Origin of the sequence: Piscirickettsia litoralis, assembly GCF_001720395.1 — a bacterium.
Classification (GTDB): domain Bacteria; phylum Pseudomonadota; class Gammaproteobacteria; order Piscirickettsiales; family Piscirickettsiaceae; genus Piscirickettsia; species Piscirickettsia litoralis.
The window spans coordinates 2,255,976-2,303,602 of sequence record NZ_MDTU01000001.1; the positions used below are offsets into that span (position 1 = coordinate 2,255,976).

Here is a 47,627-nt window from a genome sequence, read left to right on the forward strand (position 1 = left end):
TTAAGTGCTTCTGGATCAATGTTGGCCCCAGCAAACGCCTTAACATGTGTTGAAATTGTTTCTATGGGAACCAGTTGACCTTGTTCGTTAAAGTCGATAATAACAGCCGCAATCTCTAGTAACGCATCGGTTGCGGCATTAAGGCCGCCGGTCTCAACATCAATAATAACGGGTAAAAAACCACGGAAGCGTTGGGAGATTGATGTTGTAGACATGAGGCTCTCTTCTTGTTTGTTTTGTGCTTAATTTGAACGCGATAAAGAGGTGTTGATTAAGCTTCTGTTGATTCTTGTTGGCCAGCAATACAGCTGTAATAGGCTGTAATGGTAATCAAAGTGAGGACGCAGAGCAAGATGGCAAGAGGTTCTGCATCTTTTTGTGGTGTTAGGGCTGAGAGGGAGGTAAATAGCCCAGAGCCTAGGTTTTGAATACCACCGATAAAAGCGCCAGCAGCACCGGCAATATGACCAAAAGGCATCAGTGCGCCAGTGGTCGCCAGTGGAAACATTAAACCTGCACCAATAAAATAAAAGAACATCGGAATTAAAATAGCATAGGCATTAAAATAGCCAAAATAAGCGAAAATCAACATGCTAACAGAGCCTAACGCAAGGGTGCCAATGCCTGTTTTCATGATTTGTGGAATGCTCTGACCTCGATTTAAATGACTCGCTAAATAACTGCCGATAAAATAGCCGGGTAGGGGGGTAATAAACAATAAGCTGACGGTATTCGGGCTGTAATGCATGACGCTAGCAAAGAGCACACCGGCAGAGGCTTCAAAGACTGCAAGGCCAGCGATGGAGACCGTTAAGCAGGTGATATAGCCGATGAACTGGCGATGGCAGAGCATGTTTTTATACTGATTCATTAACTCTTTAAAGGCCATTGGCGCTTTATTAGGCTCAGGGTGAGTTTCGTCAAAATATTTAAATTCTAAGGCAAAAACGATCGCACTATAGGCAAATAGGAAAGCAAACACAGCACGCCAGCCCATTAAGGTGGCAATGAGGCCGCCGATTAAAGGAGCAACAATCGGCGCGATGACGAGGGTTGCACTCATAATGCTATTGGCTTTTAGTAATTCTTTGCCTGTGAATAAATCGCGCATCACTGTGCGTGCCATGACTCCTGCAGCACCGATGCCTAGCCCTTGGATAAAGCAGCCTAGCAATAGCACCGTAATATTATGAGCAAAGGTGGCCGTCACCGCACCGATTGCAAATATAAGAAGGCCAAGTAAAACCGTCGGCCGGCGACCATAACGATCGGCAAGAGGGCCATAAAGAAATTGTGAAGCACCGTAAGAGAGTAGATAGGCGGCCATCAGGCTTTGCACATGACCGGGCCTCGTCTGTAATTGATTAGCAATCAGATCACTGGCAGGGACGAAAATCGTATTCGCGAGCTGACCCACGGCGGTGAGGATAATGACTAAAAATAAATAGCGTCCAAAGCGTGTACCTTGCATAGTCGGCCCTTTACAATCAAAATCAATGAGTTATCGCTTGAAAACTTCGTTTAAGTCCTGGAAAAATCTTAATAAAGAGATCCATTTAAAGACGGGCTGATTATAACAGAAAAATACCGACTGCCAAGAGGCTTAGAAAAGCTTTAGTCTTCGGTGCTTTTTCGGTAAAATAACAGCTATTTTTTAGAGAATTTTAGAAGGTAGGACGAGCGATGTTAGAAGTCCGTGCATTACAGACTCGGCTTGATGAACTTGCAGAACGTGTTAGCTCACTTCGGGGGTATCTTTGACTACGATCTGAAGTGTGAGCGTCTGGTCGAAGTTGAGCGTGAATTAGAAGAACCTGATGTGTGGAATCAACCTGAGCGCGCCCAAGAATTAGGCCGTGAGCGTGTTCAATTAGAAACACTGGTTCAGCAATTTAAGAGCATTTCACAGCGCATTATTGATGCCAAAGATTTAATTGACTTGGCCGTAGAAGAGCAAGATGAAGAATCACTTGAAGAGGTCGTGAGCGAAAGTGATGCCTTGGATGAGCAGGTCGGCCAACTTGAGTTTCGCCGCATGTTCTCAGGGCCGATGGATCCTAATAATGCCTATTTAGATATTCAATCAGGCTCCGGGGGGACCGAAGCACAAGATTGGGCGGAAATGGTCTTGCGGATGTATTTACGTTGGGGTGAGCAAAACGGCTTTAAGACTGAACTGGTTGAAGCATCGGCCGGTGAAGTTGCCGGCATTAAAAGTGCGACGATTCACTTTCAAGGTGAATATGCGTTTGGTTGGTTGCGCACCGAAACCGGTGTGCATCGTTTGGTGCGAAAATCACCGTTTGATTCAGGTAATCGTCGTCATACTTCGTTTTGCTCGGTATTTGTCTCACCTGAAGTTGATGATAATATTGATATCGATATTAATCCGGCTGATTTACGCATCGATACCTATCGTGCTTCTGGTGCCGGTGGTCAGCATGTCAATAGGACTGATTCTGCGGTGCGGATTACTCATATACCGACCAATACCGTGGTGCAATGTCAGAATGATCGTTCCCAGCACAAAAATAAAGATCAGGCGATGAAGCAATTACGTGCTAAATTGTATGAGCTAGAAATGAACAAACGTAATGCAGAAAAGCAAGCCTTAGAAGAAGGTAAGTCGGATATTGGCTGGGGTAGTCAGATTCGTTCTTATGTATTGGATGCATCGCGGATTAAAGATTTACGCACCAGCGTTGAGACGAGTAATACCCAAGCGGTGCTCGATGGTGAGTTAAATCCATTTATCGAAGCCAGCCTAAAGGCCGGTTTATAAATTATTAATTAATTAGTTAGCTAAAATAAATCATGAATAAAGTTTATCGTTTAAAAGGCAAAAACCATGACTGATCAACAGCAAGAGCCACAGTTAGATGAAAATGAGCAAATCGCCCAGCGTAAAGCCAAGCTTGCTGAGATTCGTCGCCAGGGCGTGGCGTTCCCTAATGATTTTAGACCTGAGCACCATGCCATTGATTTAACCGCTGAGTTTGACGCTAAAAGCAAAGAGGAGCTAGAAGAACTTGCTCGTCCGGTGAAAGTCTCTGGCCGTATTATGCTACGTCGAATCATGGGTAAAGCAAGCTTCTTGCACATTCAAGATAGCACGGCGCGTTTACAGGTTTATTTACGGCGTGATGACCTGCCAGAAGGTCAGTATCAAGAATTTAAAAATTGGGATTTAGGTGATATCGTTGCCGTTGAAGGGGTGATGTTTAAAACCAATAAGGGTGAGTTATCGGTTAAAGCCAATAACCTGCGCTTACTGACCAAAGCCTTGCGCCCATTGCCGGATAAACATCATGGTTTAGCGGAAGTTGAAACGCGTTATCGTCAGCGTTATTTAGATTTAATCGTCAACGATGAATCACGCAATGCGTTTACTATCCGTTCAAAAGTTGTTTCTAGCATTCGCCGTTTTTTAACTGAACGCAATTACATGGAAGTGGAAACGCCGATGTTGCAGGTGATTCCAGGTGGTGCTAGTGCGCGTCCGTTTGTCACTCACCATAATAGCTTGGATTTAGACATGTATTTGCGGATTGCCCCAGAGCTTTACCTGAAGCGCTTGGTTGTTGGTGGTTTTGAGCGCGTGTTTGAAATTAATAGAAATTTCCGCAATGAAGGTTTATCAACGCGACATAACCCTGAATTTACCATGCTAGAATTTTATCAAGCCCATGCGGATTACCATGACTTGATGGACTTAACTGAAAAGATGTTGCGTACTGTCGCACAAGAGGTTTTAGGACAAACAACAGTGCCTTACCAAGGTGAAGTTTATGACTTTGGTCAGCCTTTTGCACGCATGAGCATGATTGATTCTATCTTGCATTATAACAGCGATGTTAGTCGTGAAGACTTAGAGACTTTAGACGGTGCAAAAGCGGTGGCTGAGCGTAAAGGTGCACAGCTTAAAGGCCATGAAGGCCGAGGCAAGGTCATTACGGAAATCTTTGAGGCAACGGTTGAAGAGCAATTGCGTCAGCCGACCTTTATCACTGAGTACCCTGCTGAAGTTTCGCCATTGGCGCGCTTAAATGATGAGGATTCGTTTATTACTGACCGCTTTGAGTTTTTCTGTGGTGGCCGTGAAGTCGCTAATGGTTTTTCTGAGTTAAATGACCCTGAAGATCAAGCAGAACGCTTTAAGCGTCAGGTTGAAGAAAAAGATGCTGGTGATGATGAAGCGATGCACTATGATGCGGATTATATCACCGCATTAGAGCATGGCATGCCACCAACGGCAGGCGAGGGAATCGGGATTGATCGCTTGGTGATGTTGTTTACTGATAGCCCATCGATTCGCGATGTGATTTTATTTCCACATATGCGTCCACAAGCGAAATAACATTCAAACATCAATGATGTATTGATAAAAATAGATGAAAACCAACTTGATAAACGTTAAGTTGGTTTTTGCTCTTTTATTAAAAAAGATTTAAAACTAAAATTTTCACGCAAAATACCAATTAATTCTTCTCTAGGAAGTGACTGAATCTTATTTATTAATGAAGACTTATAAACATAAGCTGTGTTTGGGCTGACGCTTAATGTGTTTGCAATCGTGCCGGGCTTGATTGTGGGGTAGGCGAGCATTAAATACAGGACTTTTACTTCAGGCTGTGTTAGTACGGTATTGTTATTTAGGGCAAGGCTGGTTGTTGTAGAAAAAATTGGGCTATTTTTAAATAATTCTATTTCAGTATTCAATTCACAAGCGACACCATAGGCTTTTCCTGCAGAAGTGAGTCGGCATTTTTTTTACTCGAGCAATAATAAAGCTATTATTTATAGGAACAATACTGTCATAAGTGACAGAGATATTTTCTTTTAAAATAGTTCTATCGCAGCAATTGACTTTATCAAGATAGTCGCTTGGCATATTGTCATATAAATTAGCTACTGTTTGCCCTTCAATATCTGAAGAATTTTTTTGGTGGATATCAAGATAAGCAGGGCTGGCATAGACGACTTTAAGGTTATTGTCTTTGATTAACAAATGTGGTGTATTCATTGATTTTATCCGGTTCTCATTTGGGAGAAATGATTTTTTTTAGATTTAATAAATGTATATTTTTTAATCTTCATGCTGCCACCCGAAAAATTTAAAATTCCTCATCCATTTTTTGCGAAGGAAATAGCTCATTGTAGCAGGGGATTATCATAATGAATACTTTATTTTTTAAAAGGCGACTTATCTATATTAATTTATTGTATCTAATAATATTTTCCCGAATTTATTTTATAGGCTTTCATGTGCCGAATGTGTTTGGTTGGAGTAGGAGTTATACTTGAGAGTGATTAATCTAAAATTTGGCATAAATCACTATAACGTGATTGAAGATGATAAGCGTACTTAAAAATATTACTTTTGTTCTTGCGTAAGCGAGTAATATAATAAAAATTGCTCATCGATGGAGATTAAAGAGAGCATAAACTCTCTTTAATCTCGTCATTTATTATGTTTGATGGTGGGTTTAGTGAGCAAACAAGACTTCTAATTTAGCGCCGACATTGCGTGCTAGGTGGGCAATGTCGATGGTGTAATCGAAGAGCTTGTAAATAAACATGGTATTAACCGGAGGTAGGTCATTTTCCAACTTTAATAAGGCTAGAGAGGCTTGTTCATAAAGCTCACGGGCATGGGCTTCTGTGTGATCTAAATCAGTGACCATTTTTTCAACAATATTCGACTCGTGTTTGGTAAAACCCGTTTCCATCAGATCATCTAATTCACGAATAACCGCATGCGCTTGCTCGACGGCGGCGAGGCTGTGGGTGAGAAACTCAAGGTATAAATTAGTCACTGGCTCAGGCAGTTGCATTTTACGATTAAAAATCAAAGAGAGAATATCTTTGTTTTTATCGATGATTTTATCTTGAGTTTTAATTAAATCCAGTAAGTCGGTGCGAGCGACAGGTAGAAACAAGCCTTTGGGCATATGTGTACGAATATCGCGCAGTAGTTCATCGGCTTGTTTGTCGTTACTAAGGATTTTGTCTTTGAGTTGTTCGGCATTGTCCCAATCTTGTGAGAAGGCAAAGCCACAAAATTCAATAATCAGTGGGCTGATATTCGCTACTTGCTCCATATGCTCTTGCAATGGTAAGAAGGGTGAACGGCGAAACATATTGAGTAATGGGGTACTTGGCATGGTTTTACTCCTTTAATATCCGGCCAGGGTGCGGAAAATATAGAAATAGATTACCGCAAATGTGGCACCGGCGGGAAGGGTAATCACCCAAGACATAAAAATATTGCGAATGACGTTTAAATTCAAGGCCGTTAAACCGCGGGCAAAACCGACACCAAAAACGGCGCCAACAAGAATCTGCGTCACCGAAACGGGGATGCCGGTGGTGGTAGCAACAGATGAGGTTGCAGCCGCTGAGAGTATGGCAGCGAAAGCGCGTGAAGGGGTGAGCTGGGTAATATTCGAGCCGACGGTTTGAATGACGCGGCGACCATACATTAAAAAGCCAACAATCACTCCAGCACAACCTAAGCCTAAGATCCAGGCTGGCATAATGCTGGTTTGGCTCAGCGAGCCTGAAATTGCGGTATCGACGACGGCGGCCATCGGCCCGACAGCATTGGCGACATCGTTGGAGCCGTGAGCAAAGACCATCGCACAAGCAGCAAGCATGGTTAAAGGCTTGAACATATGCTCTAGCAATTGAAATTCATGACGACGTGCGGCACCTTCGAGTTTACGTTTTTTAATAAAGGTACGGGTAAAGCGAGCCAGCGCGACATAGGTAATAATGGCGAGGATAAAGGTGATGCCGAGCTGCAAGCGTAATGAGTGCATGTGAAAGTGTTGGAGGATGTGCTCAACTAATAGGCTGCCGAAGATCAATGCGAATAATAAGCCGTAAAAAGGGATGGCATGCATCGCACTTTTGGCCGGATGGGGTTTGGCAAAGATGGTTTTTTGAATGCTGGTAAAGACAATAAAGGCACAAGCACCAGCGAGCAGAGGGGAGATAATCCAGCTTAAAGCAATCGTGCCGACAGTATCCCAGTGCACGGCCTGAAAGCTGATGGTCACCGCACCAAAACCGACGATTGCACCGACGATGGTATGTGTAATCGAAACGGGTAAACCAAAATAGCTGGCGGTCAGCATCCAACTAAAGCCGGCGAGAAGCACCGCAAGCATGCCATAAATAAAAAGCCGAGGTTCGCCCGAGAGCACGTTGAGGTTGATAATGCCATTGCGTAAGGTATTGGCGACATCGCCGCCGGCTAAATAGGCGCCGGCAAACTCGAAGATGATTGCAATAAAGATCGCTTGTCTTACTGTGAGTGAGCGTGAACCCATCGAGGTTCCCATCACATTGGCAAGGTCATTGGCACCGACGCCCCAGGTCATGCAGAAACCAAAAATACACGCAAGAACAATAAATAAAGTCACACTTTCCATCAAATAAAGCACTTATAATATTAAGAGTTAATTAAGTATGTGCATATTAGATTGATAATGCGCATTTTGCGAAAAAACATGACTGAATTATCATCAATGTTTGTGATTATCACTATGAATCATATCTATTTTACTTAAATTATAAGCTTGTATAAGCTGGGCTTAATGAATGATGACTAACCCATGAGATAGCGACTAAGGAGAGTGATATGAAACAAATACAAACAAGCGCGTGGGCGGTGATAGGGGCCGGACCTGCTGGCATTGCTGCGATTGCAAAGTTACTTGATTCTGGCATCAGTGCGAGTGAAATTCTATGGCTCGACCCTGAATTTGCCGCAGGTGATTTTGGTACCAAGTGGCAGGAAGTGTCGGGGAATACGCGTGTGAAATTTTTTACGAGTTTTCTTGAGAGTAGCCCAAGTTTTGGTTATGAGAAGAATAAAAGTAAATTTGCCTTAAGCCAGATGGATCCTGAAGAAACCTGCTTATTGAAAGATTTGGCCGGACCGCTTTGCTCAATTACTCAAGATTTACGTGAGCAAGTACAGAGTGTATGCGCTCTGGTCAGTGAGTTGTCTTTGGCCGGTGGTGTGTGGCAATTAAAGACAAATGCCGGATTATTTCAGAGTAAACAGGTCATTTTAGCGACAGGAGCGACGCCGAAAAGCCTAACACATGAAGGCATAGCAGAGATCAGCCTTGAAAATGCGCTGCATCCAGAAAAATTATTAAAGTCGTGCCAAAAAGACGATAGAATCGCGGTTTTTGGTTCATCTCATTCGGGTATTTTAATTGTTAAAGCGTTGTGTGAGCTTGGGGTGAAAAAAGTTGTTAATGTCTATCAAAGCCCCTTATGCTTTGCGGTGCCGATGGAAGACTGGATTTTATTTGACAATACGGGCTTGAAAGGGGTGGCAGCACAGTGGGCGCGTGAGCATATTAATGGCAAGTTACCTGATAATTTAGTGCGGGTGCATGCAGATAGTGAAGATTTAGCAAATGAGTTAAATCGCTGCAATAAAGCGGTTTATGCGATTGGCTTTAAAACACGGGGGCCGAAAGTGATCGGTTGTGAATCTCTCGTTCATAATCCATGTAATGGCATTATTGCCCCGGGTCTTTTTGGCTTGGGAATTGGGTTTCCTGAACGCATCCAAGACCCTTATGGCCATCAAGAAGCTAATGTCGGTGTGTTGAAGTTTATGAATACCATCACAAAATTGATGCCGCTATGGCTGAATTATCGACCTTAATTGCTTGAACTTGCAGGCTATACTTAGGAAAAAGCAGTGAGGAAATCGCGGCTTATCGGCTTAATTACAAAGTGGTGAGTGTGATTAAGCTGGGACCTTATCGGTGATTGCTGTTAGAATGTGACTTGATTTTGTGAGTTGAGGAATCAAGATGCTTATCTATCCAAAGATAGACCCGATTGCATTTAGTTTAGGGCCAATCAAAGTTCATTGGTATGGCTTAATGTATTTGTTTGGTTTTGTGATGGCCTGGTTATTGTGTAATTACCGAGCAAAACGCTCGAAGGGAGTGTGGACTAAAGAGCAAGTTGGCGATGTGATTTTTTATGGTGCGCTGGGGGTGATTCTCGGTGGTCGCATCGGCTATATTCTTTTTTATGACTTTGGTAACTTTATTCACAATCCGCTGGTTATCTTTCAGGTTTGGGATGGCGGCATGTCGTTTCATGGTGGCTTAATTGGGGTTATTCTCGGCTTGATGTTCTGCGGGCGTAAATTTAAAAAGACGATTTTCCAGCTTACTGACTTTGTCGCACCCGTTGTGCCGATTGGCTTAGGTGCTGGGCGCATTGGCAATTTTATTAATGATGAGCTGTGGGGGCGGGTGACCGATAGCCCTATCGGCATGGTATTTCCGACGGGGGGACCTTTGCCACGTTATCCTTCTCAACTGATCGAAATTTTTATTTGAAGGCGTTGTTTTATTTATTATCTTATGGTGGTACTCGAGTAAACCACGCCCCCGTATGGCAACATCGGCTTTATTTTTATTGTTTTACGGTATTTTTCGTTTTGGTGCTGAGTTCTTTCGTCAGCCGGATCCGCAAATGGGTTATATCGCCTTTGGTTGGATGACGATGGGGCAGCTATTGTCGGCGCCGATGATTATTCTAGGCTTATTATTATATGGCTTTGCTCAACACCGGGCGAAGCGATTAGGAGTGTAACATGCGTACCTATTTAGATTTAATGCAGCGAGTGCTCGATAGTGGTGTCGGCAAAACAGACCGGACTGGCACGGGGACGTTAAGCGTGTTTGGTCACCAAATGCGTTTTGATCTGTCTGAAGGTTTTCCGCTCCTAACCACTAAAAAATTGCACTTACGCTCGATTATTCATGAATTGCTTTGGTTTTTAAAGGGTGAGACAAATATTGCTTACTTAAATGAAAACAAAGTGAGTATCTGGGATGAATGGGCTGATGAGCAGGGTGATTTAGGCCCGGTGTATGGGGCGCAATGGCGCTCGTGGGCAGGCGCTGATGGAAAAACAATAGATCAAATCTCTGAGGTGATTGATCAAATTAAAACTAATCCAGACTCGCGTCGTTTAATCGTCAGTGCCTGGAATGTGGCTGAGATCGATAAAATGGCGCTGCCGCCGTGTCATGCACTTTTTCAATTTTATGTGGCAGAAGGTAAATTATCGTGCCAGCTCTATCAGCGCAGTGCTGATATTTTCTTAGGTGTACCCTTTAATATCGCCTCTTATGCACTACTCACATTGATGATTGCACAAGTGACAGGCTTACAACCTGGGGACTTTGTTCATACCCTAGGGGATGCGCACTTGTATTCTAATCATTTAGAGCAGGCGAAAACGCAACTAAAACGTGATTGCCGTAGCTTGCCACAAATGAAAATTAACCCGGCAGTTAAAGGTATTTTTGACTTTAACTATGAAGATTTTACTTTAGAAAACTATGATCCGCATCCGCATATTAAAGCGGCAGTGGCTGTATAAATATGTTACTTAAAAGCAAATTATAGAATAAAAGGCAGGTTATCCTGCCTTAATTTTTAGTGTGATCAGTGGTTTAGCCTTGCAAATCCTGCCACATCTGTATGTCACGCTCTTCTGTCCAAATTGTTGGGTGAATGATGCCTGAAAGCTCATCATAGGCGCGGCTCATATTAAACGGAATGCAGTGATCGAAAATCACCCAATGCCCATACTTTTCTTGCAATTTGGGATAGGCATAATCATAGGTTTCTTTCAGTGAATATTTTTGACTGACTGCGTATTGAACATGTGTCGTTAAATCTATTAAAAAGCTTTTAGTACTTGCTATGGCCTTTAAAGAACTCTCTGTGGTTGTGAGTGCATCGCCACGGCCTGGAATAAGTTGTTTAGGCTTTAGTTCTTTAATTTTGTCGAGGGTTTGTGGCCATTCTTGGATATAGGCATCACCACAATAAGGTGTTGCACCCATTTCAACGAGGTCACCTGAAAAAATAATATTATCATTTATTAGGTGAACAATAGTATCGCCTTGAGTGTGACCGCGACCGATTTGAATAATATTGATTTGATGCCGGCCTAAGTGCAGGGTAATTTTTTTATCGAAGACTAAAGTGGGCCAAGTGAGGCCAGGAACCGTTTCTACTTGATCAAATAAACGGGGGAAGCGTTGTAATTCTGACTTGAAATCCTGCTCACCACGCTCTTGAATTAAATCAAAGGTGGCTTGGCTGGCGATGATATTGTCAGCCTGATAAGCGGATGCGCCGAGCACACGTACGGCATGATAATGGCTTAATACCAAGTGTTTGATGGGTTTATCTGTTACTTTGCGTATTTCCTGAATCAGTTTTTGTGCTTGTACTGGAGTTGCTAACGGATCGATGACCATAACACTATCATCAGCGATAATCACTCCTGCATTAGGGTCACCTTCGGCAGTGTATGAGTAAACACCTTCAGCAAGTTCGGTGAAGGTCGTTACTTTTTCAGTGAGGTCAGATTGAGAGGCAAATGCTTTGCTCATGGATAATTCCTTATTATTGGTTTCAACGGTGCTATAGGAAAATACACTCAACAGTACTGAGTATTCGAAAAAGACTGCATAAGTTCAAATGTTTGATACTTGACTTGAATGAGATTATTAAAGTTGTTTTCTAAATGATGATAAAAAGGCTTGATCACTTTATGTAGGTATAAACCTAGCTGTTCTTCGGTATTGAAGTGATAAGCAACTTTTAGTTGGCGCACTGGGGCCTGGTCACTAAAATTAGTTGTATATATATTAGCTTGAATAGGTGAACTTGAGCTTTGGTGAGAGAGTGCTTGTAGGTGCTTAATGATATTGTTTTGGGTTTGTTGATAAATTTCAACATCGATAACGAGGTTAACTTCTTGATTTAGCATAGAGATCCTTCTTCATATATTCTCAGCTTGAGCACTTATCGTACATAGGTAGGGTGTGGATTTCAATCTTGTTCTAAGCAAGGTTGTTTGCCGTTTATTTAGATAATCACTAGAATAGGAAGCTAAAATTATTTGATTGGGGTTTCTCGTGCAAGATTTACTGTCAACCGCATTACGCTATGAAAAAAATACCCTTTATATTCTAGATCAAACACTTCTGCCGCATGAGATGAAGTGGCTTGAATGCTCTGATGTTGATGCGATGGTTGAGGTTATTCAGTCTTTACGAACGCGTGGTGCGCCTTTGATTGGTATTGCTTGCTCTGTGCTTGTGGCACATTTAGCAGAACAGGGTATGGATAAGCCTCAATTAGCGCATGCAATTGAGGTGTTGCGGGCATCGCGACCGACAGCGGTTAACCTGATGAATAACTTGCAGGAAATGTCAGCTGCGTTAGCGTCTGAAAATTATCATCAACAGCTCGTTAAGACAGCAGAAAAGCTCTTTTTTGAAGATATTAGCCTTTGCCAGCAGATGGCTGAAAATGGGGCAAAACTATTAAAGAACTGCCACAATTTATTAACACATTGTAATACAGGAAGTTTAGCAACAGTGGGAATGGGGACAGCTCTGAGTGTTATTCAGCAGGCTTATAAAAACAATGAGAATATTCATGTTTATGTCGATGAAACTCGCCCATTGTTACAAGGTGGTCGTTTAACGGCTTGGGAGTTATCCGAGCTAAATATTCCTAATACGATTATCTGTGACAACATGGCGGCCAGCTTAATGGCAAAAGGCCAAGTTGATGCTATTTTGGTCGGTGCGGATCGTATTGCGGTAAATGGAGATTTTGCTAATAAAATCGGTACGTATAATCTAGCTGTACTCGCCGATTATCATGATATTCCGTTTTATGTGGTTGCGCCTTATACGACTATTGATGTCGATTGCTTAAGTGGTGAGAATATTCCTGTAGAGCAGCGTGATGGTGATGAGGTCCGAGGTGTCAAAGGTTCTTTTGGTCAAGTGCTATGGAGTCCAGAAGGGGCCAAGGTTTATAATCCAGCGTTTGACGTAACCCCTGCGAAGTTAGTTACGGGCTGGGTATTAGATACTGGTGTGTTTGAGGCAGAAGATATCAAAGCAGGTAAACTAGTAAAGCACTAGCTAGATTGATGAGGTTAGAATAATGAAACTAAGAGTAAGTCATGCAAAATAATAATGGTGTAGTGGATCAATTAATTGCTGCAGGTGCTTGGATCAGTGAAAAAGGTTGGGTGCCTGCGACAGGAGGTAACTTTTCTGTTCGTCTTGCCGATGGTTTTATTGTCACGGCAAGTGGTTATGATAAAGGCTGTTTGACCGAAGATAGTTTCTGTCAGTTTGATTGGCAGGGCAATCAGTTGGCTGGAACAGGTAAGCCTTCGGCAGAAACAGGATTACATCTAGCAATCTATCAACTAGATTTGGATGCGCAGGCTATTTTGCATACACATTCAGTTGCAGCGACAACACTCTCACGGCATGTAGCGGATAGTCAGTTGACTATACATGGCTATGAGATGCAAAAATCTCTAGCTGGTATTCAGTCTCATTTAGAAGCGGTCAATATTGCTATTTTTGACAATGACCAAGATATTGGTGCGTTGGCAGATCAAGTGAAAGGGACTTATGCTAAACAACCGCTTCACCATGGTATTTTAATCAGAGGGCATGGTCTGTATGTTTGGGGGGCGTCTGTGCTCGAGGCTCGTCGTCATTTGGAAGGTTTAGAATTTTTGTTTGCGTGTGAGTTAGAGCGCTTTAAATTACAGGGCTAATTAATGATCAAAGCAATATTAACCGATATTGAAGGCACAATTACTCGTATTTCTTTTGTAAAGGATGTTCTATTTCCTTATGCTGAAAAGAAATTACCGGACTTCATTTATTCTTTTCAGGAAGTTCCAGAAGTGTCGGAACAACTAGATGCTGTGAGAAAAGAGATTAATAATCAACAGGCAAGTATAGAGCAGCTTATTGACATTTTACTCACCTGGATTCGTGAAGATAAAAAAATTACCCCGTTAAAACAGTTACAAGGGATGATCTGGGAAAAAGGTTACCGGCAGGGTGATTTTACTGGACATTTATATACTGATGCGATTGAGTTTATTCGTGCACAAAATGATGAAAATATCCCTGTGTATATTTACTCTTCAGGATCAGTGAAGGCACAGAAGTTATTATTTGGTTACTCTGATTTTGGTGATGTTTCAGGGCTATTTAGTGGGTTTTATGATACAAAAATAGGTGGAAAAAAAGAAGTTGAATCTTATCAAAATATTATTGCAAGACTCAACCTTTATGCTGAAGAAGTTTTGTTTTTTTCAGATATTGAAGCGGAGCTTGATGCAGCCAAGCAAGCAGGTTTAAAGACTTGTCAGTTAGTACGGGATAATCAGCTGCCAAGCGATCACCACCCTTGGGTGAATGATTTTAATAAATTTTTAATACAGGATTACTCGTGAGTCAATTGACTATATTTAATGCCAATGATAGTCAGCAGGCTATTTTTAATAGCTCAAAGTATCAGGATATTTCAAAGCAGCTTGCTAATGTTGGTATTCTTTTTGAGCGGTGGCAAGCTCATATTGAGGTTGGTTATACCGATAATGAAAATTATATTTTAAGTGCTTATGCTGAGGATATTAGCCGATTAAAAGAGCAAGGAGGCTATCGAGCCGTTGATGTCATATCTTTGGACCCATCTCACCCAGATAAGGAAGCATTAAGAAAAAAATTTTTTATTAGAACACACTCATAGTGAAGATGAGGTGAGGTTTTTTGTCAAAGGAAAAGGCCTTTTTTGTTTGCATATTAGCGATAAAGTGTATCAAGTTTTATGCGAGAAAAATGATTTAATTTCTGTACCGGATCACGTTGCACATTGGTTTGATATGGGAAGCGAACCTGAGTTTACAGCAATTCGTTTATTCAATAATAAAGAGGGCTGGGTGGCTGAGCCTACTGGCTCTGATATCGCAGAAAAATTCCCATTGCTAGATTAATTTGAGTTAAGAGTTTAAAAAAGCCGGTAATGTTGGCCGGCTTTTTGTAAATGGTTATCTTAATTTATTACTAAATGGCTTTTGCATTGTTGTATTACATTATTGATTGAGTAAATTTGATTCTGCCCTGAAATAAGCTGCTCGCCAATCGTTAAAGCAAGAATCTCCGCTTTATTTTTAAGAGGTTGATCCTCTATACCGTCAAGGTCTTCAACGTGAGCGAGGCCGATAATACGACGAATGACTTCACAGCCGGCATAACCGATAGTGTCAGAGAAAATATTTTTTATAGTTTGGTCAATATACTCATCACTTTTAAAGGCTATATCTTGAGTATGTTCTTTGGCTAAAGCTTTAAAGTTGTTTTCAAAAGTTTGCCAAATGGTTTCAATCGCGTTTAGACTATAATCGACTGCTTTAAAATGGCCTTGAGTGAAGTGGGATGCAAGGCTTAATATCATATTGCCGATGATCAGGCCAACATCAAACCCTATCGGGCCATAATAAGCAAATTCAGAATCAAAAACTTTCATTGAGTTTTCTGTGACAAAAATGCTGCCAGTATGGACATCACCATGTAATAAAGCTTCGGTAGATGAAAGAAATTTTAACTTTAATTCGGAAATTTTAAGTTTTAATTGCTGATTGTTTTGTAATTCAGTGACTTTATCTTGTATTTGTTGATCATAATTATTGCGCTCTGAGCCAAAAAACGGGTCGGTGAGCACTAAATCTTCAGTAATCTTGCAAAGGTCTGGGTTAATAAATTGCCCTAAGCGCTCATTTTTTAATGTGAGCATCTAAGTATAAATTTGATGTATAGAACAGGGCTTTTTGCAAGAAAACAGCCGATTTGTTCTGGAAAGTTCGGATAATCTTGTCCTGCGATTAAGCCTTTACGCAGTACCACATGATCAGAAAGGTCTTCCATGATTGTAAGTGCTAGAGTGTTATCCGTATGATAAATTTTAGGAACATAATCAGGGCAGATTTGGGCTTGAATTTGGGCGCTTTCAGCTTCAATACGTGCTCTATCTAAGGATAAAGGCCAAGACTCTCCAACACAGCGAGCATAAGGTAAAGCTTGTTTGATAATTAGGCTTTTACTTTCATCATTGCTGAGGATTCGAAAAACGAGGTTAAGGTTACCATCACCAATTTCTTCGCAGTGTAAATCATCAAAATTTGCAAAAAAGATATTATGCTTTTTTATATATTCAATCGCTGTCTTTGGTGTAAGGGCTTGATATTTATTCATAGTTTTTCCTGGCTGCTCGTTTGTTTTATACTTTGCTGATCACCGCTTTTGATGGTTTATCTTAACTGTGTAGGAATGTTAATAGTTTCATTGATTCTTTGCAACTTCCCTTATTTGTTCTTGATTATTTAATTGAACGAGCATTGAATTTACCCTTGCTCTGTTATAGGGTGGAGGTCGGGTGTGTTATTAACGGTGCTGGCCACTCTAAAAGCTAATCTTGCTGATAATAATAGAGGTGAATCATGAAACTAACTGTAATCGATGAGTTATATCGCTCTGTAGAGAATGAAGAGTGCCTAAGCCTTTCCCCTGAATATACGGCGAAAATCATGCAAGTTGCAGTTGCCTGCTCAGGGCAGCATGTGATAAAGATTAGCGAGAAAATGCAGTTGGATAATGAGGCGAAAAGTCAACTGGTTCATGAGATTGCACAGAGTATTCAGCTGAGCTTGGAAAATTACGTCAAGCAAGCCCAGCAAAGCGAAAAAGCTGATGTTGATATGGATTCTGAGGGAGTGAACAGAAAACATGTTTCTTGATAGTGGCCATATGATAGGCCAAGCGATTTGCCACGATTACCAGATTATAGATAATAAGGCGGTAGATTGGCTACAGCAACATTCGGCGTGTATCGAGCTTAAAGCGACGCAGAGAATCATTTGTTCTAACGAATATTATCAGCAAAAGCTGATCGGAACCGCGCCGGAAATTTACACACGTCAGTCTGTTTATCTAAAGCTACTGATGGTATTAGAGCAGTTAGATCCCTATTTAGCCTTATATATCTTTGATAGTTATCGCTCATTGGCCTGCCAAGGTGCATTGTTTGATCAGATTTATAATGAGTTGAATCAAGCACATCCAGAGTGGTCGAACGAGCAGCTTGAGGTTGAAGTTAGGAAATATGTCGCACACCCCGACGAGCCTTCTCGTTTTGCGGTACCTCCACATAATTCAGGTGGTGCTATTGATCTAGCGTTGGTTGATTTAAGAGCGAATACTGCTTTGGATTTTGGTACTGGGTTTGATGACCCGACTGTACTATCCCAAACGGACTATTTTGAGCAAGATTACCAACCAGAGTTCGGGATAAGCCTAGAGCGTTGGCAATTGATTCGTCAAAACCGTCGCTTGTTGTTTAATGTGATGAAGCGAGTGGGTTTTGTCAATTTCACCTCAGAATGGTGGCACTATGACTTGGGTGATTGTTTATGGGCAAAGAGCGTGCAAAGTTCCTGGTTTTATCCGTCTATGGAACATGATGTCGATAAATTATCTGGTTGATTCTCTTTTATCTGATTTTATACCATTATCATAATTTACTTTGAATCGGTGATAAAACGATGATGATCATCGATTATAATGCAGGCTAAACTTTAATCTCCATTAAAACAAACTGCTTAGAGTTAAATGGGTAATTTGCCTAGTTTTTGTTGTTTTCAGCCTTTAAAACTTGCGTTATGATGGGCCTTATGAAGAAGGTAAAACAATTAAAAACCTATCAGTTGACGGTGAATAATATCGATTACCTCGTCAACCGCACAGGACGCACCAAAACATATGATTTGAGCATTCATGAAGGAAGAGTCCACATGAATGTGCCAAAAAAAATGTCAAAGCAGCTCATTGATCAGGCGATAGACGACAATCAGGACTGGGTGAAGGAGAATATCCACTTTTCTCCAAGGCACAGTAAACAAGCAAGGCGCTTAGGTTCAGGGTCAATGATTGCTTATTTAGGCAAGAAATACCCTTTGCAACTTATTTCGGGTAATCAAGCAGTTTTATTTAGTGAAAATAGATTTTTAACTGGAATTCCAGCTCAGGTTAAACCAGAAAATCGCCAGTCTTATATTAGAAAGAAATTATCATCATGGTTTAAAGAGCAAGCATTATTAAAGTTTCAGCAACGAACTTTTTTTATGGCGAATCAGATGAAGCTTTCTCCAGGTACTGTGACAGTCCGTTCATATAAAGCCCGTTGGGGTAGCTGCTCTAGTGAAGGCGATCTAAGTTATGACTGGAAGTTGTTGCAGGCTCCAGAAGCAATAATTGACTATATTGTGATTCATGAGCTAAGTCACCTTGAGCACTTTGACCATTCAGCGGCATTTTGGCGTTTAGTTTCACGTTATTACCCTGAGCATCGGCAGGCTCGCGCTTGGTTGAAAAATAACCAACTGGATCTTGTTGAGATCTAAAGCACTTTGCTTAAAATTTTCTCAGTGTGTTTGAGTTTTATTCGCTTAATTGTGTTGGCCATCGGTGTAAAACCATTGGCCTTTTTCCTTAACAAAACGGCTCTTCTCGCTTAAACATTCGATTTTACCTTGATTTTGAAACGAGGCGATAAACTCAACGAAGCCCTCTTGACTGTTTGAATGGGTAGCTGAGGCAGATAAAACCTGTAGATTAAGCCAAGTTGATTGTTTAGCCCAAGCGGTTGCACTGTTCCTATCAAACTTATTGAGAGCGTCTCCTTTCATTGTTGCAACAATATAGTCAATATTCGCTTGAGTGTAAGCGGTATAACGTGAGCGCATGAGTTGCTCGGGGGTTGCAGGCAGTGCTTGGCCGCTAACGAAAGGTTTGCAGCATGATGTATAAGGTTTTTGGCTACAGCAAGGGCATGATTGTGCTTTCATTTGTTTATTACCTCTTCGTTGATTATTTATCGATCGCAAGGCGTGAGATCTGTGCGCAGTAGTTGCTGCCAGGAGCTATCAGGGCAGGTGGTTGATTGAGACTTGGGCAAGCAATAAACAGAGTAACTTCCCATGCTTTTTGTGCTTAAGCAGGCTTTAAAGCTAGGAACAGCAAGATAAGCGGGTGGTAAAGCTGCATATAATGATGGCATAACCATGAAAAAAGCGATAATACAGTAGAGTTGGCGCATAAGTGAGCTTATTGGTCAATTTAATAAACCCCTAGTATATAACCCATCGAGTTAAGTCTTCAAGTTGAGGTGAATTGTAAGGAGTGGGGAAGTGGTGTTGAGTTATTTTTTACATTCATATAGGTCCCTATAGATAAAAGTAGGGCAATCATGATAAGGGTAAATACGGTGACTTTTGTCATGGGGCAATCCTTAGCTTTATTTTTTAATAATTTTTACAGGAAATTTTCCTGTTGATTTAGTTATCAAGATAACTAAAAAAAGGGGGCCGTTGTATAGCAAAAATAATAAATTATTCTTCAATTGCTGATGTATTGATATAACTTATTGGTTATTATCGATTTATTTTTAGTGGGTTTTGTCAGGGCTAACGAAAATGCCAGCATTCACTGGCATTGTTTTAATTGATGTGAGAAAAAGTTGAAGTTTGAATGTACGCTAGACCTCAAAGGGCTCTAGTTTGGGAGTGAGGGTTTGCTTTTTCAAACGCGCATAGACAGGCAGGCCATCTTTGAATGGCGGGATGCATTCCCCTGCGATTAATGGAGCCATATATTCACGACAAGCCTGAGTAATGTGATAGCCATCTTCACTGATAAACTCTTTCGGCATGAACTTCTCATGGTTGGCAATTTCATTAAGGCAAACTTCACCAACTTGCCATTGGTAAGGTGTATTACTGGTGCGCTCGATGGACAGCATGATGTTATCTTTCTCGGCAAGTACTGCCTCAACAGCGGCTTGACCGATGGCATAGGCTTGCTCGACATCTGTTTTCGAACCCAAGTGCCGGCCAGCACGCTGTAAGTAATCGGGTAAGGCCCAATGGTATTTATAGCCTAAGTTATGTTTAATCAGTGCGGCAACCTTGCCTGCAATGCCGCCGAGTTGTACATGGCCAAAGGCATCGACGGAACTGGATTGAATAAGCAGTTCACCATGTTCATCGCGTAAGCCTTCTGAGATAGCAATGGCGCAAGAGCCATGTGTGTCGACGACTTCTTTGACCTTCTTTAGAAATCGCTCTTCGTTAAAGGCGACTTCTGGGAATAAAATGATGTGCGGCGCATCACCTTCTTGCTCTGCGGCAAGACCTGCGGCAGCAGCGAGCCAACCCGCATTACGCCCCATGATTTCCATTAAGAAGACTTTGGTTGAAGTTCGTGCCATGCCGACAACATCCAAGGCCGCCTCTCGGATACTGGTGGCAATGTATTTAGCCGCTGAGCCAAAACCTGGGCAGTTATCGGTGTGCATGAGGTCATTATCGATGGTTTTAGGCAGGCCGATGCACTTTAATGGATAACCTAATTTTTTGCTCATGATGCTCACTTTATTGGTTGTATCTTGTGAGTCACCGCCGCCATTATATAAAAAGTAGTGAATATCGTGGGCTTCGAAGACAGAGAACAAACGTCTGTAAACATCGTCATTTTGGCCGATAGGAGGCAACTTGTAACGACAAGAGCCAAAGGCACTGCCTGGCGTATGATAAAGCTGGCGAATGCTTTCTGTGCTTTCAAGGCTCGTATCTATGAGCTCTTCGGCAAGTGCACCGATAATGCCATCATGGCCGACAAAAATATTATCGATTTCTTCTTTTTGTCTGGCAGTTTCTATCACACCGCAGGCTGTGGTGTTGATGACGGCGGTTGCGCCGCCTGACTGTGCGTAAAAAAGATTCTTACGTTTCATCCTAAAGCTATCCTCATCGTTGCACTTAGACGCTGTTGTCTTTGATTTTATGGGCATTTGCACTGTTTGACTAACCAGGTATGATAGGCCTGTTGTTAGCTATGGTGAGACAAGTCTAAGGCATTTTATAAATGATGCAAATTATTTGGCGTTTATGCACTTTTCAAGCGGGACCTCAAGCAGTTCCGTATTCCTTGCGAAGCTTGAGAGCTGCCTTTGCAATCAATTTCTTTTTGCAGCTGATTTGGCTAAACTCACAGCTATCTTTACTGCATAGCGCAATGATTGCATTTTTTTCAGCGAGCTTGTTATTGCTATTCCCTTATATTGTGACTCATAGCGCTAAATATCCCGGGCGATTTTTGCAAACCGCATTGGCTTTGCAATGGGTGAGTTGCGTATTACAAGCTTTGTTATTATTGGCTATTTTTCTATTTCAGTCGTCTTTAGCGCTGTTAAGTTATTATTTAATCGTTTCGTTTATTTGGGGGGTCGGCCTTGTTCAGTCATATTATTAAAGAAGCGATTGCTGTGAAGGTTTGGTTGGCTGTCTTAATCGTGTTGATTTATTTCGCTGTGCGCACAGCGAGTATTATGGGGTTGATGTAGGAGCATTTATGCATATTCATATCTTGGGGGTTGCTGGAACATTTATGGGGGGAGTTGCTCAGTTAGCGCGTGCGAAAGGCGTCAAGGTGACGGGGTCAGATTTAAATGTTTATCCTCCCATGAGTACGCAGCTTGCCCAAGCTGGGATCGCTGTGACCTCAGGTTATGATGAGACATTTTTAAAAACAGATACACCTGATTGCGTGGTCATTGGTAATGCCTTATCACGAGGCAATAGTGCGGTTGAAGCAACACTCAACGAGAATATTCCTTACTGCTCAGGGCCTGAATGGCTCGCACGTGAAGTTTTACACGATCGTCATGTTTTAGCCGTCGCAGGAACGCATGGCAAGACGACGACCAGCAGCATGCTCGCCTGGATTCTAGAGCATGTGGGTCTGAAGCCTGGCTTTTTGATTGGTGGTGTGCCGAAAAATTTTGGTGTTTCTGCACGCTTGGGAGAGGGAAAATACTTTGTTGTTGAAGCGGATGAGTATGACAGCGCTTTTTTTGATAAGCGTTCTAAATTTGTTCACTATCACCCGAAAACCCTTGTTTTAAATAATTTAGAATATGACCATGCTGATATTTTTAATGATCTGCAGGCGATTATGCGCCAGTTCCATCACTTAGTTCGCACGGTGCCAGGCAATGGCAAAATTGTTGTAAATAGCTTGGATGAAAATTTACATACTGTATTAGAAATGGGCTGCTGGAGCCCTAAAGTGTCCGTCGGCTTACAGGCTGGAGATGTGACTGCACAACTGATTAACGCGGATGGTAGCCATTTTGAGGTGATTTGTCACGGTATTCGCCATGAAGTGAAGTGGTCTTTGATCGGCCGCCATAATGTGATGAATGGCTTAGCTGCGATCGGTGCGGCTTTGCAAGTCGGTGTTGAGCTAAAACAGGCTTGCGAGGCATTGAGGCTATTTAAGGGGGTTGAGCGCCGTTTGCAAGTCTTTGGTCAAAGTCAGGGGATTACCGTTTATGATGACTTTGCCCATCATCCAACGGCCATTGCAACGACCTTAGAAGGCTTGCGCCATCGCGTCGGTGAAGATGGGCGGATTATTGCCGTGTTTGAGCCGCGATCGAATACCTTTAAAATGGGAGTGCATCAGCATAATTTAGCTGATGCGTTTTCATGCGCGGATCGTGTTTATTTTTATCAGCCGACAGGACTTTCTTGGCAGATTGCCGATAACCTCAAGGAAGAAGAGTTTAATTACCGAGTGCGTCATTCTGTCGATGAGCTACTACAAGCCGTAGCCGATGATGGCCTAAAAGATCATGATCATGTGGTTGTGATGAGTAACGGCAGTTTTGAGCAATTTCACCAACGATTATTACAGCAGTTAGAATGTGAAGACGTTTAAAAAGAAAATAGTATTGGCGATTACAGGGGCTTCGGGTGCACCTTATGCCATGCGCTTGCTTGAACAACTGGTTTTAGGCGATGTACAGGTGTATTTTTTAATCTCGCCGGCGGGTGCGCTGACAGTAAAAGAAGAGTGTGATATTAATTTACCAGCTAAACCACAGGCTTTACAGCAGCGTTTGATGGAGTTAACAGGGGCGTGTGACCAGCAAATTCTTTGTTATGGTCGTAATGATTGGTTCGCGCCGATTGCAAGTGGTTCAATGCCGTTTGATTCGATGATCGTCTGCCCTTGTACGATGAGAGCATTAGCGGCGATAGCGATGGGACTAAGCGATAGCCTGATTGAGCGCGCAGCCGATGTAACACTTAAGGAACGTCGACAATTAATAGTCGTTCCGCGTGAGATGCCGCTGTCTGCTATTCACCTGGAAAATATGCTCAAGCTGGCCAATGCAGGGGCTGAGATTATCCCGCCGATGCCAGGGTTTTACCATAAGCCAAAATCCATAGAAGAATTAGTTGACTTTATTGTGGCAAGGTTACTTGATCGTTTAGGCTTAGAGCATGCTTTAGGGCAGCGTTGGGGAAAGTAAACTAAACTTAACCTCCTTGCATTCAATGTATTATGCTTAAGTTATAGCAGTCAGTCTTGCAAGGATGCACTATGGCCGCCGACTGGATCTTAGATAAGCAGGATATAGAGTCTCGGCGCACGGCCTGCCAATTTGTTTCTTGGTTTGAGGCGCAGCTCAATAATATTCAGCATGTTGCTGCTTTGAATAAATGCAGCCAGCATATTCCTCGGGGCTTATCCAAGCCTTTTTGGGAAGAGGTTTTTTATTTATATCATTTTGTGAAGCGGTTTTTTTCCTCTCGGCATGATTTATTTATCGAGCCGCGCTTAGGTGGGCAGAACTATGATGCCATTATTACTGAGTTAATTAATGGAAAACACAAGGTGGTTCATAAGGTGGAAATTACTTATGCGGTGGATGGTCATGTTGCACGTTTACAGACTCGGGCTTATTTAGAGCGTCGCTTTTTAACTAGCTTTCGCTTTATGAAGAGCCAAAGACGCAAGCGTCATTATGTGTTGGCTAAAGGCAGTTTAGCATCCCAGGAAATTATCAGTGAAAGTGTTCGGCGAATTCATCGTAATGTACTTAAGAAAATTAATAAAAACTACCCCAAAGGCTATATTTTATTGGTGGGTTTTGATGATGGTCTGCTTGAGCATCATGGTGATATTGTCAAACAAGTCAGACCTGTTGATTATCAGCACGACTTTAAAGGGATTTATTTAGTCGGGCGTGGTGGCCAAGTCTCAACTTTACAAGGCTGTAGTCCTCGACGTTTATTTAAATAGTTTGATTTGTTCTTCAGGTTAAATCTATGGGAAAAATCTATATTTTTATGTTTATGCTGTGCCTTTGTTGGTGAGAGGAGATTGCTTGACTAGAATATATAATGAAGAGGTTATGCTGGGCCAAGGTGTTGTTTAATGAGTATTAAAGGAAAACTGATACTTGCTTTTGCGATTGTTTCATTTTTAGCAACCGTGGTTTCATGCTTAGCGATAGGAATTATGGGGGCAAGTGCGAGTAAGCATGCATTATCTGAGGAGGTTAAAAGTAAATTAATTTCTGTGCGTGATTCTCAGCGTTCTAAAATTGAAGCCTATATGAAGCAGATTTTAGATCAGACTAAAACATTGGCTGATAGTCAGATGACGATGAATGCAATGGCAGCATTTAGTAAGCATTTTAAAAGGTATGGGGAAGAATCAGGCACTGATGATGGATTAAAAGCAAAGTTATCTAGTTATTATACTGATGAGTTCGAAAAAGAATATCAAACACTCAATAGCGGTGAAAAAATTGCGTCAACAGACTTGCTTAACCAATTAACGCCTAATCAGGTTGCCATACAACATGCTTATATCAAAGCAAACCCACACCCATTAGGTAATAAGGATAAATTGGATAAAGCTTCAAATGGGGTGAAGTATGATGCCAGTCATGGACTTTACCATAAGCATTATCGAAATATTTTAGAAACATTTGGTTTTTATGATATTTTTCTGGTCGATGCAAAAACAGGGGAAATCGTTTACTCTGTTTTTAAAGAGCTTGACTTTGCGACCTCTCTTCGCAGTGGACCCTATGCGAATACGGGTATTGGTGAAGCCTTTAAAAAAGCAAATGCAATGTCTAAAGGTCAAGCGGCAGTGACTGATTTTGCTCCTTACCCTCCTTCTTACAATGGTGCAGCAGCTTTTTTTGCATCACCTATTTTCAGTGAGGAAGGAAAGCGCTTGGGGGTGCTTATTTTTCAGGCCCCTGTCGATGTGATTAATCATATTATGACGTTTGAGGGTAAATGGAAAAATTTTGGTTTGGGCGCAAGCGGTGAAACTTATCTGGTTGGCCCGGATGGAAAAATGCGTAGCATAAGTCGTTTTCTCTCTGAGAACCCAAAAAAATATGAAAAAATCATGAAAAAATCTGGTATGGACTCTCAGCAGCTTCAATTGATTCTTGCTAAGGGGACAACGCTTGGTTTACAACGTGTTGATACAAAAGGTGCGAAAGCCTCTTTAGCAGGTAAATCAGGTTTTGATGAGTTTTTAGATTATCGTAAAATCCCAGTTCTTTCTGCTTACGCACCGCTTGATATTCCAGGCTTAAATTGGGGGGATTCTAAGTGAGGAGGATGTCGATGAGGCACTAAAAGCCTCTGATGCCTTGCAAAGTAAGATTACTTATACTGGAATTATTGTTGCCATTATTGTTTTAATTATCGCAACTATTATTGCTTATATCATTGCTGATATGCTGAGTAAACCCATCAAAAAATTATCTCAGTTTATCGATCAAGTTGGTGAGGAGCGTGATTTAACTCTTGAGGTGACAATTAACCAAAAAGATGAAATAGGGACGATGGCCTCAGCAATTCGAGGCTTATTCGGCCAGTTTAGGGAGTTTTTTACAACGACTAATTCATCTGCATCAGAAATGGAAGGTTCAGCGAAAGATCTATCGACCTTGACTTCAAATACCACCGGCGTGATAGAAAATCAAAAATGTGAAGCGGATAATGTGGTAGCCTCGATGGAAAAAGTTGCCGCTTCTGCAAAAGCGGTTGCTGATAATACGGTTAAATCCTCTGAAGTTGTAGAGCGTGCACGTAATAATTCTAAAAATGGTCATGATGTTGTGACTCAAACAGTTTCGACGATTAATACTCTATCTTCTGAAATGGATAAATCAGTTGAAGTGATTAATGAGCTGCACACGCATGGGGCTGAAATTGATTCTATCTTAGGCGTGATTCGTGGTATTGCTGAGCAAACCAACCTCTTAGCGCTGAATGCGGCGATTGAAGCAGCTCGTGCCGGCGAGCAAGGCAGAGGTTTTGCTGTCGTTGCCGATGAAGTACGTTCTTTAGCACAGCGGACTCAGCAAGCGACGGTTGAAATTCAGGATAAAATCGAGCGCTTGCAGCAAGGTACTGAGGCTGCAACATCGACAATGGAAGCACAAAAATCACAAATGGAGCGTTCTGTTGAACTTGCATCTAAAGCAGGTAAATCTTTAGAAGAAATCAGTGAAGACATTAAGCTCATCTATGAGGTTAACCAGCAAATTGCAGTCTCTGCTCAAGAGCAGCAAAAAATGACAGACTCTATGAATAAGCGGGTTGAAAATATTAGCAAGCTTACTGAGGAAGTTTTAGGCAGTGCGCAAAGCACCTCAGAATCTAGTGATCGAGTTGCTGAAATCTCAACGAACCTAAAGCAGTTAACTGAACAGTTTAGAGTTTAACTCCTTAGCTTTACAGCGTACACTACACTGGTAGGAAATAAATTTTCTACCAGGAGGTAATCAATTTATGGCCAAGAAAGCTTATATTCTAGCATCATTAGAATTTTTTTCAGTGTTATTATGAATGTATGTGAAGCGATCTCTTGCATGAGATTACTCGAAATAATCTTACTATAGAGAATGCGCGGAGTTTTGGTGATGAATTTTCAAAAAAATTAATAATTTTCTTCTGCACCTAATAAATCTTAAAATCACTAATTTATGATGCTTGGTTAATTTGAGAAAAGCTACAACGTTTTTGATCAAATAGCGTAACAATTAATGGTCAAAATAGGGCTTCCTTGACAGTATAGACATAAATGATAATAATTCTTATTTTTATTTAAGGGTTGTGCCATGCCTTGGAGGCTGAATGTATTAAGAGGGCTGTTAACGATTGCTCAAGGAGCATCCCACGCAGCAAGTTGGGCGATGTTAGGTGAAAGCATTAATGATGACTTTGACTTTAATTATGACCGGACAACTGTAATGATTTCTTGTGCTGTTGTTGGAGGAACGCTTGAAGCTTTATCAACATGGTTTTTTGAAGGTGCTTTTATTGACGGCTCGGAAACACCTGAGCATGAAGAGCCTTTAATTTCCAGTTCTAGTGAAGCTGAAGCTCAAAACAAATCAAGGTGTGTCAAGTTAGGTATTGGTGTTTATACAGCGGTGCGTTTCACTGATATTTTAGTAAATTCAGTGGCAAGTTATGCTGCATGCAAAGGAGTTATGGTTGGAAGTCCGGAGGAAAGGCCACTTGCAGCTCTTTCATTAGAAGAGTATATAGGAGTCACAGCATATGCACTCGTTACTAACTGTTCATTTTCCTTTTTAACAGAAATCTCTGCACAGTTTGATTTAGAATTTAATAATAAGTTGTCACCACTTGCTGAAAAGTTGTTGCGCTTATTTTTTACAATGACTCATATTGCTGACCATGCAACGAATCAAATCCCATTAGCCGGCCAGGGTATCGCAAAACAAATGGGGCCGTTGTTGGGTGTTGTCGGTGGGGTTTTGGTTGCAAATATCCCTGTTGCAGGCACTACTTATTTATTTGAAACGAGGGAGATTGTTAAGCATTTAACAGGTAAAAACCATGAGATGCAACTGCCAATAAAAATAGCCCAAGCGCTTTACAGCATTGTACCAGGGCCTAGTGCAATACTTCACGGTGCGGAGTCAGCAATGCCTTTAGTGCTGCTCTCAAAAAATTTAAATATAAGTCAAGGTGTCGCAATCGCTCCTGAGCTTATAGTCGGTTTACTTGTTGCTGCAGGGAATTGGGCTTCTGAAGGTAAAGAAACAAAAAAGGAAATCGTTGAAAGCTTGCCAGACGACCTGGATTTTGATGAAACATGTTTGTTTTTAAAACTGAAGGGTGATCGAGATCAATCTCCAAGATTAAGCCAGGTTGTATGTCAGAGTGAACCTTGATTTTCTGGCATTTAATATGCACCATAAGCTTAGTGCAAATGGATATGTTTGATCTAATGAAGTTATTTGTTTTTATGGGGCTGTTATTGGGCCAGGTGAATATTTTCGCAGCTGACATGGCTGTGTATGTTTCAGTGATTTAGCATGCAGCTCCTCAAAAGACAGTAACAAGAATCGTAAGTGAGCAAGATCAAGAGTCTGGGAAGAAGTTTTATCGGCAATATCGGGTTTATTTATAAGCTTGTTAATGGCTTTGGAGTCGGGGAATTTGAGAGTGTAAATAATTTTGTGCAAACGACACGTTTAAATATACTCGGCTAAACGGCTTTCGAATTCAATCGTAAATTGATTCAAGGCTGTGACCTTCTCCCAAAAAACTAACCTATTAATTTTAAAAAAATGAGGGACAAAAACCATAGAAATTCCACTTTAGGCTTGGCATAAAAATGGGGGCTTTACACCACCACCTAACTATTGTGTGATTATGACACTAGTGGCATCGGCCGGCAAATTTCCCGCATATGCTAAATAAAGGACTTCGCTACAAAAAATGAACAGATGACCCTTTATGTTTATAGTGTTTGTTGAGTTGAGGTGAATTATATATCTTATACTCAGTTTAGTGATTGAAATTATCTATGATTAATAACTATGAGTTTAAACTCCCTTCTTAGTGATGCTGTTACATTTTATCAAATTAATGATTTTATTAATGCGAGGCAATGCTGCTTAAAAGCCCTAGAGCAAAATGAAGAAACGCCACAAATTCATTATGTTTTAGCAATAATTGCTGTGCAAGAACGTCAGCTTGATTTAGCGATTCAGTCTTTTAGAAAAGTATTAGAATTAAACCCTGAGCAGGTAGAGGCACATACGGGTTTAGGGCATGTCTATTGTTTACAAGAGTTGTATGAAAAAGCGATTGTTGAATTTAAAAAGGTGATCGAAGCTCATCCAGAAGATGTGGACAGTTATTTTAATTTAGCACATGCTTATGGGCAATTGGCGTCTTGGCAAAAAAGGCATAGTTTTTTATAAAAAAGTAATAGAACTTAACCCAGAGTGTGCGGAGGCTTATACTAATTTAGGCAATATTCTAGCTCAATTAGATAAGCTTTCTGAGGCAAAATACTATATTAATAAAGCAATAGAACTTGCTCCTCACTTGGATCATGCTCAGCATAATTTAGGGGTTTATCTTGGAAAATGCGGTGAGCGTGAAAAAGCGGTTAAAGTCTTTGAGAAGTTAATTGAATTAAAACCTAAGTTTGCACTTGCTTATAAAAATGCTGGAATTATTTATTATGAAATGGCAAGTTATAATAAAGCATTAGAAAAATTTAGAGCAATATTTAAATTTTACTCCTGATGATTTATTAATCTCTCATATGGTGAAAAGCATAAAAGGAGAGAAGGCCGATTTAGCTCCAAAAGAATATATAGAGAAGCTATTTGATGGTGAAGCAGAAAACTTTGAGCATCATTTAGTGGATCAATTGCATTATTGCCTCCCTAAAAAAATAGGTCTTTTGGCAGTAAATTTATTACAGCACTTGCCGGTGGCAGAAGGAAAAGTTGCGCTAGATTTGGGGTGTGGAACCGGTCTGATTGGTCAGGCGTTAAAGCCTTGGGTGGCCGAAATTCACGGGGTGGATTTGTCGAAGAAAATGCTAGATCAAGCCAAGAAAAAAGAGATTTATAGTCAATTAGTGCAAGGAGATATTCTAGAGTTTTTAGAAGAAAATCATTTAAACAAAAATTATCATTTGATTACAGCGGTTGATGTTTTTGTTTATTTAGGGGTGCTGGAAAAGCTATTTTCTGCGGTTGCTTGTCGACTAGCGCAGGCGATGAAGTCTGTTTTTTTGTTCAGTGTTGAGTTGCTTGAAGATGATCAGGTAGACTATCAATTATTGCCAACTGGGCGCTATGCGCATTCACTGGGCTATTTAAAAAAGCTGAGTGCTGAGCATGGATTTACAGTCAGTCATGTTGAACCGACTTCAATTCGTGAAGAGAGGGGGCAGCCTGTGCCGGGGGTGATCATGGTATTGAATTTATCTTGATTTGAGCGGGTGTTTTAGGTCGCTTGTCTGACAGTCTTGTCTGTTGTACTGTTATGCCGTTCCTAGTTTTTTATGAGGATAAAGTATAATGGAAAAGCAAGCTGTTTTTTTTACTCTGAAGGCAGTAAAATCGCTGCTGAGCTTTACTTGCCTGAACAGGGCATTCAGAATGCACCGACTATTTTACTCTGCCATGGTTTTGCGGGTGTAAAAGAACTGTTACTTCCCGCTTTTGCGGAATATTTTGCTAAGGCGGGTTTTGTTGCTATGACATTCGATTACCGTGGTTTTGGTGAGAGTGAAGGTGAAGCTGGGCGCTTGGTGCCAAGGTTACAGATTGAAGATATTAAAAATGCGATTAGTTTTCTGACTCAACGCTCTGAGGTTGATGCAGAGAAAATAGGATTGTGGGGAACGTCATTTGGTGGGGCGAATGTGATGGTAGCAGCCTCTGAGGACCCTCGAGTTAAAGCGCTGTCTGTGCAACTCACTTTTGCAGATGGTGAGCGTGTGGTCACAGAAGCGATGACTGCTGAGGAAAAAGCAAAGTTTCTGTCAACGCTTGAGCGCATGCAGCAGAAAAAAGAAAAAACAGGCAAGGAAATGATGGTACCGATTGCAAAAGTTTTAACCGATGAGCAATCTAAAGCGTTTTATCAAGAATATGCCAATAATTTTTCAGCGCTGAATATTAAAATCCCATTTTTAACTGTGGCCGAAACGATGAAGCATAAGCCGGTCGATGTGTTAGCTCGGGTTTCTTCACCGATATTAATTACTGGAGCGAGTGATGATGGCGTAAACCCTATTGCTGAGTCTCATGCGTTGTATGAGGTTGCTAACGAGCCTAAAGAGTTGTTGGTGATTGATGGCGCGACTCACTATGAAGTGTATCACGGGGAGTATTTTGATAAAGCTGTGGCGAAGCAGGTGGAGTGGTTTAAGCGGTATCTTTAAAGCTTTCTGGATGTTTCATTGAAGTTGTCATTGCGAGTTGCTTTGTATTTGCTTGCGATGACAGTTTACTTAGAATATTAACCTAAATTAATTTAAATATTTTTAATAACTCGTTAGGATGATGAATTAGGTAATCTGGCTGATACTGTTGCAAGAATTCAGGACATTGAAAGCCCCAGCTGACGGCAATATTGGTCATGCTTAGTTGTTTGGCTGCCTTGATATCACGGGCTTCATCGCCGATATAATAGGCTTGATTGGGATTGATATTATGTTCTGCACAGGTTTTTTTGATGAGTCGTGCTTTGCCGAACAGGCTGCTGCCGGCGATAATATGGCTAAAGTACTGACTCCACTGGTATTGATCTAAAAACTGTCGAATATTCTCTGGACTATTGGAACTTAAAATAATCAGCTGAATATTGTTCTGTTGGCTGAGCTTTTCGAGTGTGGGCTGCCAAAATTCAAAGATAGGGACTTGATGAAGTTTTTGGCTAAATAACTGCCTGGCTGAGATCATAATTTGCGGCAGTTTGTACCACTTTACACCCAATTTTTTAAAGGTTTTTCTGAGTGTTTGTTGTCTTAATTCTGCAATATCGTTTTTTTGAACCGTTTGAAAGTGATATTGGTGAGCGAGTGTGTTGATAATGTCGATGGCCGTGGCAAAGCTATCGGCGACGGTTCCATCGAAATCAAAAAAGAGAGTTTGAGCCAATTTTCTATATCGCTTGATTATTATTTAAAAAATTATTCGCTGTTATTTTTTGAAATGAATAACAGCTTCTGTTTTTGTGGCCTGGCTTTCGACGACGGTAGCGGATTGCTTTGAAGCACATGGAGTTTGTTTGCGTGGATTATAATCATCTTCGAGGTCTTGCTTGGGGTTTTGTTGCTGTTCAAAGGCTAAGATTAGCTGCATGCAGCGATCTTTTTCATCGGCAGATAAAGGGTTACCATCAGCCCATTTGCCGATTTCTAATGCCTCTTTCATCTTGGTAATAGTTGAAATGTCTAAGGCGCTGATTAGTGTTTCGTAGCTCATGGTTAACCTCTAGTGCTTAATAGTAAAATAATAATGAGATAGCTAGTTTTGCAGGACTTTAATACTCAGGGCATGAATTTCGGCCGGCATCATATCAGCTAAGGCTTGATAGATAGATTGATGTTGCTGAATGCGTGTCTTGCCTGTAAGTGCTTTAGCGCTGATTTTAACGGTAAAGTGCCCGGCACCAGAAGCTGCTCCAGCGTGGCCGATGTGCTTATGGCTATCATCGATAATTTCAAGACTCGCGGGAGAAAGTGCTTGTTCTAAGCGCTGGCGTATCATTTCAACTCGCGTTTCATTCATTGTGGAAAGACCTGCTTAAAGGGTTTAACTTCAACACGAGAGTAAACCCCTGCTTTTAGATAAGGTTCTTCATCTGCCCACGCTTGTGCATCTTGTAACGAGTTGAATTTTGCAATGATGAGGCTGCCAGTAAAGCCAGCGTCCCCTGGAGTCTCATTATCGATAGCCGGGTTGGGGCCTGCAATAATTAAGCGCTCGTCGCTTTGTAGTGCTTGCAAGCGTTCGATGTGTGCTGCGCGAGACTTCGCACGGTTATCAAGGCTATTTGGGTGGTCATAACAGAAAAAGCTATAGAGCATGTTGTTATCCTAATTGTCTAATATTTTGAATTACTTTATGGCTTTTCTTTGTCATGTTCAATATGGCGCGCTAGATAGAAAATCTGGCAGACAATAAAGATTAAGGTTAAGCCAATGTCACCAAAGGTTTTGAAGTTGACCCAAGCATCATCGGAGAAGTGGTACATAATATAGATATTCAGCGTGCCTAAGAGCAAGAAGAAAATGGCCCAGGCCATATTTAATTTACGCCAGATTTCTGCTTTCATGGTGATAGCATGATCGAGCAGACGCTGCATGACTGGCTTCTTGCCGAAGTATTGACTAGCGATGATGCCGATGCCAAAGGCCCAGTTGACGACGCTAAATTTCCATTTAATTAACTCTTTATCGTGCAGGAGTAAGGTTGCGCCACCAAAGACAATGATGAGAATAACGGTCAGCCATTCGGCAAATTCGAGTTTGCGATAAGCAATATAGAGAATTGCGGTTTGGATGATGGCAGCGATGATGAGCACAGCCGTTGCCACATAGAGGTTATACATCTTATATGAGATAAAAAATGCTAATAATAAAGCGATGTTGAGAACAAATTTCATATGTTAAACTCTTTACTTTGTATCTAAGTCGACCTATTGTAACCGATCTTATTATACAATAGGCTGCAAAATTTGCGCGATGATCACTGGATTATTCGTCATTTAGCATAAAGAATTAAAGTGGAGAGGAGCGGCGGTTATGGCACATATGATCGCGATACATACACAGACACCACAAAAACGCTTGATAGAACAAGTCGTTAATTTCATTCGGCGTGGAGGGGTCATCGTTTATCCGACCGATGCAGGGTATGCACTGGGTTGTCATATCGACAATAAAACAGGGGTGGAGCGTATTCGCCGGATTCGTCGTTTGGATGATAAGCATCACTTCACTTTGCTTTGTCGTGATTTAAGCGAAGTGGGTCAATATGCCCGTGTCGATAATGTGGCGTATCGGATGTTGCGTCGGTCAACCCCGGGGGCTTATACCTTTATTTTCAAAGCAACCAAAGAAGTGCCTAAGCGCTTACAGCATGAGAAAAAGAAAACTATCGGCCTGCGTTTTCCAGATCACCCGATTGTTGCTGGAATTTTAGACGTGCTTGGTGAGCCGTTGATTAATAGTAGTTTGATTTTGCCGGATGAAGAAACCCCATTGGCAGATCCTTTTGATATAGAAACACAGTTAGGCAAGGTTGTTGATGTGATTATTGATGGTGGCATCAGCTATGCTGAGCCGACGACAGTGATCGATTGGACCGAAAGCGCGCCGGTGATTCTGCGTCAAGGTAAAGGGGATCCTGAGATCTTTATGGTGCATTAATAAGTATGAGTGAAGTGGCTGAACTCTTACCCGAAGCTGTTGCAGAGCCGGTTGCCCGTGTCGCTGAAGAGTGGGTGACTGAGGTTCCACAGGATTTGTATATTCCACCAGATGCGCTAAAGGTATTTTTAGAAGCCTTTGAAGGGCCACTGGATTTATTGCTGTATTTGATTCGCAAGCAGAATATGGATATTTTAGATATTCCCATCGCTAAGATTACAACGCAATACATGGAATATATTGGCTTAATGGAAGACGTTCAGTTCGAGCTTGCCGCAGAGTATTTGGTTATGGCCGCGATGCTTGCTGAAATTAAATCAAGAATGCTCTTACCGCGGCCTGAAACTGAAGAAGGTGAGGAAGAAGACCCGCGCGCAGAACTTGTACGACGTTTGCAAGAATATGAGCGCTTTCGCCAAGCCGCTGAAGATATTGATGAGTTGCCGCGGTTCGGTCGAGATCACTTTCAAGTCAGTATAGATAACAAAGCGGTCATGATCGATGAAAGTCAGGTGCTTAAACCTGAGGTTGACTTTAATGAGATGATTGCAGCCTTGCGTGAGGTGATGCAACGGGCTGAAATGTTTTCATCGCACCAGATTCAACGTGAAGCCCTCTCTGTGCGTGAGCGCATGGGGAGTGTTCTTGAGCGTTTAAATACTGAGAAATTTACCCCATTTATTGCCTTGTTTACCCTAGAAGAAGGGCGTCAGGGGGTGGTGGTGACTTTCTTAGCGATTCTAGAGCTTGTCAAAAATACCTTAATTGAGCTGGTTCAGCATGAACCACGGACTTTGATTCATGTGAGATTAGTATCCCATGCAGACTGAACCGGTAATTCGAATTATAGAAGCGGCTTTGTTTAGTGCGGGCCGCAGTTTAAGCCTCAATGAGTTGAAAAACTTATTTCCGGAGGACAGTCAGCCGGCAGAAAATGAAATTCGAGCCATGATCGTTGAATTGTCTGAAAATTGGCAAGATTCCAGTATCGAAATTTGCGAGACCGCGAGCGGCTTTCGTATTCAGGCTAAAGCGTTATATAGCCCTTGGGTGTCGCGTTTGTGGGAAGAAAAACCACAACGTTATTCTCGCGCCCTATTAGAAACGCTTGCTCTGATTATTTATCGCCAGCCTGTCACACGTGCTGAGATCGAAGAGGTGCGTGGTGTGGCGGTGAGTACGAACATTATGCGCACTCTGTTAGATCATGAGTGGGTGCGTGTGGTTGGTCATCGAGAAGTACCGGGGCGTCCAGCTATGTATGCAACCACTAAACAATTATTAGAGCACTTTGGTATGAAGAGCTTGGATGAGATGCCAACACTTGCAGAAGTTCGCGATTTAGAAGAGGTGGCAAAAAGCCATGAATTGACCTTGCCGGGCATAGAAACAGAGCGTGAAGCTGTGCAGGCTCAGCAAGAGCAAGAGCAAGAGCAAGAGCAAGAGCAAGAGCAAGAGCAAGAGCAAGAGCAACCAGAGTTGCTTGTTGAAGAACAAGATTAGGTGAAATAATGACAGAAAATAAAGAGAACGGTGAGAAACTACAAAAAGTTCTTGCTCAGTTAGGACTGGCATCACGACGGGAGATCGAGCGTTGGATTAATGATGGTCGGGTGATGGTCAATGGTGAAGTAGCCCAAACGGGTATGCGTGTAACGCCTGATGCTAAAGTTATTGTTGATGGTAGACTCGTCAAACTCATTCAAAAAGAAGAGCGCCCTCGGGTGATTCTGTACAATAAGCCTGAAGGTGAAGTCTGCACTCGTGATGATCCAGAAGGGCGCAAGACCGTCTTTGATAATTTACCCAGTTTAAAGCAAGGCCGTTGGATTATGGTTGGCCGCTTAGATATTAATACCGGTGGTTTATTATTATTTACAACGAGCGGTGAATTAGCGAATCATTTAATGCATCCACGCTATGAAATCGAGCGAGAATATGCGGTGCGTGTATTGGGTCAAGTTACAGATGAAACGATTATTAACCTTAAAGAAGGGGTTGAACTCGATGATGGCCCGGCGTCTTTTGATCGCATAGAGTATAAAGGTGGTGATGGGGCGAACTGTTGGTATCATGTGATTTTACGTGAAGGGCGCAATCGTGAGGTGCGCAGGCTCTGGGAGTCTCAAGGGGTAAAAGTAAGCCGTTTAATGCGTGTGCGTTATGGTAGCGTCAGTTTACCGCGTCGGGTGCCGCGAGGTAAGTGGGAATATATCGAAGGCAAAGCGCTGGATAAACTCGCTGAGTCGGTGAAGTTTTCTATCCCAGAAATGCCAAAGAAAAAACAAGGACAATCAAGAAAACCACAAGCCGAGCGCAATAGACAACGGCGGCGGTGATGGTTAAGCAAAAGAGCTCAAGCTAAGAGTTCTTTTTTTTAGCTGAATTTTATGCAGAGATTATTTTAAAAATCCATGGAAAATCAAAAGGTTTGTAATGTTTAGAAGCAGGCCACGATGAGCGGGATAATCCTTCTTACACGAAATTTAATAAGATAAATTGATTTTTTTAAGTTGTTTTAATTTTTTAAAAAATACTATATCAGTAAATGCTATTTTATCTGTGATTAATCGTATTTTTATTTTATTGATATAAATTTTTATTTTAAAAATTAAAAATAATAAAAGGTCTTTATGTCTAGGTTGAAATTTAATCAAAAGCGAGATTTTCTGGAACTATGCCCTGAAGTTAGACAAAAGGGTATGTGCTCGCATTTAAGCCGACTTTGGATATTGTGGCATGACTTAAAACTATCAACAAGCAAGGAAGACTTGCCTGACTATAAAAAGTTTGTTCTTGCTTATGCTGAGAAAAATAAAGGAAAATATAAAGACGTTAAGGAATATACAGGAAAGCTTTTTCCTCCTCTTGACTCTTCAGGAAAAGAACTAGATTTCAGTGCCCCAAAAAATCGATGGATACGAGATCATGTAACGATTAATCATTGGCCAGATAATTATAAAAGTGTGTTATTTGAATATACTGATAGGTTAAAAAATGCGGATACTGTTCAGGCTAAAGATATTTTAGAATTACAAGAAGTATTTAAACCTGATTGTCAGTACTACCTTCTTATTGGCTTCATTGAAAGAAACCACGCTGTTGCTATTAGGATTAAAGGGAAAAATAATTATATAACTTTCGATCCAAATCATGGTGAGCATCATGTAGGTGATAGAAAAAGTTTATTAAAAATTTTTGGAATTCATGCTAGTCAAAAAGTTTTATTGAGTCTTTATCAGTCAAAGATATCGAGGGCTATGAAATATTCGAAGTGGGTGCCTGACCGTCATTCTGCTTGCTGTCAATGTTGTGATAATCCAATATCTCCAGGCTTATTATCGACTGGAAAGCATCATTGCAGGTTGTGTGGCCATGTTATCTGCTCTGATTGTACTAACCAAGTTGATGCTATGTATAGGCCCTTATACAAAAATGAAATTATAATAGGTGGAGAACGTATAATCCCTATAAATTCACCAAAAAGAAAGATTGGATATCATAAGGAAAAAGTATGTTTTAAATGCAAAGCTCTATTAAACCCAGTGTTAGCAGATGATAGATGGTGGTGAAAAGGTTAACCTGCCATTGTAAGTAATTTTGTGTAAACGCCACGTTTAAATAGACTCGATTAAACAGCCTTCGAATTCAATCATCAACCGATTCAAGGCTGTTTTCTAGTTTCCTAATTATCTCTGAGCACTATCTAACTCTATAAGCCTTTTTAACCTTGTTAAAAGCTTATAAAATTTATCTTCATCATATCTCCTTACTGTTTTTTTTATTGTCTCTAATTGACTGTCGATAATTTGGGTTAATTTATGTATATAAAGTTTATATCTTCCAGTGTTATTTCTTGAAATAAATTCTATTTGACCCTGTATTACTTCAGCTCTTTTCTTATGTTTTAGTCTATGGCCTTTAAAATACATGCTAAATTCAGACTTTATGTCACTAGCTAATTGTTGAATTCGGCTACTTTCGCTGCCTGCTGTGTTGAAAAATATATCCAATAATTCAGGGATAGCTTCTGAAAGGCTCAGCATGCCTGCATCAGGAGCATTCACTAAACCTTGATTGACAAGAGAGTTTAAAGGAACTTTAGTAGGACTTTTACTGATAAAGCCTCTTTTTGATGAAGGGTGCTCTTTGTATAATTTGTCATATAGGGCCAAGCTCTCTCTAGATAACTTATTAATATTTCTTAAAAATAGGTCAGAATAACTCACTCCAGAAATCATTGATTTTCTTGCCATGGAAAGTAAGACAAGAAAGCCTGATGTTGACTCTACTCTTTTAAATTCAGAATTTGTCCTATTAGCAAGCCCTAAATTTTTCCCTGCAATTTGGCCATGATTTGCTCTAAAGTAATAATTATTAAATCTGCTATCGTGACTGAAATCTAGGGCACTAAAGCCAGGTGTGTTAAACATTCTAGAGTCAACTTCCCCAATATTACCACTGTCTGAATAATATACAATGCCTTCACAATCAACTTGGTCAGTAACTGAATAATAATCAAAACCCCTTCCTTTGAGTCCATTACCGAGGAACTTACTAAAGAATAAAGTGCGATCTAGTGGTGAGCCTGGAACAGGGTCAATTAAATATAAATGGATTTTTTCAATTCGCTCCAAGTAGCCGGTGCGAGATGCTATGACTGTTTTCTTTACCATGTCAACTAATAGGTTAGTAGCAGCGGCAGCGCTCACAGCTCCCCTGGACCACCCAAAGAAAAAAAGTTTAAAATTTCCTGCATTTTTGGCAATTAAATCGATAATATAGTCGCATGCTCTTTTGCAATTGCTATACCAGTTATTTTGGCCAAGTTCTCCAGATCCCATTCCTTTTAGCCCGGTTAAAGAAACATATGCTTTTTGTAATAGATGCGCGTTCTCGTATTCATCACGATAGGAGTCCATTCCAGGACCATCTATAATAATTTTATACTTTTCTGTGCAGTTATTAAATAATGTTACTACATTTGTATCAGAGCCAGAATGCGAACCAGTGCCACAAAAAAATACACAGATATTAATCACTTAAAACCCTTAAATTATCTATAAAGCGAGCTATATCTAGTTGTAAAATTGGCCATTTTACTATTTATTTAATGGATTGCTAGTTAGAAAAATATTATTTTTATATATTGGTAGATAGGTTGTTTTAGAAATTGTAACATCTTGTCCCATCCTATTAGAATGGCCTGCACAAATTATGCTAGTTGTAATTAGCTGGTAAAGAGTTTTTCATCACAGTGCAGGGGCTGGCTTCAGGCAACGTTTGAGAATGGTCACAGGAAAATTATCGAGCAAGTCATCGACAATGAATGACACATCATCGTCTACAGGTTAACAAAGTTTCCTGTTATTTATTCATATATAGCCTGAAAAGTGGCGTCCCCTAGGGGGTTCGAACCCCTGTTACCGCCGTGAAAGGGCGGTGTCCTAGGCCACTAGACGAAGGGGACAGGCTGTTTTTTGGTGGAGCTAAGCGGGATCGAACCGCTGACCTCTACAATGCCATTGTAGCGCTCTCCCAGCTGAGCTATAGCCCCAATAAAACGCTGATAATTCTAATCTCCTTGTTCAATGAAGTCAATAGTTTTTCTAAGGCTTTATTCGCTTTTTTTGTTTAAGTTGCGTATGTTAGATTAATTGAGCCGGCACTCGCTATGTTGGTCTTTTATCATTGAGTTTAGTTAAAGGGGCAGTAATGAAAAAGTGGATGCTTAGCTTAATTCCATTATTGAGCTTGGGTTTAGTTGGAGCAGGTATGGCAGCACCGAGGGTGATTGATATCTCACATTATAGCGGCGTTATCCAATGGCCTCAGGCTGAAAAAAACAGGTGTTCGCACTGTTTTGATGAAGGCAACACAAGGAGACCAAGGAATAGACTCTCGTTTTGTTTATAATTTTACGCATGCGAGAGAGCAAGGAATTAAAGCGATTCCTTATCATGTGTATTCTTATCAAGATAATGGTAGTAAACAGATCAACCACATTTATAACGTGTTAAAGCAAGTTGGTGATATTAGACCGGCTGTTCTTGCGATTGATATCGATAGCATTTATCGCCACCATGATCAAAAAAGACATCACTCAGCTCAACCATTTTTTCCAAGAGTTAAATAAGAGTTGGCTAGATAAGAAAAACCATACCCAGGTGATTGTCTATGTGTCTGTTAAAACTTTACCTTTACTTGACTCTTTGCCTGCATTAAAGCATGAGAGTATTTGGGCCGGCTATAGCCAAGATATGGGGCGTGTCTTTAAGTTATCACAAAAATATCCCGTTGCATTTACCCAGTATGCTGTAGGCAAAAGAGAGCTGTGGGCCAAAGGTGAGGTGGATTATGATGCACTGGGAAATTTATATGTCTAATGGGTTTTAATTAATAAAAAGGGGCGATGTATGGCCCCTTTAATTTTTATAGCGTGATCTATTTAACTTTAGATAAGCTTGGGTTTATTGGTGATTGCGAAAATAATTCACTAAACCTTGCGTCGATGCATCATAACCTTCGGAGCTTGATTCGCCTTGAAGTTGAGATAAGACCTCTTGACCGATGACTTTGCCTAACTCAACTCCGTATTGATCGAAAGAATTAATGTTCCAAATAATACCCTGAACGAAGACTTTATGCTCATAAAGGGCAATTAAGGCACCTAGGCTTTCAGGAGTGAGCTTATCATACATAATTGTCGTACTTGGTTGATTCCCTGAAATGGCCTTATGAGGAGCGAGGCGACGGGCTTCGTCTTTATTGATGCCTTGGCCTATCATTTCCTGGTAAACTTCATCTTCATTGCGTCCCCACATCAGGCCGCGTGTTTGGGCAAAGCAGTTGGCGACTAGCATCTGGTGTTGCTGTTGATAAGGGCTATGAGTGCGCAAACCGACGATAAAGTCCATAGGAATAAGCTCAGTACCTTGGAAGAGCATTTGGTGATAGGCGTGCTGACCATTAGTACCAGGTTGCCCCCAGATAACAGGCGCGGTTTGCCAGTTGACTTTCTCTCCTGTGACTTGGACATGCTTGCCGTTACTTTCCATATCAACTTGTTGGAAATGATTAGGGAATAAGGCGAGCATTTGTTCATAAGGTAATAAAGCGTGTGAACGAGTATTCCAAAAGTTAATATACCAAAGGCCAACTAAGCCCATCATGACTGGTAAATTTTCACTGAGGGGGGCTGATTGAAAGTGCTCATCCATATCGTGAGCGCCGGCGAGCAGTTTTTCAAAATTATCGAAACCAATAGCAAAAGCAATGGGTAAACCGATGGATGACCAGAGTGAATAGCGGCCGCCGACCCAGTCCCACATCGGTAGGATATGATCGGGTAATATGCCGAATTCTGCGGCTTTTTCAGGCTTGCTGGTGCAACACATAAAGTGATGATTAGTTTGCTCTGTTGATAAACTCGCTTCTAACCAGCTGCGCGCTGATTTTGCATTGGCAAAGGTTTCTTGGGTGGTGAATGATTTAGAAGCGATGATAAAAAGAGTCGTTTCAGGCTTTAAATTTTTTAAGGTATTGTGCAGTTGATTACCATCAACGTTGGAGACAAAGTGACAACGTACCTGCTTTTTATGATAAGGCGTTAAGGCTTCTGCCACCATCGCGGGGCCTAAATCTGAACCACCGATGCCTAAATTGACAATGTCGGTAATAGCTTGACCTTGGGGGTAAAGAGGTGTTTGGCGGTGAATTTTATCGCATAAGCTCTGCATTTGAGCATGAACAGCGCTAATTTCATCGGCGATTTCTTTGGGCAATTGATCACGTTTTTGTGCGGGAATTCTTAAGGCAGTATGAAAGGCGGCACGATTTTCAGTGATATTGAGTTTCTTACCATGAGTTAAGGCGTGAATTTTATCAGCAAGCTGGCTTTCTTCGGCAAGTGCTGTGAGCAGTGTAATTGTGTCGCTGGTTAAGTGATTCTTACTAAAATCAATGGCTAAATGTGGGCCTTTTTTAAAATATTGATCAAAGCGCTTGCTGCCAGCAGTAAAGAGGTCGCGCAGGTGCGATTTTTTTTATTTCTTGTTGATGTTTGGCGAGCTGCGCCCAAGTTGCTGTCTTCATGGCTGAGACTCCTTAAATAAATGTTGAAAGCAGTGTAGAGGCTTCCTAGGTGGCTTGCAATAGTGAAAGTCGGTACAATAGGTGGGTTCATCGTAATAGATAAGGCGATATCAATGAGAGTAACCGTATTTGGTGCAGGCTATGTGGGTTTAGTGACGGCAGCTTGCTTTGCTGACCTTGGTAATAAGGTCATTTGTGTTGATGTGGACGAGAAAAAATTAGCACAACTTGCGACCGGCAAAAGCCCCATTTATGAGCCGGGTTTGGACGAATTGCTTGTCCGTGGCCAAGAGTCAGGGCACCTAGAGTTTACTTCTAATATTCAATACGCTGTTGAGCAAGGTGAGTTTATTTTTATTGCTGTGGGAACACCATCAGAAGAAGACGGTTCGGCTGATTTACAATATGTGCTTTCTGTTGCTAAAAGTATCGGTGAACATATGAATGACTATAAGCTGATTATTGACAAATCAACGGTTCCTTTGGGCACGGCTGATAAAGTACGCCAGACGATTAATAATGAGCTGGGTGCGCGTGGATTAGCTCATGAGTTTGATGTTAGCTCTAATCCCGAGTTTCTAAAAGAAGGTGCGGCGATAGAAGACTTTATGTATCCGGATCGGGTTGTGATTGGTGTTGATAACCCGCAGGCTGAAAAGCGGTTGAAAAACTTATATACGCCGTTAACGAAGAAAAATAACTGTTTAATTGCAATGGATATTCGTTCAGCAGAATTAACAAAATATGCAGCCAATGCCATGCTTGCGACTAAAATTAGCTTTATGAATGAGATGAGCCAGCTGGCCGAGCGGGTCGGTGCTGATATTGAGATGGTGCGCCAAGGTATCGGTTCTGATTCTCGCATTGGTTATCACTTTATTTATCCGGGCTGTGGTTATGGTGGCTCTTGTTTTCCTAAAGATGTTCGTGCGCTGGTTCATACGGCCGCAGAGCATAGCTTTGATACGAAAATTTTAGGCGCGGTTCAAGAAGTTAATGAAAAGCAAAAAGAAACCTTATTAGATAAAGTATTACGTGAATTTAAAGGCCAACTTCGAGGTAAAACCTTCGCTGTCTGGGGGTTAGCGTTTAAACCAAAAACAGATGATATTCGTGAAGCCCCGAGTCGTGTATTGATGGAAGGGCTATGGCAACACGGGGCGAAAGTCCAGGCCTATGATCCGGCCGCTATGAATAATATCCGTGCAGTATATGGCGAGCGGGATGATTTAAGCTTAGTTAAAAATGCTGAAGCCGCATTGCAGGGGGCGGATGCTTTAATTGTTGTGACCGAATGGGCTGAGTTTAGAAGCCCTGATTTTAAAGAAATTAAAAATATCTTAAAAACACCGGTAATTATTGATGGCCGTAATATTTATGATACCGAAGAGCTGCAAAATTTAGGTATTGTTTATCGTTGTATTGGTCGAGGTGAGTGGTTGATGAAGGATGTGCAATTATGACTGTGATCAAAAAAGCGGTGTTTCCAGTCGCGGGGATGGGCACACGTTTTTTGCCTGCAACTAAAGCCACGCCTAAAGAAATGCTACCTGTTGTGGATAAACCATTAATTCAGTATGCAGTTGAAGAAGCGGTAGCAGCGGGTGTTAATGAGTTGATCTTTGTGACTAGCTCAAATAAACGCGCGATAGAAGATCACTTCGATCGTCACTATGAGCTGGAAAAACGCTTGGAAGAAGCAGGCAAAGATGAATTTTTATCGATTGTGCGTGATGTTTTACCCAAGGGGGTGAGTTGCTCATATGTTCGTCAGGCAGAGCCGTTAGGGTTAGGTCATGCGGTATTGTGTGCAGAATCTCTGGTCGGATCTGAGCCTTTTGCGGTGATTCTTGCTGATGATTTAATTGCGAATGACGGGCCATTATGTTTAAGTCAGATGGTGGCAGAGTATAATAATAAGCAAGCCGATTGTGTCTTGGCGGTTCAAGAAGTACCTGAGCAAGATACCAATAAATATGGCATCGTTGCAACAGAGCAGTCTGGTCGTGTCACGTATATGGTTGAAAAACCAAAACCCGAAAATGCGCCTTCACGCCAAGCGGTCGTTGGTCGTTATATTTTATCCGCCGAGGTGTTTAAAGCTTTAAGAAATACAGCTAAAGGTGCCGGTGGGGAAATACAGTTAACAGATGCGATTGCAGCAGTGCTAAAAAATCAATGGGTTTTGGCCTATGAATTTGCTGGCAAGCGTTACGATTGCGGCAGTAAGTTAGGGTTTCTTGAAGCAACTTTGGACTATGCTTTGGATCACCCAGAGTTGGGTCAAGCCTGTCAGGAGTATTTACAGAAGCGGTTTAAGTCGGTTTAGAGTAGGTATTTATTAATCAGAAAACAGTGTGCCCTCATGGTTGGGCACACTTTCTACTTGCAAAGCAAAGTTTATTTATTTAAGCACTTATATATCATGATGTTTGGTATCATGATGAAGTACGATCACTGTTGTTAATAGCGTTGCACAGAGCGTAAATAATAACCAGCCTAAATACATCATAGTTATAATCTCCTAATAAAAAGTATGTTGATCGCGCTGAATATCTTGTTCTTTCAGCGCTCCATCGCGCCAGATTTTTCGATAGACGAATGCTGTATAGATAGCGATCACAGGCACCATAACAACAGCGACGATAGTGATTAAATTCAATGAGTGCAGCGTTGTTGATGAATTCCATACAGTTAAGCTATGGGCCGGATCTGTGCTTGATGGCATAATAAACGGGAACAAGCTGAATCCTGCTGTGAGGATTGTGCCTACTTGTACACCACAAGAGCCAATAAAAGCGGTGATGCGCTTGTTTGATTTTGTTGCAAGGATAGCGAGTATAGCGCCTAAAAATCCGAGAGCTGGCGCAATGATCATCCATGGATATGAGTGGTAATTCATTATCCAAGCGCCCGCCTTACGAGTAACCTCATTCGCCAAAGGATCATTAATTGATGCCGCACTTGTTCCCAGAGTATAACCTGGAACTTTATAGGCAATAAGGATTCCTGCAGCTGCGAATGCGATAACATATAGCACGGCAAATAAGCAGAGTGCTTTTTGTGCACGGATCTTAACGATGCCCTCTGCTCGCCAACTCAAATAGGCGGCACCGTGAGTGACAATCATACACAGGCTCACAACACCACAAAGCAAAGCAAAAGGAGTTAATAAATTCCAGAATGACCCGGTATAATCCATGCGTAAAAAAATAGCATCGTAATTAAAAGGTGAACCTAATAGTAAATTGCCAAAGGCGACGCCCATGACAACAATAGGTACAAAGCTTGCGATGAAAATGCCAATATCCCAGCTGTTGCGCCATTTTTGACTAGGCAGTTTGGAGCGATACTCAAAGCCTACAGGCCGTAAAAATAATGACCATAAGACTAACAGCATGGCTATATAATACCCTGAAAAAGCGGTTGCATAGACCGTCGGCCAAATTGCAAATATTGCTCCTCCTGCGGTAATTAACCAAACTTGATTGCCATCCCAAGTGGGGCCAATCACATTTAAGGCTAAGCGCCGCTCTGTGTCATTTTTGCCAATAAAAGGTAATAAAATACCGACGCCTGAATCAAAGCCGCTGGTCAGTGCAAAAAGAATTAACGTTAGGCCAACAATAAGCCAACCTATTACTTGCATGGTTGCAAAATCAAACATCTTTATGGCCCTCAGTGATGGCTTTATTATTTGTTACTTGCTCAAAATGATAACGGCCAGTATGTAATGCACTGGGCCCTAAGCGGGCAAATTTAAACATCAAGTAAATTTCAATAATAAAGAGCAAGGTGTAGAACAGTGCAAAACCGGTTAAACTAAAGCTTAATTGCCCTACGGATGCAGAAGATGAACCCATTGCTGTGGGCAGCATATCTTGCACAACCCAAGGTTGACGACCATGCTCTGCGACAAACCAGCCGAATTCACAAGCTAGCCAAGGCAGTGGGATCATATAAAGAGCAGTGCGAAATAACCAACGTTGCTGCCATAATGTGCCGCGAATATTAAAAAATCCTGCAGCAAGAACAATTAATAACATTATTCCAAAACAAGCAATCATTAAGCGAAATGCGTAAAATACTGGCCAAACCTCAGGAATTGCTTTTTGAGCGACTTTTTCAATTTGGGCAGGTGTCGCATTCTCAATATCTCTCATATGTGATTTAAGCAATAAGCCATAACCTAAATCTTTTTCATATTTTTTAAGGGTGGCTTTTGCCTGTTCAAGTTGAGTGAGTGAAAGGGGAGTTCCCTTTGTAGACTTTTTGGTTCTAAGTTCAACCAAAGCAAGATAAGCTTTACGGCCATTAGTCATGCGAATAACATTATCTGCAATGACTTCTTTCATACCTTTGACGGTGCCATCCAAAGAGTGGGTCGCAACTAAACTTAACGCATAAGGTATTTTAATTTCAGCTGTATTTTTGAGGTCCTTATTGCTGGGTAATGCAATCATGGTCCAAGGTGCAGGGGCTTTAGGTGTTTGCCATAACCCTTCGATTGCAGCCATTTTCATCGGCTGGGTTTCATCGACATCTAAGCCGGCGTGATCGCCAAAGAAAGCAACACCTAATAATACAATTAATCCAAAAAATGAGCCAAAAATAAAGGATCGTTTAGCAAATGCAAGGTCACGGCCTTTTAAAATATAATAGGCGCTGACGCCGGTTACGAACATTGCACCTGTTACCAGCCCTCCTGTAATCGTATGAGCAAACTGAGCTTGTGCTGTTGGATTAAAGAAGACATCATAGAAATTAGTCAATTGCATGCGCATAGAGTCAACATCAAAATAAGCGCCGACAGGGTGCTGCATCCAACCATTCGCAATTAAGATCATCAGGGCTGACATTGCAGAGCCGATGGCTAAGCAAAAGGTTGCAAATAAATGTTGTTTTTTAGAAAGTTTATCCCAACCAAAAAAGAAAATACCGAAAAAAAGTAGACTCCAGCATAAAGGCGACTAAGCCTTCGATGGCCAGAGGTGCACCAAAAATATTACCAACATATTGAGAGTAATACGCCCAATTGACACCAAATTCAAACTCCATAGTAATGCCGGTGACGACTCCCATGGCAAAGTTAATGCCAAAGAGCTTACCCCAGAAACGGACCATATCCTTATAGACTTGCTTGCCTGTTTTGACATAAAGGCATTCCATGCCGAATAAAATCCAAGTCATACCCAATGTAAGGGGTACAAAAAGGAAGTGGTAAAGGGCGGTGATGCCAAATTGCCACCGCGATAAATCAACGACATGTTCGATAGGAAGCATTACCCTCTCCGATTATAAATTTATATTTAGGTTATTTAGACAGTCACTCGGTAGCGCCTTAAGTAGCGTCCAAACTGACTCAGTACCGCAGGCGATGCCTCACTTTCGGCTTGCTGGCACCAGGCTTGTAAATCACTTACAAGTTGGCTTTGGGTTTTATTATCCTGACTCCAAAGTGCCTGTAATCTTAAT

General features: G+C 41.4%; 53 protein-coding genes, 2 tRNA genes and 2 pseudogenes. 33 read left to right on the plus strand and 24 right to left on the minus strand.

Going from position 1 to position 47,627, the window contains the following annotated elements:
* Together BGC07_RS22275 and BGC07_RS11175 are read right to left on the minus strand one after the other, a co-directional pair.
* Positions 1-215: exonuclease domain-containing protein (locus BGC07_RS22275; protein ID WP_268801655.1), on the minus strand; the 215-nt coding region annotated here is incomplete at its 3' end.
* Between the two features lie 56 nt (positions 216-271).
* A complete protein-coding gene (locus BGC07_RS11175; protein ID WP_069313183.1) occupies positions 272-1,471 on the minus strand; it encodes a Bcr/CflA family efflux MFS transporter in 1,200 nt (399 codons plus the stop codon).
* Positions 1,472-1,683: 212 nt separating this feature from the next.
* Here BGC07_RS11175 and prfB point away from each other — a divergent pair.
* Both prfB and lysS read left to right on the plus strand, forming a co-directional pair.
* Positions 1,684-2,782 (plus strand): peptide chain release factor 2 gene (prfB, locus tag BGC07_RS11180; protein ID WP_139121679.1). Its coding sequence is split into 2 segments (ribosomal slippage): positions 1,684-1,758 and positions 1,760-2,782, totalling 1,098 coding nucleotides; the frame shifts between segments, so codons are not numbered across the junction.
* A gap of 66 nt (positions 2,783-2,848) precedes the next feature.
* Complete coding sequence (gene lysS / locus BGC07_RS11185) at positions 2,849-4,357, plus strand: lysine--tRNA ligase (protein ID WP_069313184.1); 1,509 nt, start codon at positions 2,849-2,851, stop codon at positions 4,355-4,357.
* Between the two features lie 56 nt (positions 4,358-4,413).
* Here lysS and BGC07_RS11190 read toward each other — a convergent pair whose 3' ends face one another.
* The 4 genes from BGC07_RS11190 to BGC07_RS11205 all read right to left on the minus strand — a co-directional run bounded on the left by BGC07_RS11190 (position 4,414) and on the right by BGC07_RS11205 (position 7,436).
* Positions 4,414-4,719 carry a hypothetical protein gene (locus tag BGC07_RS11190; RefSeq protein ID WP_069313185.1) on the minus strand — a complete coding sequence of 102 codons (306 nt, stop codon included), beginning with the start codon at positions 4,717-4,719 and terminating at the stop codon, positions 4,414-4,416.
* A 1-nt stretch (position 4,720) separates the two neighbouring features.
* Positions 4,721-5,023 carry a hypothetical protein gene (locus tag BGC07_RS11195; RefSeq protein ID WP_069313186.1) on the minus strand — a complete coding sequence of 101 codons (303 nt, stop codon included), beginning with the start codon at positions 5,021-5,023 and terminating at the stop codon, positions 4,721-4,723.
* A gap of 463 nt (positions 5,024-5,486) precedes the next feature.
* Positions 5,487-6,164 carry a TIGR00153 family protein gene (locus BGC07_RS11200; protein ID WP_069313187.1) on the minus strand — a complete coding sequence of 226 codons (678 nt, stop codon included), beginning with the start codon at positions 6,162-6,164 and terminating at the stop codon, positions 5,487-5,489.
* A gap of 12 nt (positions 6,165-6,176) precedes the next feature.
* Positions 6,177-7,436, minus strand: coding sequence for an inorganic phosphate transporter (locus BGC07_RS11205; RefSeq protein WP_069313188.1), 1,260 nt, complete (start codon positions 7,434-7,436; stop codon positions 6,177-6,179).
* Positions 7,437-7,645: 209 nt separating this feature from the next.
* On the opposite strand from BGC07_RS11205, the gene BGC07_RS11210 reads away from it, so the two are divergent.
* The 3 genes and pseudogenes from BGC07_RS11210 (at position 7,646) to BGC07_RS11220 (ending at position 10,435) form a co-directional block, all read left to right on the plus strand.
* Positions 7,646-8,692 carry an FAD-dependent oxidoreductase gene (locus BGC07_RS11210; protein WP_069313189.1) on the plus strand — a complete coding sequence of 349 codons (1,047 nt, stop codon included), beginning with the start codon at positions 7,646-7,648 and terminating at the stop codon, positions 8,690-8,692.
* A 151-nt stretch (positions 8,693-8,843) separates the two neighbouring features.
* Positions 8,844-9,639 (plus strand): annotated as a pseudogene (lgt, locus tag BGC07_RS11215) (prolipoprotein diacylglyceryl transferase).
* Position 9,640: 1 nt separating this feature from the next.
* Positions 9,641-10,435, plus strand: a complete 795-nt coding sequence (locus tag BGC07_RS11220) for a thymidylate synthase (protein WP_069313190.1) — start codon at positions 9,641-9,643, stop codon at positions 10,433-10,435.
* Between the two features lie 73 nt (positions 10,436-10,508).
* On the opposite strand, the gene BGC07_RS11225 is transcribed toward BGC07_RS11220, so the two are convergent.
* A complete protein-coding gene (locus BGC07_RS11225; RefSeq protein ID WP_069313191.1) occupies positions 10,509-11,459 on the minus strand; it encodes an MBL fold metallo-hydrolase in 951 nt (316 codons plus the stop codon).
* Between the two features lie 47 nt (positions 11,460-11,506).
* Complete coding sequence (locus BGC07_RS11230) at positions 11,507-11,839, minus strand: hypothetical protein (protein ID WP_069313192.1); 333 nt, start codon at positions 11,837-11,839, stop codon at positions 11,507-11,509.
* 148 nt (positions 11,840-11,987) lie between these two features.
* Here BGC07_RS11230 and mtnA point away from each other — a divergent pair, with 148 nt between their 5' ends.
* From mtnA to BGC07_RS22285, 5 genes are read left to right on the plus strand one after another with little or no spacing between them, the layout of a single operon-like run.
* Positions 11,988-13,010 (plus strand): S-methyl-5-thioribose-1-phosphate isomerase, encoded by a 1,023-nt coding sequence (mtnA, locus tag BGC07_RS11235; protein WP_069313193.1) that lies wholly within the window; start codon positions 11,988-11,990, stop codon positions 13,008-13,010.
* Positions 13,011-13,051: 41 nt separating this feature from the next.
* Complete coding sequence (locus BGC07_RS11240; RefSeq protein WP_069313194.1) at positions 13,052-13,663, plus strand: methylthioribulose 1-phosphate dehydratase; 612 nt, start codon at positions 13,052-13,054, stop codon at positions 13,661-13,663.
* 3 nt (positions 13,664-13,666) lie between these two features.
* On the plus strand, positions 13,667-14,353 hold the full coding sequence (mtnC, locus tag BGC07_RS11245) for an acireductone synthase (protein ID WP_069313195.1): 687 nt from the start codon (positions 13,667-13,669) through the stop codon (positions 14,351-14,353).
* The gene (locus BGC07_RS22280; protein WP_235603106.1) at positions 14,350-14,649 is read left to right on the plus strand and encodes a cupin domain-containing protein; all 300 of its coding nucleotides are present in this window, start codon (positions 14,350-14,352) and stop codon (positions 14,647-14,649) included. Before mtnC ends, BGC07_RS22280 begins: the two co-directional genes overlap by 4 nt.
* A gap of 10 nt (positions 14,650-14,659) precedes the next feature.
* The gene (locus BGC07_RS22285; RefSeq protein ID WP_235603107.1) at positions 14,660-14,893 is read left to right on the plus strand and encodes a hypothetical protein; all 234 of its coding nucleotides are present in this window, start codon (positions 14,660-14,662) and stop codon (positions 14,891-14,893) included.
* A gap of 59 nt (positions 14,894-14,952) precedes the next feature.
* On the opposite strand, the gene mtnK is transcribed toward BGC07_RS22285, so the two are convergent.
* A complete protein-coding gene (gene mtnK / locus BGC07_RS22290; protein ID WP_235603108.1) occupies positions 14,953-15,693 on the minus strand; it encodes an S-methyl-5-thioribose kinase in 741 nt (246 codons plus the stop codon).
* A complete protein-coding gene (locus tag BGC07_RS22295) occupies positions 15,681-16,151 on the minus strand; it encodes a hypothetical protein (RefSeq protein ID WP_235603109.1) in 471 nt (156 codons plus the stop codon). Before BGC07_RS22295 ends, mtnK begins: the two co-directional genes overlap by 13 nt.
* A 245-nt stretch (positions 16,152-16,396) precedes the next feature.
* Between BGC07_RS22295 and BGC07_RS11260 the strand changes: the two genes are divergently transcribed.
* From BGC07_RS11260 to BGC07_RS11270, 3 genes are all read left to right on the plus strand, one after another.
* Entirely contained in the window at positions 16,397-16,693 is a 297-nt protein-coding gene (locus BGC07_RS11260) for a hypothetical protein (RefSeq protein WP_069313196.1), read from the plus strand.
* A complete protein-coding gene (locus BGC07_RS11265; protein WP_235603110.1) occupies positions 16,683-17,438 on the plus strand; it encodes a M15 family metallopeptidase in 756 nt (251 codons plus the stop codon). Before BGC07_RS11260 ends, BGC07_RS11265 begins: the two co-directional genes overlap by 11 nt.
* A gap of 188 nt (positions 17,439-17,626) precedes the next feature.
* Positions 17,627-18,355, plus strand: a complete 729-nt coding sequence (locus BGC07_RS11270) for a M48 family metallopeptidase (protein WP_139121680.1) — start codon at positions 17,627-17,629, stop codon at positions 18,353-18,355.
* A 45-nt stretch (positions 18,356-18,400) separates the two neighbouring features.
* Here BGC07_RS11270 and BGC07_RS11275 read toward each other — a convergent pair whose 3' ends face one another.
* Positions 18,401-18,799 carry a YchJ family protein gene (locus BGC07_RS11275; RefSeq protein WP_235603111.1) on the minus strand — a complete coding sequence of 133 codons (399 nt, stop codon included), beginning with the start codon at positions 18,797-18,799 and terminating at the stop codon, positions 18,401-18,403.
* A 689-nt stretch (positions 18,800-19,488) separates the two neighbouring features.
* The gene (locus BGC07_RS11285; RefSeq protein ID WP_069313198.1) at positions 19,489-20,745 is read right to left on the minus strand and encodes a 6-phosphofructokinase; all 1,257 of its coding nucleotides are present in this window, start codon (positions 20,743-20,745) and stop codon (positions 19,489-19,491) included.
* Positions 20,746-20,876: 131 nt separating this feature from the next.
* Here BGC07_RS11285 and BGC07_RS11290 point away from each other — a divergent pair, with 131 nt between their 5' ends.
* The 11 genes from BGC07_RS11290 (at position 20,877) to uilS (ending at position 31,064) form a co-directional block, all read left to right on the plus strand.
* On the plus strand, positions 20,877-21,263 hold the full coding sequence (locus tag BGC07_RS11290; RefSeq protein ID WP_235603112.1) for a hypothetical protein: 387 nt from the start codon (positions 20,877-20,879) through the stop codon (positions 21,261-21,263).
* A gap of 99 nt (positions 21,264-21,362) precedes the next feature.
* Positions 21,363-22,733 (plus strand): UDP-N-acetylmuramate:L-alanyl-gamma-D-glutamyl-meso-diaminopimelate ligase, encoded by a 1,371-nt coding sequence (mpl, locus tag BGC07_RS11295; RefSeq protein ID WP_069313199.1) that lies wholly within the window; start codon positions 21,363-21,365, stop codon positions 22,731-22,733.
* The gene (locus tag BGC07_RS11300) at positions 22,720-23,331 is read left to right on the plus strand and encodes a flavin prenyltransferase UbiX (RefSeq protein ID WP_077216871.1); all 612 of its coding nucleotides are present in this window, start codon (positions 22,720-22,722) and stop codon (positions 23,329-23,331) included. Before mpl ends, BGC07_RS11300 begins: the two co-directional genes overlap by 14 nt.
* A gap of 71 nt (positions 23,332-23,402) precedes the next feature.
* Positions 23,403-24,104 (plus strand): hypothetical protein, encoded by a 702-nt coding sequence (locus BGC07_RS11305; RefSeq protein WP_069313200.1) that lies wholly within the window; start codon positions 23,403-23,405, stop codon positions 24,102-24,104.
* Positions 24,105-24,239: 135 nt separating this feature from the next.
* Positions 24,240-25,445 (plus strand): cache domain-containing protein, encoded by a 1,206-nt coding sequence (locus BGC07_RS22300; RefSeq protein ID WP_235603113.1) that lies wholly within the window; start codon positions 24,240-24,242, stop codon positions 25,443-25,445.
* 37 nt (positions 25,446-25,482) lie between these two features.
* A complete protein-coding gene (locus BGC07_RS22305) occupies positions 25,483-26,562 on the plus strand; it encodes a methyl-accepting chemotaxis protein (RefSeq protein ID WP_235603114.1) in 1,080 nt (359 codons plus the stop codon).
* 396 nt (positions 26,563-26,958) lie between these two features.
* The gene (locus BGC07_RS11315) at positions 26,959-28,041 is read left to right on the plus strand and encodes a hypothetical protein (RefSeq protein ID WP_069313201.1); all 1,083 of its coding nucleotides are present in this window, start codon (positions 26,959-26,961) and stop codon (positions 28,039-28,041) included.
* 651 nt (positions 28,042-28,692) lie between these two features.
* Complete coding sequence (locus tag BGC07_RS11320) at positions 28,693-29,079, plus strand: tetratricopeptide repeat protein (protein ID WP_069313202.1); 387 nt, start codon at positions 28,693-28,695, stop codon at positions 29,077-29,079.
* Entirely contained in the window at positions 29,036-29,410 is a 375-nt protein-coding gene (locus tag BGC07_RS11325; RefSeq protein ID WP_069313203.1) for a tetratricopeptide repeat protein, read from the plus strand. Before BGC07_RS11320 ends, BGC07_RS11325 begins: the two co-directional genes overlap by 44 nt.
* 19 nt (positions 29,411-29,429) lie before the next feature.
* Positions 29,430-30,107, plus strand: coding sequence for a class I SAM-dependent DNA methyltransferase (locus tag BGC07_RS11330; RefSeq protein WP_069313204.1), 678 nt, complete (start codon positions 29,430-29,432; stop codon positions 30,105-30,107).
* Between the two features lie 72 nt (positions 30,108-30,179).
* Entirely contained in the window at positions 30,180-31,064 is an 885-nt protein-coding gene (gene uilS / locus BGC07_RS11335; RefSeq protein WP_069313205.1) for a UilS family quorum-quenching N-acyl-homoserine lactonase, read from the plus strand.
* Between the two features lie 82 nt (positions 31,065-31,146).
* On the opposite strand, the gene BGC07_RS11340 is transcribed toward uilS, so the two are convergent.
* From BGC07_RS11340 to BGC07_RS11360, 5 genes are read right to left on the minus strand one after another with little or no spacing between them, the layout of a single operon-like run.
* Complete coding sequence (locus tag BGC07_RS11340; protein ID WP_069313206.1) at positions 31,147-31,782, minus strand: HAD-IA family hydrolase; 636 nt, start codon at positions 31,780-31,782, stop codon at positions 31,147-31,149.
* A gap of 42 nt (positions 31,783-31,824) precedes the next feature.
* Positions 31,825-32,109: a DUF1315 family protein gene (locus BGC07_RS11345; protein WP_069313207.1), complete on the minus strand. Its 285-nt coding sequence runs from the start codon at positions 32,107-32,109 to the stop codon at positions 31,825-31,827.
* Between the two features lie 42 nt (positions 32,110-32,151).
* Positions 32,152-32,415: a BolA family protein gene (locus tag BGC07_RS11350; protein ID WP_069313208.1), complete on the minus strand. Its 264-nt coding sequence runs from the start codon at positions 32,413-32,415 to the stop codon at positions 32,152-32,154.
* Positions 32,412-32,714, minus strand: a complete 303-nt coding sequence (locus tag BGC07_RS11355; protein ID WP_069313209.1) for a YciI family protein — start codon at positions 32,712-32,714, stop codon at positions 32,412-32,414. Before BGC07_RS11355 ends, BGC07_RS11350 begins: the two co-directional genes overlap by 4 nt.
* 35 nt (positions 32,715-32,749) lie before the next feature.
* Complete coding sequence (locus BGC07_RS11360) at positions 32,750-33,292, minus strand: septation protein A (RefSeq protein ID WP_069313210.1); 543 nt, start codon at positions 33,290-33,292, stop codon at positions 32,750-32,752.
* 139 nt (positions 33,293-33,431) lie between these two features.
* On the opposite strand from BGC07_RS11360, the gene BGC07_RS11365 reads away from it, so the two are divergent.
* The 5 genes from BGC07_RS11365 to BGC07_RS11385 all read left to right on the plus strand — a co-directional run bounded on the left by BGC07_RS11365 (position 33,432) and on the right by BGC07_RS11385 (position 37,630).
* Complete coding sequence (locus BGC07_RS11365; protein ID WP_069313211.1) at positions 33,432-34,058, plus strand: L-threonylcarbamoyladenylate synthase; 627 nt, start codon at positions 33,432-33,434, stop codon at positions 34,056-34,058.
* 5 nt (positions 34,059-34,063) lie between these two features.
* Positions 34,064-34,888 (plus strand): segregation and condensation protein A, encoded by an 825-nt coding sequence (locus tag BGC07_RS11370; RefSeq protein WP_069313212.1) that lies wholly within the window; start codon positions 34,064-34,066, stop codon positions 34,886-34,888.
* Positions 34,878-35,561 (plus strand): SMC-Scp complex subunit ScpB, encoded by a 684-nt coding sequence (gene scpB / locus BGC07_RS11375; RefSeq protein ID WP_069313213.1) that lies wholly within the window; start codon positions 34,878-34,880, stop codon positions 35,559-35,561. Before BGC07_RS11370 ends, scpB begins: the two co-directional genes overlap by 11 nt.
* Before the next feature lie 8 nt (positions 35,562-35,569).
* Entirely contained in the window at positions 35,570-36,397 is an 828-nt protein-coding gene (gene rluB, locus BGC07_RS11380) for a 23S rRNA pseudouridine(2605) synthase RluB (RefSeq protein ID WP_069313214.1), read from the plus strand.
* A gap of 294 nt (positions 36,398-36,691) precedes the next feature.
* The gene (locus BGC07_RS11385; RefSeq protein WP_077216873.1) at positions 36,692-37,630 is read left to right on the plus strand and encodes an FYVE zinc finger domain-containing protein; all 939 of its coding nucleotides are present in this window, start codon (positions 36,692-36,694) and stop codon (positions 37,628-37,630) included.
* A 117-nt stretch (positions 37,631-37,747) separates the two neighbouring features.
* Here the strand turns inward: BGC07_RS11385 and BGC07_RS11390 are convergent, their stop codons facing one another.
* From BGC07_RS11390 to BGC07_RS11400, 3 genes are all read right to left on the minus strand, one after another.
* On the minus strand, positions 37,748-39,100 hold the full coding sequence (locus tag BGC07_RS11390) for a hypothetical protein (protein WP_069313216.1): 1,353 nt from the start codon (positions 39,098-39,100) through the stop codon (positions 37,748-37,750).
* Between the two features lie 352 nt (positions 39,101-39,452).
* A tRNA-Glu gene (locus BGC07_RS11395) sits at positions 39,453-39,528 on the minus strand.
* 11 nt (positions 39,529-39,539) lie between these two features.
* A tRNA-Ala gene (locus tag BGC07_RS11400) sits at positions 39,540-39,615 on the minus strand.
* Positions 39,616-39,924: 309 nt separating this feature from the next.
* Between BGC07_RS11400 and BGC07_RS11405 the strand changes: the two genes are divergently transcribed.
* Positions 39,925-40,194, plus strand: a complete 270-nt coding sequence (locus tag BGC07_RS11405) for a GH25 family lysozyme (RefSeq protein WP_235603417.1) — start codon at positions 39,925-39,927, stop codon at positions 40,192-40,194.
* Positions 40,142-40,444: a hypothetical protein gene (locus BGC07_RS11410; protein WP_139121682.1), complete on the plus strand. Its 303-nt coding sequence runs from the start codon at positions 40,142-40,144 to the stop codon at positions 40,442-40,444. Before BGC07_RS11405 ends, BGC07_RS11410 begins: the two co-directional genes overlap by 53 nt.
* Positions 40,445-40,528: 84 nt before the next feature.
* Here the strand turns inward: BGC07_RS11410 and pgi are convergent, their stop codons facing one another.
* Positions 40,529-42,091 (minus strand): glucose-6-phosphate isomerase, encoded by a 1,563-nt coding sequence (gene pgi, locus BGC07_RS11415; RefSeq protein ID WP_235603419.1) that lies wholly within the window; start codon positions 42,089-42,091, stop codon positions 40,529-40,531.
* Between the two features lie 174 nt (positions 42,092-42,265).
* On the opposite strand from pgi, the gene BGC07_RS11420 reads away from it, so the two are divergent.
* Together BGC07_RS11420 and galU are read left to right on the plus strand one after the other, a co-directional pair.
* A complete protein-coding gene (locus tag BGC07_RS11420) occupies positions 42,266-43,615 on the plus strand; it encodes a UDP-glucose dehydrogenase family protein (protein ID WP_069313219.1) in 1,350 nt (449 codons plus the stop codon).
* Entirely contained in the window at positions 43,612-44,481 is an 870-nt protein-coding gene (gene galU, locus BGC07_RS11425; protein ID WP_069313220.1) for a UTP--glucose-1-phosphate uridylyltransferase GalU, read from the plus strand. Before BGC07_RS11420 ends, galU begins: the two co-directional genes overlap by 4 nt.
* A gap of 195 nt (positions 44,482-44,676) precedes the next feature.
* On the opposite strand, the gene cydB is transcribed toward galU, so the two are convergent.
* From cydB to BGC07_RS24165, 3 genes and pseudogenes are all read right to left on the minus strand, one after another.
* Positions 44,677-45,819, minus strand: a complete 1,143-nt coding sequence (cydB, locus tag BGC07_RS11430) for a cytochrome d ubiquinol oxidase subunit II (protein ID WP_069313221.1) — start codon at positions 45,817-45,819, stop codon at positions 44,677-44,679.
* Positions 45,812-47,435, minus strand: a pseudogene (locus BGC07_RS11435) (cytochrome ubiquinol oxidase subunit I). Before BGC07_RS11435 ends, cydB begins: the two are co-directional and overlap by 8 nt.
* 35 nt (positions 47,436-47,470) lie before the next feature.
* Positions 47,471-47,627: DesA/ISL3 alpha bundle tail domain-containing protein (locus tag BGC07_RS24165; protein WP_449421087.1), on the minus strand; the 157-nt coding region annotated here is incomplete at its 5' end.

Excerpts from the sequence above, each read along its gene's own strand:
- BGC07_RS11330 (WP_069313204.1), top strand. The coding sequence starts at position 29,430 with ATGGTGAAAAGCATAAAAGGAGAGAAGGCCGATTTAGCTCCAAAAGAA.
- BGC07_RS11355 (WP_069313209.1), bottom strand. The coding sequence starts at position 32,714 with ATGCTCTATAGCTTTTTCTGTTATGACCACCCAAATAGCCTTGATAAC.
- BGC07_RS11275 (WP_235603111.1), bottom strand. The coding sequence starts at position 18,799 with ATGAAAGCACAATCATGCCCTTGCTGTAGCCAAAAACCTTATACATCA.
- BGC07_RS11260 (WP_069313196.1), top strand. The coding sequence starts at position 16,397 with ATGAAACTAACTGTAATCGATGAGTTATATCGCTCTGTAGAGAATGAA.
- BGC07_RS11210 (WP_069313189.1), top strand. The coding sequence starts at position 7,646 with ATGAAACAAATACAAACAAGCGCGTGGGCGGTGATAGGGGCCGGACCT.
- BGC07_RS11370 (WP_069313212.1), top strand. The coding sequence starts at position 34,064 with ATGAGTGAAGTGGCTGAACTCTTACCCGAAGCTGTTGCAGAGCCGGTT.
- BGC07_RS11325 (WP_069313203.1), top strand. The coding sequence starts at position 29,036 with ATGGGCAATTGGCGTCTTGGCAAAAAAGGCATAGTTTTTTATAAAAAA.
- BGC07_RS11350 (WP_069313208.1), bottom strand. The coding sequence starts at position 32,415 with ATGAATGAAACGCGAGTTGAAATGATACGCCAGCGCTTAGAACAAGCA.
- BGC07_RS11195 (WP_069313186.1), bottom strand. The coding sequence starts at position 5,023 with ATGAATACACCACATTTGTTAATCAAAGACAATAACCTTAAAGTCGTC.
- BGC07_RS11225 (WP_069313191.1), bottom strand. The coding sequence starts at position 11,459 with ATGAGCAAAGCATTTGCCTCTCAATCTGACCTCACTGAAAAAGTAACG.
- BGC07_RS11360 (WP_069313210.1), bottom strand. The coding sequence starts at position 33,292 with ATGAAATTTGTTCTCAACATCGCTTTATTATTAGCATTTTTTATCTCA.
- scpB (WP_069313213.1), top strand. The coding sequence starts at position 34,878 with ATGCAGACTGAACCGGTAATTCGAATTATAGAAGCGGCTTTGTTTAGT.
- lysS (WP_069313184.1), top strand. The coding sequence starts at position 2,849 with ATGACTGATCAACAGCAAGAGCCACAGTTAGATGAAAATGAGCAAATC.
- BGC07_RS11265 (WP_235603110.1), top strand. The coding sequence starts at position 16,683 with ATGTTTCTTGATAGTGGCCATATGATAGGCCAAGCGATTTGCCACGAT.
- BGC07_RS11290 (WP_235603112.1), top strand. The coding sequence starts at position 20,877 with ATGATGCAAATTATTTGGCGTTTATGCACTTTTCAAGCGGGACCTCAA.
- BGC07_RS11320 (WP_069313202.1), top strand. The coding sequence starts at position 28,693 with ATGAGTTTAAACTCCCTTCTTAGTGATGCTGTTACATTTTATCAAATT.
- BGC07_RS22300 (WP_235603113.1), top strand. The coding sequence starts at position 24,240 with ATGAGTATTAAAGGAAAACTGATACTTGCTTTTGCGATTGTTTCATTT.
- BGC07_RS11240 (WP_069313194.1), top strand. The coding sequence starts at position 13,052 with ATGCAAAATAATAATGGTGTAGTGGATCAATTAATTGCTGCAGGTGCT.
- uilS (WP_069313205.1), top strand. The coding sequence starts at position 30,180 with ATGAGGATAAAGTATAATGGAAAAGCAAGCTGTTTTTTTTACTCTGAA.
- BGC07_RS11230 (WP_069313192.1), bottom strand. The coding sequence starts at position 11,839 with ATGCTAAATCAAGAAGTTAACCTCGTTATCGATGTTGAAATTTATCAA.
- mpl (WP_069313199.1), top strand. The coding sequence starts at position 21,363 with ATGCATATTCATATCTTGGGGGTTGCTGGAACATTTATGGGGGGAGTT.
- BGC07_RS11200 (WP_069313187.1), bottom strand. The coding sequence starts at position 6,164 with ATGCCAAGTACCCCATTACTCAATATGTTTCGCCGTTCACCCTTCTTA.
- BGC07_RS11305 (WP_069313200.1), top strand. The coding sequence starts at position 23,403 with ATGGCCGCCGACTGGATCTTAGATAAGCAGGATATAGAGTCTCGGCGC.
- BGC07_RS11220 (WP_069313190.1), top strand. The coding sequence starts at position 9,641 with ATGCGTACCTATTTAGATTTAATGCAGCGAGTGCTCGATAGTGGTGTC.
- galU (WP_069313220.1), top strand. The coding sequence starts at position 43,612 with ATGACTGTGATCAAAAAAGCGGTGTTTCCAGTCGCGGGGATGGGCACA.
- BGC07_RS11345 (WP_069313207.1), bottom strand. The coding sequence starts at position 32,109 with ATGAGCTACGAAACACTAATCAGCGCCTTAGACATTTCAACTATTACC.
- mtnC (WP_069313195.1), top strand. The coding sequence starts at position 13,667 with ATGATCAAAGCAATATTAACCGATATTGAAGGCACAATTACTCGTATT.
- BGC07_RS11285 (WP_069313198.1), bottom strand. The coding sequence starts at position 20,745 with ATGAAACGTAAGAATCTTTTTTACGCACAGTCAGGCGGCGCAACCGCC.
- BGC07_RS11175 (WP_069313183.1), bottom strand. The coding sequence starts at position 1,471 with ATGCAAGGTACACGCTTTGGACGCTATTTATTTTTAGTCATTATCCTC.
- BGC07_RS11420 (WP_069313219.1), top strand. The coding sequence starts at position 42,266 with ATGAGAGTAACCGTATTTGGTGCAGGCTATGTGGGTTTAGTGACGGCA.
- BGC07_RS11205 (WP_069313188.1), bottom strand. The coding sequence starts at position 7,436 with ATGGAAAGTGTGACTTTATTTATTGTTCTTGCGTGTATTTTTGGTTTC.
- BGC07_RS11385 (WP_077216873.1), top strand. The coding sequence starts at position 36,692 with ATGTCTAGGTTGAAATTTAATCAAAAGCGAGATTTTCTGGAACTATGC.
- rluB (WP_069313214.1), top strand. The coding sequence starts at position 35,570 with ATGACAGAAAATAAAGAGAACGGTGAGAAACTACAAAAAGTTCTTGCT.
- BGC07_RS22295 (WP_235603109.1), bottom strand. The coding sequence starts at position 16,151 with ATGAATAAATATCAAGCCCTTACACCAAAGACAGCGATTGAATATATA.
- BGC07_RS11315 (WP_069313201.1), top strand. The coding sequence starts at position 26,959 with ATGCCTTGGAGGCTGAATGTATTAAGAGGGCTGTTAACGATTGCTCAA.
- cydB (WP_069313221.1), bottom strand. The coding sequence starts at position 45,819 with ATGTTTGATTTTGCAACCATGCAAGTAATAGGTTGGCTTATTGTTGGC.
- BGC07_RS11365 (WP_069313211.1), top strand. The coding sequence starts at position 33,432 with ATGGCACATATGATCGCGATACATACACAGACACCACAAAAACGCTTG.
- BGC07_RS11270 (WP_139121680.1), top strand. The coding sequence starts at position 17,627 with ATGAAGAAGGTAAAACAATTAAAAACCTATCAGTTGACGGTGAATAAT.
- mtnK (WP_235603108.1), bottom strand. The coding sequence starts at position 15,693 with ATGCTCACATTAAAAAATGAGCGCTTAGGGCAATTTATTAACCCAGAC.
- BGC07_RS11410 (WP_139121682.1), top strand. The coding sequence starts at position 40,142 with ATGATCAAAAAAGACATCACTCAGCTCAACCATTTTTTCCAAGAGTTA.
- BGC07_RS11405 (WP_235603417.1), top strand. The coding sequence starts at position 39,925 with ATGAAGGCAACACAAGGAGACCAAGGAATAGACTCTCGTTTTGTTTAT.